The sequence below is a fragment of the Vibrio lamellibrachiae genome, assembly GCF_050337265.1.
Taxonomy (GTDB): Bacteria; Pseudomonadota; Gammaproteobacteria; order Enterobacterales; family Vibrionaceae; genus Vibrio; species Vibrio kyushuensis.
Map to the genome: position 1 here is coordinate 346,029 of NZ_JAKJSU010000006.1, position 57,671 is coordinate 403,699.

Annotated in this window: 52 protein-coding genes, 1 riboswitch and 1 other annotated feature (1 of these 54 only partly in view); of the genes, 32 read left to right on the forward strand and 20 right to left on the reverse strand. The window is 42.5% G+C overall.

Going from position 1 to position 57,671, the window contains the following annotated elements:
* Together L4C54_RS10725 and L4C54_RS10730 are read left to right on the forward strand one after the other, a co-directional pair.
* Positions 1–151 carry the 3' portion of a hypothetical protein gene (locus tag L4C54_RS10725; RefSeq protein ID WP_428802535.1) on the forward strand. It extends 119 nt beyond the left edge of the window, so 151 of the gene's 270 nt are visible here — the last part of the coding sequence; the start codon falls outside the window, past its left edge; it ends in the stop codon at positions 149–151.
* A gap of 100 nt (positions 152–251) precedes the next feature.
* Positions 252–1,556 carry an inosine/guanosine kinase gene (locus L4C54_RS10730; protein WP_428802336.1) on the forward strand — a complete coding sequence of 435 codons (1,305 nt, stop codon included), beginning with the start codon at positions 252–254 and terminating at the stop codon, positions 1,554–1,556.
* A gap of 132 nt (positions 1,557–1,688) precedes the next feature.
* On the opposite strand, the gene L4C54_RS10735 is transcribed toward L4C54_RS10730, so the two are convergent.
* Complete coding sequence (locus L4C54_RS10735; protein ID WP_428802335.1) at positions 1,689–2,105, reverse strand: H-NS family histone-like protein; 417 nt, start codon at positions 2,103–2,105, stop codon at positions 1,689–1,691.
* A 372-nt stretch (positions 2,106–2,477) separates the two neighbouring features.
* Positions 2,478–2,660, forward strand: a riboswitch (Lysine riboswitch).
* Positions 2,661–2,777: 117 nt separating this feature from the next.
* On the opposite strand from L4C54_RS10735, the gene L4C54_RS10740 reads away from it, so the two are divergent.
* The 9 genes from L4C54_RS10740 (at position 2,778) to hisIE (ending at position 11,961) form a co-directional block, all read left to right on the forward strand.
* Positions 2,778–4,379 (forward strand): Na+/H+ antiporter NhaC family protein, encoded by a 1,602-nt coding sequence (locus L4C54_RS10740; RefSeq protein ID WP_428808165.1) that lies wholly within the window; start codon positions 2,778–2,780, stop codon positions 4,377–4,379.
* Between the two features lie 198 nt (positions 4,380–4,577).
* Positions 4,578–4,712: a sequence feature (His leader region), on the forward strand.
* 53 nt (positions 4,713–4,765) lie between these two features.
* Complete coding sequence (gene hisG / locus L4C54_RS10745) at positions 4,766–5,662, forward strand: ATP phosphoribosyltransferase (RefSeq protein ID WP_428808166.1); 897 nt, start codon at positions 4,766–4,768, stop codon at positions 5,660–5,662.
* Between the two features lie 4 nt (positions 5,663–5,666).
* Positions 5,667–6,965: a histidinol dehydrogenase gene (gene hisD, locus L4C54_RS10750; RefSeq protein WP_428808167.1), complete on the forward strand. Its 1,299-nt coding sequence runs from the start codon at positions 5,667–5,669 to the stop codon at positions 6,963–6,965.
* Positions 6,965–8,005, forward strand: coding sequence for a histidinol-phosphate transaminase (gene hisC, locus L4C54_RS10755; RefSeq protein WP_428808168.1), 1,041 nt, complete (start codon positions 6,965–6,967; stop codon positions 8,003–8,005). The genes hisD and hisC overlap by 1 nt, the downstream gene beginning before the upstream one ends.
* A 76-nt stretch (positions 8,006–8,081) precedes the next feature.
* Entirely contained in the window at positions 8,082–9,155 is a 1,074-nt protein-coding gene (gene hisB / locus L4C54_RS10760) for a bifunctional histidinol-phosphatase/imidazoleglycerol-phosphate dehydratase HisB (protein WP_428808169.1), read from the forward strand.
* 12 nt (positions 9,156–9,167) lie between these two features.
* Positions 9,168–9,782: an imidazole glycerol phosphate synthase subunit HisH gene (hisH, locus tag L4C54_RS10765; protein WP_428808170.1), complete on the forward strand. Its 615-nt coding sequence runs from the start codon at positions 9,168–9,170 to the stop codon at positions 9,780–9,782.
* 36 nt (positions 9,783–9,818) lie between these two features.
* A complete protein-coding gene (gene hisA / locus L4C54_RS10770) occupies positions 9,819–10,556 on the forward strand; it encodes a 1-(5-phosphoribosyl)-5-[(5-phosphoribosylamino)methylideneamino]imidazole-4-carboxamide isomerase (RefSeq protein WP_428808171.1) in 738 nt (245 codons plus the stop codon).
* On the forward strand, positions 10,538–11,311 hold the full coding sequence (gene hisF, locus L4C54_RS10775) for an imidazole glycerol phosphate synthase subunit HisF (protein ID WP_428808172.1): 774 nt from the start codon (positions 10,538–10,540) through the stop codon (positions 11,309–11,311). The genes hisA and hisF overlap by 19 nt, the downstream gene beginning before the upstream one ends.
* Positions 11,308–11,961 carry a bifunctional phosphoribosyl-AMP cyclohydrolase/phosphoribosyl-ATP diphosphatase HisIE gene (gene hisIE / locus L4C54_RS10780; RefSeq protein ID WP_428802326.1) on the forward strand — a complete coding sequence of 218 codons (654 nt, stop codon included), beginning with the start codon at positions 11,308–11,310 and terminating at the stop codon, positions 11,959–11,961. The genes hisF and hisIE overlap by 4 nt, the downstream gene beginning before the upstream one ends.
* Before the next feature lie 102 nt (positions 11,962–12,063).
* Here hisIE and L4C54_RS10785 read toward each other — a convergent pair whose 3' ends face one another.
* Positions 12,064–12,753 carry a pseudouridine synthase gene (locus tag L4C54_RS10785; protein ID WP_428808173.1) on the reverse strand — a complete coding sequence of 230 codons (690 nt, stop codon included), beginning with the start codon at positions 12,751–12,753 and terminating at the stop codon, positions 12,064–12,066.
* 288 nt (positions 12,754–13,041) lie between these two features.
* Here L4C54_RS10785 and L4C54_RS10790 point away from each other — a divergent pair, with 288 nt between their 5' ends.
* Positions 13,042–15,267, forward strand: a complete 2,226-nt coding sequence (locus L4C54_RS10790) for an NADP-dependent isocitrate dehydrogenase (protein ID WP_428808174.1) — start codon at positions 13,042–13,044, stop codon at positions 15,265–15,267.
* 184 nt (positions 15,268–15,451) lie between these two features.
* On the opposite strand, the gene cspD is transcribed toward L4C54_RS10790, so the two are convergent.
* The gene (gene cspD, locus L4C54_RS10795) at positions 15,452–15,673 is read right to left on the reverse strand and encodes a cold shock domain-containing protein CspD (protein WP_428802323.1); all 222 of its coding nucleotides are present in this window, start codon (positions 15,671–15,673) and stop codon (positions 15,452–15,454) included.
* A 470-nt stretch (positions 15,674–16,143) separates the two neighbouring features.
* Between cspD and clpS the strand changes: the two genes are divergently transcribed.
* Together clpS and clpA are read left to right on the forward strand one after the other, a co-directional pair.
* Positions 16,144–16,464, forward strand: coding sequence for an ATP-dependent Clp protease adapter ClpS (gene clpS / locus L4C54_RS10800; protein WP_428808175.1), 321 nt, complete (start codon positions 16,144–16,146; stop codon positions 16,462–16,464).
* Between the two features lie 41 nt (positions 16,465–16,505).
* Positions 16,506–18,773, forward strand: a complete 2,268-nt coding sequence (gene clpA / locus L4C54_RS10805) for an ATP-dependent Clp protease ATP-binding subunit ClpA (protein ID WP_428808176.1) — start codon at positions 16,506–16,508, stop codon at positions 18,771–18,773.
* Positions 18,774–18,903: 130 nt separating this feature from the next.
* On the opposite strand, the gene L4C54_RS10810 is transcribed toward clpA, so the two are convergent.
* From L4C54_RS10810 to L4C54_RS10825, 4 genes are all read right to left on the reverse strand, one after another.
* Positions 18,904–19,500, reverse strand: a complete 597-nt coding sequence (locus L4C54_RS10810; protein WP_428808287.1) for a YdcF family protein — start codon at positions 19,498–19,500, stop codon at positions 18,904–18,906.
* A gap of 112 nt (positions 19,501–19,612) precedes the next feature.
* Positions 19,613–20,503 (reverse strand): NAD-dependent epimerase/dehydratase family protein, encoded by an 891-nt coding sequence (locus L4C54_RS10815; RefSeq protein ID WP_428808177.1) that lies wholly within the window; start codon positions 20,501–20,503, stop codon positions 19,613–19,615.
* A gap of 28 nt (positions 20,504–20,531) precedes the next feature.
* Positions 20,532–20,765: a TIGR02647 family protein gene (locus L4C54_RS10820; protein ID WP_428808178.1), complete on the reverse strand. Its 234-nt coding sequence runs from the start codon at positions 20,763–20,765 to the stop codon at positions 20,532–20,534.
* Between the two features lie 310 nt (positions 20,766–21,075).
* On the reverse strand, positions 21,076–21,864 hold the full coding sequence (locus tag L4C54_RS10825) for an ABC transporter permease (RefSeq protein WP_428808179.1): 789 nt from the start codon (positions 21,862–21,864) through the stop codon (positions 21,076–21,078).
* A gap of 359 nt (positions 21,865–22,223) precedes the next feature.
* Between L4C54_RS10825 and torE the strand changes: the two genes are divergently transcribed.
* The 4 genes from torE (at position 22,224) to L4C54_RS10845 (ending at position 28,022) form a co-directional block, all read left to right on the forward strand.
* Positions 22,224–22,400, forward strand: coding sequence for a trimethylamine N-oxide reductase system protein TorE (gene torE / locus L4C54_RS10830; protein WP_428808180.1), 177 nt, complete (start codon positions 22,224–22,226; stop codon positions 22,398–22,400).
* A 48-nt stretch (positions 22,401–22,448) separates the two neighbouring features.
* The gene (gene torC, locus L4C54_RS10835; protein ID WP_428808181.1) at positions 22,449–23,630 is read left to right on the forward strand and encodes a pentaheme c-type cytochrome TorC; all 1,182 of its coding nucleotides are present in this window, start codon (positions 22,449–22,451) and stop codon (positions 23,628–23,630) included.
* A gap of 23 nt (positions 23,631–23,653) precedes the next feature.
* Entirely contained in the window at positions 23,654–26,116 is a 2,463-nt protein-coding gene (gene torA / locus L4C54_RS10840) for a trimethylamine-N-oxide reductase TorA (RefSeq protein WP_428808182.1), read from the forward strand.
* Between the two features lie 166 nt (positions 26,117–26,282).
* Positions 26,283–28,022 carry a glycoside hydrolase family 36 protein gene (locus L4C54_RS10845; protein ID WP_428808183.1) on the forward strand — a complete coding sequence of 580 codons (1,740 nt, stop codon included), beginning with the start codon at positions 26,283–26,285 and terminating at the stop codon, positions 28,020–28,022.
* Between the two features lie 23 nt (positions 28,023–28,045).
* On the opposite strand, the gene L4C54_RS10850 is transcribed toward L4C54_RS10845, so the two are convergent.
* Positions 28,046–29,266, reverse strand: coding sequence for a putative manganese transporter (locus L4C54_RS10850; RefSeq protein WP_428808184.1), 1,221 nt, complete (start codon positions 29,264–29,266; stop codon positions 28,046–28,048).
* Positions 29,267–29,375: 109 nt separating this feature from the next.
* Positions 29,376–30,107, reverse strand: a complete 732-nt coding sequence (locus L4C54_RS10855; protein WP_428802312.1) for a transporter substrate-binding domain-containing protein — start codon at positions 30,105–30,107, stop codon at positions 29,376–29,378.
* A 210-nt stretch (positions 30,108–30,317) separates the two neighbouring features.
* Here L4C54_RS10855 and L4C54_RS10860 point away from each other — a divergent pair, with 210 nt between their 5' ends.
* Entirely contained in the window at positions 30,318–31,223 is a 906-nt protein-coding gene (locus tag L4C54_RS10860) for a manganese-dependent inorganic pyrophosphatase (protein ID WP_428802311.1), read from the forward strand.
* A gap of 107 nt (positions 31,224–31,330) precedes the next feature.
* Complete coding sequence (locus tag L4C54_RS10865; RefSeq protein ID WP_428808185.1) at positions 31,331–31,723, forward strand: DUF2750 domain-containing protein; 393 nt, start codon at positions 31,331–31,333, stop codon at positions 31,721–31,723.
* A gap of 62 nt (positions 31,724–31,785) precedes the next feature.
* Here L4C54_RS10865 and L4C54_RS10870 read toward each other — a convergent pair whose 3' ends face one another.
* The 6 genes from L4C54_RS10870 to pspF form a co-directional block, all read right to left on the reverse strand.
* On the reverse strand, positions 31,786–32,571 hold the full coding sequence (locus L4C54_RS10870; protein WP_428808186.1) for a peptide ABC transporter ATP-binding protein: 786 nt from the start codon (positions 32,569–32,571) through the stop codon (positions 31,786–31,788).
* Positions 32,568–33,563 (reverse strand): peptide ABC transporter ATP-binding protein, encoded by a 996-nt coding sequence (locus L4C54_RS10875; protein ID WP_428802305.1) that lies wholly within the window; start codon positions 33,561–33,563, stop codon positions 32,568–32,570. Before L4C54_RS10875 ends, L4C54_RS10870 begins: the two co-directional genes overlap by 4 nt.
* Positions 33,563–34,450, reverse strand: a complete 888-nt coding sequence (sapC, locus tag L4C54_RS10880) for a putrescine export ABC transporter permease SapC (RefSeq protein ID WP_428802304.1) — start codon at positions 34,448–34,450, stop codon at positions 33,563–33,565. The genes L4C54_RS10875 and sapC overlap by 1 nt, the downstream gene beginning before the upstream one ends.
* The gene (locus L4C54_RS10885) at positions 34,437–35,399 is read right to left on the reverse strand and encodes an ABC transporter permease (RefSeq protein WP_428808187.1); all 963 of its coding nucleotides are present in this window, start codon (positions 35,397–35,399) and stop codon (positions 34,437–34,439) included. Before L4C54_RS10885 ends, sapC begins: the two co-directional genes overlap by 14 nt.
* Positions 35,399–37,018, reverse strand: a complete 1,620-nt coding sequence (locus L4C54_RS10890; RefSeq protein WP_428808188.1) for an ABC transporter substrate-binding protein — start codon at positions 37,016–37,018, stop codon at positions 35,399–35,401. Before L4C54_RS10890 ends, L4C54_RS10885 begins: the two co-directional genes overlap by 1 nt.
* Positions 37,019–37,135: 117 nt before the next feature.
* Positions 37,136–38,227, reverse strand: a complete 1,092-nt coding sequence (pspF, locus tag L4C54_RS10895) for a phage shock protein operon transcriptional activator (RefSeq protein WP_428808189.1) — start codon at positions 38,225–38,227, stop codon at positions 37,136–37,138.
* Positions 38,228–38,444: 217 nt separating this feature from the next.
* Between pspF and pspA the strand changes: the two genes are divergently transcribed.
* The 8 genes from pspA to L4C54_RS10935 all read left to right on the forward strand — a co-directional run bounded on the left by pspA (position 38,445) and on the right by L4C54_RS10935 (position 46,329).
* Positions 38,445–39,113 carry a phage shock protein PspA gene (pspA, locus tag L4C54_RS10900; protein WP_428802300.1) on the forward strand — a complete coding sequence of 223 codons (669 nt, stop codon included), beginning with the start codon at positions 38,445–38,447 and terminating at the stop codon, positions 39,111–39,113.
* 9 nt (positions 39,114–39,122) lie between these two features.
* Positions 39,123–39,356, forward strand: coding sequence for an envelope stress response membrane protein PspB (gene pspB / locus L4C54_RS10905; protein ID WP_428808190.1), 234 nt, complete (start codon positions 39,123–39,125; stop codon positions 39,354–39,356).
* Positions 39,349–39,738: an envelope stress response membrane protein PspC gene (pspC, locus tag L4C54_RS10910; protein ID WP_428802298.1), complete on the forward strand. Its 390-nt coding sequence runs from the start codon at positions 39,349–39,351 to the stop codon at positions 39,736–39,738. The genes pspB and pspC overlap by 8 nt, the downstream gene beginning before the upstream one ends.
* Positions 39,739–39,887: 149 nt before the next feature.
* Complete coding sequence (locus tag L4C54_RS10915) at positions 39,888–40,919, forward strand: efflux RND transporter periplasmic adaptor subunit (RefSeq protein ID WP_428808191.1); 1,032 nt, start codon at positions 39,888–39,890, stop codon at positions 40,917–40,919.
* 1 nt (position 40,920) lies between these two features.
* Positions 40,921–42,006: an efflux RND transporter periplasmic adaptor subunit gene (locus L4C54_RS10920; RefSeq protein WP_428802296.1), complete on the forward strand. Its 1,086-nt coding sequence runs from the start codon at positions 40,921–40,923 to the stop codon at positions 42,004–42,006.
* Complete coding sequence (locus L4C54_RS10925; RefSeq protein WP_428802295.1) at positions 41,999–45,103, forward strand: efflux RND transporter permease subunit; 3,105 nt, start codon at positions 41,999–42,001, stop codon at positions 45,101–45,103. Before L4C54_RS10920 ends, L4C54_RS10925 begins: the two co-directional genes overlap by 8 nt.
* A 113-nt stretch (positions 45,104–45,216) precedes the next feature.
* On the forward strand, positions 45,217–45,783 hold the full coding sequence (locus tag L4C54_RS10930) for a DNA-3-methyladenine glycosylase I (RefSeq protein WP_428808192.1): 567 nt from the start codon (positions 45,217–45,219) through the stop codon (positions 45,781–45,783).
* Between the two features lie 66 nt (positions 45,784–45,849).
* Positions 45,850–46,329 (forward strand): globin family protein, encoded by a 480-nt coding sequence (locus tag L4C54_RS10935; protein WP_428808193.1) that lies wholly within the window; start codon positions 45,850–45,852, stop codon positions 46,327–46,329.
* A gap of 126 nt (positions 46,330–46,455) precedes the next feature.
* Here the strand turns inward: L4C54_RS10935 and L4C54_RS10940 are convergent, their stop codons facing one another.
* Positions 46,456–47,655, reverse strand: coding sequence for a cystathionine beta-lyase (locus L4C54_RS10940; protein ID WP_428808194.1), 1,200 nt, complete (start codon positions 47,653–47,655; stop codon positions 46,456–46,458).
* 107 nt (positions 47,656–47,762) lie between these two features.
* Positions 47,763–49,217: a cardiolipin synthase gene (gene cls / locus L4C54_RS10945; protein ID WP_428802291.1), complete on the reverse strand. Its 1,455-nt coding sequence runs from the start codon at positions 49,215–49,217 to the stop codon at positions 47,763–47,765.
* 370 nt (positions 49,218–49,587) lie between these two features.
* On the opposite strand from cls, the gene L4C54_RS10950 reads away from it, so the two are divergent.
* The 4 genes from L4C54_RS10950 to L4C54_RS10965 all read left to right on the forward strand — a co-directional run bounded on the left by L4C54_RS10950 (position 49,588) and on the right by L4C54_RS10965 (position 54,633).
* Complete coding sequence (locus tag L4C54_RS10950; RefSeq protein WP_428802290.1) at positions 49,588–51,018, forward strand: sodium-dependent transporter; 1,431 nt, start codon at positions 49,588–49,590, stop codon at positions 51,016–51,018.
* A 149-nt stretch (positions 51,019–51,167) separates the two neighbouring features.
* Entirely contained in the window at positions 51,168–52,838 is a 1,671-nt protein-coding gene (locus L4C54_RS10955; protein ID WP_428808195.1) for a methyl-accepting chemotaxis protein, read from the forward strand.
* Between the two features lie 116 nt (positions 52,839–52,954).
* Complete coding sequence (locus tag L4C54_RS10960) at positions 52,955–53,659, forward strand: TIGR01621 family pseudouridine synthase (protein ID WP_428808196.1); 705 nt, start codon at positions 52,955–52,957, stop codon at positions 53,657–53,659.
* A 41-nt stretch (positions 53,660–53,700) separates the two neighbouring features.
* The gene (locus tag L4C54_RS10965) at positions 53,701–54,633 is read left to right on the forward strand and encodes a class I SAM-dependent methyltransferase (RefSeq protein WP_428808197.1); all 933 of its coding nucleotides are present in this window, start codon (positions 53,701–53,703) and stop codon (positions 54,631–54,633) included.
* Between the two features lie 41 nt (positions 54,634–54,674).
* Here L4C54_RS10965 and L4C54_RS10970 read toward each other — a convergent pair whose 3' ends face one another.
* Genes L4C54_RS10970 through L4C54_RS10980 form a run of 3 tightly spaced genes read right to left on the reverse strand, consistent with a single transcriptional unit; the run spans position 54,675 to position 57,619 of the window.
* A complete protein-coding gene (locus L4C54_RS10970) occupies positions 54,675–55,304 on the reverse strand; it encodes a CDP-alcohol phosphatidyltransferase family protein (RefSeq protein WP_428808198.1) in 630 nt (209 codons plus the stop codon).
* A complete protein-coding gene (locus L4C54_RS10975) occupies positions 55,297–55,944 on the reverse strand; it encodes an ATP-binding cassette domain-containing protein (RefSeq protein WP_428808199.1) in 648 nt (215 codons plus the stop codon). Before L4C54_RS10975 ends, L4C54_RS10970 begins: the two co-directional genes overlap by 8 nt.
* Positions 55,910–57,619 carry an ABC transporter permease gene (locus L4C54_RS10980; protein ID WP_428808200.1) on the reverse strand — a complete coding sequence of 570 codons (1,710 nt, stop codon included), beginning with the start codon at positions 57,617–57,619 and terminating at the stop codon, positions 55,910–55,912. Before L4C54_RS10980 ends, L4C54_RS10975 begins: the two co-directional genes overlap by 35 nt.
* Positions 57,620–57,671: the final 52 nt, after the last annotated feature.

The following is a 57,671-nucleotide window of genomic DNA, read 5'->3' on the forward strand; positions in this document are numbered from 1 at the left end:
AACGTCAAGAGAAGACGGTGTTGCCATGATGGCGTGCTGTATGTCGATTGAGATCTTCGATGTGATGAAAAATGACGGTGAATTTAACTTAAAGCGTTATTCTGACAACCTTGAGAGACTTCCTGACCTCAGTTTTATGGAAGGTGAATAATTTATACCAAGTGCAAACGTTTGCTATAGTTTGGTAGATTGCCGCGCGTTATTGAGCGCGGTAGAATCCTTTTTTTACTCCTAATATCGAACTAACGCTTATGAAATTTCCTGGCCAACGCAAGTCGAAGCATTACTTTCCTGTTCATGCTCGTGATCCTTTAGTGAGCCAAGCTCAAGAAAGCAAAACAATGTCACGTACGCATATTATCGGCATTGACCAAACGCTTGTGGATATTGAAGCGAAAGTGACTTCAGAGCTCATCGAAAAATATAACCTAAGTAAAGGTCACTCGTTGGTTATTGATGATCAAACAGCGGAAGCGTTATATAAGCAGCTCAAAGATGATCAGTTGATTACCAATGAACACGCAGGCGGAACAATTGGCAATACGTTGCACAATTACTCAGTATTAGCAGATGATCGATCTACGTTATTAGGTGTAATGAGCCAAGATATTAAAATCGGCAGCTATGGTTATCAATATCTTTGTAATACGTCTAGCCGTATGGACCTTAATAATTTACAGGGTGTCGATGGCGCAATTGGTCGTTGTTTTGCTTTGATTACTGAAGATGGGGAGCGCACCTTTGCTATAAGTGAAGGTCAAATGAATCAACTTAATCCTGAAAGTATCCCCGAGTCGATATTTGAAAATGCATCTGCATTAGTATTAACCGCTTATTTAGTACGTTGTAAAGAGGGCGATCCTATGCCGCTTGCAACAATGAAAGCCATCGAATATGCGAAAAAGTACAATGTCCCTGTGGTATTAACCTTAGGTACTAAATTTGTTATTCAAGATGATGCTAAATTTTGGCAAGAGTTTATTAATGACCATGTTTCGGTTGTTGCAATGAATGAAGAAGAAGCAGAAGCGTTAACTGGTGAGCATGATCCTTTAGTTGCATCAGATATAGCATTAGATTGGGTTGATTTAGTACTGTGTACTGCAGGGCCTGTTGGTCTATTTATGGCAGGTTATACAGAAGACGCTGCTAAAAGAGAAACTTCTTTGCCTTTATTACCGGGTTCTATTGCTGAATTCAATCGTTATGAGTTTAGTCGACCTGCGGCAAAAGCAATGTGTGATAAGCCAGTTAAAGTGTATTCTCATATTGCACCTTATATGGGTGGCCCAGAGAAAATTAAAAATACAAATGGGGCAGGTGACGCCGCTCTATCGGCACTATTGCATGATATGGCTGCGAATAAGTACCATCGTGAAAACATACCGAATTCAAGTAAGCACGCACACGCTTACTTAACTTATTCATCTTTTTCACAAGTCTGTAAGTATTCAAACCGCGCAAGCTATGAAGTATTAGCTCAACATTCGCCAAGGTTGTCTAAAGGGTTACCTGAGCGTGAAGATAGCTTAGAAGAATCGTACTGGGAAAGATAATAATAGAAAAGGCTCCGAAAGGAGCCTTTTTTCGTTAGTTAGTAACTAAAAAGAGTTAGTCATTAAAAGGTTTAGTAATAAACTTGCTAATTAATAAACTAACTAACGATAAATACTTAGAGTGGTTAATACTTAAAGAGCAAACTCTTCTAAAGATTTACCAGCATCTAGCTGTGTTTGGATAGCTGAAGGTGTACGACCTTGGCCTGTCCATGTTTTTTCTTCGCCGTTAGTATCTACATATTTATATTTAGCTGGGCGAGGTGCGCGTTTAGTTTTCACTTTGCCAGTTTTAGTTTTAGTCTCACCTGATAATGCTGAGATAAGAGCTTCAACATCAATACCGTCTTTTGAAATCTGGTCTGCAATTGCAGCAAGCTTAGCTTCTTGTTCCGCTTTTGCTGCACGATCTTCAGCTTCAGCTTCAGTGCGTTCTTGTACAACAATAGTTAATTTATCTAATGCTTCTTCAAGTTGCTCAAGAGTTAATTCGCGAGCAAAGGCACGAAGGCTACGAATATTTAATAGTGTTTTAGATAGATCCGACATGTCTATTCCTATGAAAGTAAAATTGATTGGATAATATTAAGCTGCAATTAGATTGAATACAATATTTCAACACGAAAATATTAGCATACAAATTGAATATATATAGTTAGTTTAATGCAAATAGACGTAATTAATTTTTATTTGTTTAGAATTAAAGAGTGACTTAACAAAATCAATCAACTTTACACTACTTTACTTGTTGCATACATTGTCGTTATTGGTTCTGTTAATGTTATCGCCATTCATCGATAGGTGTGCTGAATTTCGAGTTATATATTGCAATGAGGGTGCTAATGAGTACAATGGCGGCCACTTTTAGCGTAAGTGCAGTTAAAATGTTGTTAATATGACGTAACAATAGTTTTTCATGTCTTATGCGGTAGAGGCGCGAAACATAAGAGTAGCTGTTATTGGGGTGATACCAATGAATAACAGTAAAAGGGTGTTTCGCCGAAGTGAAAGTGTGTTATCAGCACCTTTCGCTGGGGTTGTACTCAATAGGTACGACACTGCCATAGTCTATAATTTTTTAAACTATGGAGCGCTACTGTAGAGTTAGGTTACGCGTTTGCGAGCCTTTCACTTCGAATATCAAAATCTCGATGAAATGACTTCACGTGATTTTTCTGCAGTAGATCTCTTGCCATTTTTACTAACTGGTTTTTGAAGATCATGAATTTAATCGATTTTGCATCATCCCCTTTGTCACTTTTGCCTCCAATTGTGGCACTAAGCTTAGCTATTATTACGCGTCGCGTATTGGTTTCTCTCGGTGTTGGTATAGTACTGGGTGCGTTACTACTTACTGACTACTCTATTGGTAACCTAGTTGGTTACGTTGGTACTACAGTATCAAGCGTCTTTATTGAAGACGGCGGTATTAACACGTGGAATATGAGTATTGTCGGCTTTTTGCTATTGCTTGGCATGATGACCGCACTTTTAACCATGTCTGGTGGCACACGCGCGTTTGCTGAGTGGGCTCAAACTCGCGTTAAAAGTAAACGTGGTTCAAAGCTACTTGCAGCTTGCCTTGGCGTATTTATCTTCATTGATGATTACTTCAATAGTTTGGCGGTAGGTGCGATCTCTCGCCCGGTTACTGACCGTTATTACGTTTCTCGCGCAAAGCTTTCTTATATTCTTGATTCTACAGCCGCGCCAATGTGTGTATTGATGCCAGCTTCAAGCTGGGGTGCGTACATTATGACTATCGTTGGTGGCATCTTAATATCTCACGGTGTGACTGAGTACACTGCGATTGGCGCGTATGTGCGTATGATCCCAATGAACTTCTACGCAGTCTTTGCTCTATTAATGGTATTCGCTGTAGTTTGGTTCCAGCTTGATGTTGGCCAAATGCGTAAACATGAAATTCGCGCCTCTCAAGGCCGTGGATTCGATAAAGATAAAGAAGCGGATCTTCCACAAGCGCATGAGCTTAATGAAGAGTTGGATATTGAAGAGAGTGAACACGGTAAAGTGTCTGACCTAGTGCTACCAATTGTTGCACTGATTGCTTCAATGGTTGTCGCGATGCTTTACACTGGTGGTCAAGCTTTAAAAGCGGACGGTGAAGCGTTCTCACTACTTGGCGCTTTTGAAAATACCGATGTTGGTATGTCTCTTATTTATGGTGGCCTTACTGGTTTTGCTGTTGCATTGATTACTGTGCTCAAGCAAAAAATGTCTCCAAGCGATATTGGCGTAACGCTTTGGATCGGTGCTAAGTCTATGTTTGGTGCAATTTTAATTCTAATTTTTGCATGGACGATTGGTACTGTAATTGGTGACATGAAAACAGGTACTTATTTGTCGTCGCAGATCGAAGGCACTATTAGTTCGACGTGGTTACCCGTTATTCTGTTCTTACTTGCTGGTCTAATGGCATTCTCAACAGGTACTTCTTGGGGTACGTTCGGTATCATGTTACCAATTGCTGGTGATATGGCTGCGGCAACAGACATCGCACTAATGCTTCCAATGCTAAGCGCGGTATTAGCGGGTTCTGTATTTGGTGATCACTGTTCTCCAATTTCAGATACAACAATTCTGTCTTCTACTGGTGCGCGTTGTAATCATATTGACCACGTTGCAACTCAGTTACCTTATGCACTGTCAGTGGCGTTTGTGTCATGTGTTGGTTTTATTGTTCTTGGACTGACTTCGTCAGTATTGTTCTCATTCCTAGCATCGTCAGTAACGTTTGTTCTGGTTTGTTTTGCAATGTCTATGATTGCTAAGTCTCAATTAGAGAACTGTCAAAGCGTTTAATTCGACCGGTTTATAGATAGATAAAAGGAGGCTTCGGCCTCCTTTTTTAATGCGTGTAAATCGTTTTAATATTGTTTGTAAATAAAAGAAGAAAACTGTCAATTAGTGGTTGCAAATAATACTTAGCTTAGTTAATGTGGATATCAACGAAGCAACACTAGCAGAGCCAATAAGTATGCGTTATTTAAATATTAATATTCATCACCATCATCACCCAATCTAGTCTTTCGGGAGATGTACGCATACCCGGGAGGCACAGGCTCCCGGAGGTGAAATCTGCAACACAAGATTCAAACCCTCGGGAGACTAAATGTCTCCCGAGGGTTTTTTAGTTTTAAGCTTTAACAATTATTAATAAATTCAACAATTTGTACAGGGAAGAGAACATGCAAGCACAACGCCTAAGAATCGCTATCCAAAAGAAAGGCCGCCTAAGTAAAGAGTGTCAGGAGTTACTTAAAAAGTGTGGTGTTAAATTTATCGTAATGGGTGAGCGCCTTGTCGTTCACTCACTAAATATGCCAATTGACTTGTTACTTGTTCGTGATGACGATATTCCAGGCTTGATCATGGACGGCGTAGTTGACCTAGGTTTCATCGGTGAGAACGAACTAGAAGAAGTTCGTTTGGATAGAAAAGCCCTTGGTAAGCCAAATGAGTATGTTGCTTTACGTCGCCTAGATTTCGGTGGTTGCCGCTTATCTATCGCGATTAACAAAGACGAAGAGTACAACGGTCCACAAGACCTTGCAGGTAAGCGTATTGCCACTACTTACCCTCAACTATTAAAAGCATTTATGGATGAGCAGGGTGTTGATTATAGTGCATGTATGTTAACAGGATCTGTCGAAGTTGCTCCTCGTGCTGGCCTTTCTGACGCAATTGCCGATTTGGTATCGACAGGTGCAACACTTGAAGCGAACGGCTTGAAAGAAGCGGAAGTAATTTTTAAATCGAAAGCGACACTGATTCAACGCAATGGTGAGTTCGATGCAGATAAGCAAGCTCTTATCGAAAAGCTTCTTACTCGTATGCAAGGTGTCCAACAAGCGAAAGAATCAAAATACATCATGTTACACGCTCCAGTTGCCAAGTTAGAGCAAGTGAAAGCGTTGCTTCCGGGCGCTGAAGATCCAACCGTGTTACCACTATCATCAGATACCGAAAAAGTTGCCGTTCATCTCGTCAGCACAGAGAACCTGTTCTGGGAAACAATGGAACAACTTAAAGAGCTTGGTGCAAGTTCAATTCTTGTTCTTCCAATTGAAAAAATGATGGGGTAACGCCATGAGAACCGTTGTTTGGCAATCATTGAGTGAATCACAACAAGACTCTGTTTTAGAGCGCCCAGCAATTACGGAAGGCGCGAACATCACAGCTGCTGTATCAGATGTGATCACAAGTGTACGTAATCAAGGTGATGAAGCACTTATTTCGCTAACTAAAAAGTTCGATGGCGTGTCACTCGATTCAATTCAAGTATCAGAAAGTGAAATTGAGTCTGCATCAGCAAGACTTAGTGAAGAAATGAAGACGGCACTAAAGCAAGCGTATAGCAATATTGCAAAGTTCCACGAGGCTCAAAAGCCGCAACCGCTTAAAGTCGAAACTCAACCTGGTGTAGTGTGTGAGCAACTGACTCGCCCAATTAATACGGTTGGGCTCTATATCCCTGGTGGAAGTGCTCCGTTGCCATCAACAGTTTTGATGCTGGGCGTGCCATCTCAAATTGCGGGTTGTCGTAAAGTCGTATTGTGTTCTCCACCGCCAATCGCGGATGAAATCTTATACGTAGCAAAGCTGTGTAATATTGATGAAGTGTACAATGTGGGAGGTGGTCAAGCTATTGCAGCTATGGCTTATGGTACAGAAACAGTGACTAAGGTTGATAAGATATTTGGCCCTGGTAATGCCTATGTAACAGAAGCGAAAAGACAAGTGAGTAATGATTTTCGTGGCGCAGCGATTGATATGCCAGCAGGGCCTTCAGAAGTATTAGTGTTAGCCGATGAGACAGCAGATGCAGATTTCATCGCGGCTGATCTACTGAGTCAAGCGGAGCACGGACCAGATTCACAAGTTGTGCTAGTGACGCCGTCATTGGTAATCGCTGATCAAGTAACCGATGCCGTTCAGCGTCAGCTTAAAGAGCTATCGCGTGCTGACATTGCCCAGAAGGCGTTAGCTTCAAGCCTCGTGATTATTGCTGAATCAATAGAGCAAGCCATCTCAATTTCTAATTACTACGGGCCTGAGCACTTAATCGTGCAGACTAAGAATCCACGTGCGCTATTACCAGAGCTTGATAACGCTGGTTCTATTTTCTTAGGTGATTGGTCACCAGAATCAGCGGGTGATTACGCATCGGGTACCAACCACGTATTGCCAACGTATGGTTATACAAAAACATACTCTAGCCTTGGTTTAGCCGATTTCTCGAAACGCATGACTGTTCAAGAGTTAACGGCGGATGGTTTGAAAATCTTGGCGCCAACAGTTGTGACTATGGCTGACGCGGAAGGGTTAGATGCGCACAAACGCGCGGTAACGATTCGCATCGAAAAACTGGCTGCAGGAGAAAGCTAATGGAAAAGCTCGCTCGTAAACAAGTTCAAGGATTAACGCCCTATATGTCAGCACGACGTATTGGCGGAACGGGAGATGTTTGGCTAAATGCCAATGAATCTCCATTTAATAATGAATATAAAACCGATTTTGCCCGTTTAAATCGTTATAGCGAATGTCAGCCTAAAGCACTCATTGAAGCTTACGCGGCGTATGCGGGTGTAACGGCAGATCAAACATTAACAACACGTGGTGCAGATGAAGGTATCGAGTTACTGATTCGCGCTTTCTGTGAGCCCAATGAAGATGCGATTTTGTTTTGTCCTCCGACATACGGAATGTATTCGATCAGCGCTGAAACGATTGGTGTTGAAAGAAAAGTTGTACCATTAACGGATGATTGGCAGCTCGATTTAGACAGCATTAAGAAGAATCTAGATACTGTGAAGCTGGTCTTTGTCTGTAGCCCAAATAACCCAACGGGTAATTTGGTAAAGCGTGAAGACATTATATCGCTTCTTGAAATGACCCAAGATCGTGCGATTGTCGTAATGGATGAAGCATACATCGATTTTTGTCCAGAAGCTTCGACGGTCGACCTGCTTAAGCAATATCCGAACCTTGCGATACTACGAACCTTATCTAAAGCTTTTGCATTGGCAGGGCTACGTTGTGGTTTTACCTTGGCGAATAAATCTATTATTGATGTTCTGTTGAAGGTTATTGCACCTTATCCGGTACCAGTTCCAGTCGCTGAAATTGCACAGCAAGCTTTATCTGAAGCAGGGCTTGCGAGAGCGAGATATCAAGTATTGGATCTAAGCGCGAACCGAGCCTATTTACAGGCGGGGCTATCCATTATTCCTCAATTAACCATTTTTGAAGGGTGGGGTAACTACCTATTGGTTAAATTTGAAGACGGCGACGTGTTGTTCAAGGCAGCGTGGAATAACGGGATTATTTTGCGTAATTCGCCGATTGAAAATTGCGTACGAATTAGTATCGGAAATCGAGAAGAGTGTGAGAAAACGCTCGCGTTTATTCGAAACTATTACGCCTAATTTCATATTATTACGCTACGGCGTATTTATTTAAGGCAACCCATTTGCCTTGTTAAAAATTTAAAAGGAAGTTCGTGTGAGTAAGCAACAGAAAATACTATTTATCGATCGTGACGGAACCTTAATTGTAGAGCCTCCTGTCGATTTCCAAGTTGATCGATTAGATAAACTAAAACTAGAGCCTTTTGTAATCCCAAGCCTTTTGTCTTTACAAGATGCAGGTTACCGTCTTGTTATGGTGACAAACCAAGATGGTTTAGGTACAGATAGCTACCCTCAAGACGAGTTTGATGCACCGCATAATATGATGATGGAGATTTTTGAATCTCAAGGCGTTATCTTCGATGATGTGCTTATTTGTCCTCACTTTGAAGAAGACAACTGCTCTTGCCGCAAACCAAAACTTGGCATGGTGAAAGAGTATCTACAGGGCGGCAAGGTCGATTTTGCACAATCAGTGGTTATCGGTGATCGCGAAACTGATATTCAGCTTGCTGAGAACATGGCGATTCGTGCCATTCAATACAATCCACAAACAATGGATTGGAAACAGATTCTCAAAGATTTAACCATCAAAGCACGTAGTGCCCAAGTCGTGCGTACAACCAAAGAAACGGATATTAATGTTTTTGTTAACCTTGATGAAACGGGTGGCAATAAGATTGATACAGGTATGGGCTTTTTTGACCATATGCTTGACCAAATCGCGACGCATGGTGGCTTCCAGTTAAAACTTAACGTGAAAGGTGATTTGCACATTGATGATCACCACACCATTGAAGACACAGCATTAGCGTTAGGTGAAGCGTTGAAAGAAGCGTTGGGTGACAAGCGTGGTATTGGCCGCTTTGGGTTTAGTCTTCCAATGGATGAGTGTTTAGCTCAATGTGCACTTGACCTATCAGGACGCCCGCACCTTAAGTTTGATGCCAAGTTCTCGCGAGAACTGGTGGGAGACTTATCGACGGAAATGGTCGTACACTTCTTCCGCTCATTAACCGATACACTCGCTTGTACTTTGCACCTTTCTTCTTTTGGCGATAATGATCACCACATAATTGAGAGCTTGTTTAAGGCGTTTGGTCGCACTGTTCGTCAGGCGATTAAAGTAGAAGGCACTGAATTGCCAAGTAGTAAAGGCGTACTTTAGAAAGGAAGCATCATGACAGATCAAAAAGTAGTCATTATCGATACTGGCTGTGCCAACGTTTCTTCAGTGAAATTTGCCATTGAACGTCTTGGATATACCGTCACTATTTCAAAGCAGCCTGATGTTGTTTTAGACGCTGATAAACTCTTCCTTCCCGGGGTTGGAACGGCAAGTGAAGCGATGAAGAACCTGCGTGAACGTGAGCTTATCGACCTTGTTAAGCAAGTGGATAAGCCGTTGCTGGGCATTTGCTTAGGTATGCAGCTGCTAGGTAAAGCATCGCAAGAGAAAGGTCAAAAAGCCGATGAGATTGTCGAGTGCCTTGGGCTTTGTGATGGCGATGTTAAACGCATGCAGACAGGCGATCTACCATTGCCTCACATGGGGTGGAACACAGTAGAATCCGCGTCAGGTCATCCACTGTTTAAAGATATAGAAATGAACGAATACTTCTACTTTGTTCATAGCTTTGCTATGCCTGTTGGTGATTACACGATAGGGCAATGTGATTATGGCCAGCCATTTACGGCTGCGCTTCAAAATGATAACTACTATGGCGTTCAATTCCACCCAGAACGTTCTAGCAAAGCAGGCTCAAAACTCATTCAAAACTTCTTAGAGCTGTAGCAATAGAACTCTGAGAAAAGGGAAAAGGAATTTATCGTGATTATTCCAGCATTAGACTTAATTGAAGGCCAAGTTGTTCGCCTATTCCAAGGTGACTACGGTCAAGTAACAGAATACAAAGTGGATCCTGCTGAGCAGTTTAACCTATACCACCAAGCAGGTGCGAACTGGCTACACTTAGTGGATTTAACAGGCGCTAAAGATACAACAGCGCGTCAGCTCGATTTAATTGCCAAGCTTTTAGACAGCACACCAGCGAATATTCAAATCGGTGGTGGTGTTCGTACTGAGCAAGACGTGGTCGATTTACTGGAAGCGGGCGCTCAGCGTGTTGTTGTCGGTTCTACTGCAGTGAAACAGCCAGAGCTAGTTAAAGGTTGGATGGCAAAATACGGCGCTGAAAAAATCGTATTGGCCTTGGATATTAATATTGATGAGAAAGGCGTTCGACGTGTCGCTATTTCAGGTTGGCAAGAAGATTCAGGCGTTACTATTGAAGCTTTAGTTGATGACTATCTAACTGTGGGTTTAAAGCATGTGTTATGCACTGACATTTCGCGTGACGGCACGTTAGAAGGTTCAAATGTTGAGCTCTATATCGATCTTTGTAAGCAGTACCCACAAGTTCAGTTTCAATCTTCAGGTGGTATTGGGAGCTTAGCTGATATTGAGGCTTTGAAAGGCAGTGGTGTCGCCGGTGTTATTGTAGGCCGTGCTCTACTTGATGGTAAGTTTACAGCAGAGGAGGCGTTCGCATGTTGGCAAAGCGAATAATTCCTTGTCTAGACGTTCGTGATGGGCAGGTCGTAAAGGGCGTACAGTTTCGCAACCATGAGGTCATTGGTGATATCGTCCCATTGGCACAGCGCTATGCGGAAGAAGGTGCGGATGAGTTGGTTTTTTATGACATCACAGCATCGAGCGATGGCCGCGTAGTAGATAAAAGCTGGGTCGCGCGAGTTGCTGAAGTGATTGATATTCCATTCTGTGTTGCTGGTGGTATTAAATCGGCTGAAGACGCGGCTCGTATTTTGGAGTTTGGCGCTGATAAGGTATCGATCAATTCACCGGCATTAGCAAATCCAGAACTGATTACTCAGCTGGCAGATAAATTTGGTGTGCAGTGTATTGTTGTTGGTATCGATTCATACTACGACAAGGAGACGGGTAAATATCAAGTTTACCAGTTTACGGGCGATGAAGAACGCACCAAAGCAACAAATTGGGAAACCAAAGACTGGGTTCAAGAAGTACAGAAACGTGGTGCAGGTGAAATCGTATTGAATATGATGAACCAAGACGGTGTACGTAATGGCTATGATATTGACCAACTTAATATGGTCAGAGAAGTATGTCACGTCCCGCTAATCGCATCAGGTGGAGCGGGAGCGATGGAACATTTTGTTGAAGCGTACCAAAAGACAAACGTTGATGGCGCGTTAGCCGCATCAGTATTCCACAAACAAGTTATCAATATAGGTCACTTGAAACAGTATCTGAAATCAGAAGGTGTTGAGGTAAGATTATGAGTTTTAACGTATCAGAAATAACCGAGTTTTCTGAGGTAAGTAAGTTATCTGAACGCATCAACTGGGAAAAAGTCGATGGCCTAGTGCCAGCTGTTGTGCAAGACTTTCAATCGAGCCAAGTCTTGATGATGGGTTACATGAATCAAGCTGCGTTGCAAAAAACAGCAGAAACACAGCAAGTCACCTTTTACTCGCGTACAAAAGAGCGTTTATGGACTAAAGGGGAAACATCAGGCAACGTACTTCAGCTTGTTAATGCATCGCTAGATTGCGATAACGACACATTGCTGATCAAGGTTAACCCTATCGGTCCTACTTGTCATACTGGTACAACAACGTGTTGGGATGCGGACAAACAAGAAGAGTCACAGATGGTGTGGCTTCATCAACTTGAGCAGCTATTGGCTGCCCGCAAGGACGCCGATCCTGAGTCCTCTTACACCGCTAGTCTGTACGCTCGTGGTACAAAGCGTATTTCGCAGAAAGTCGGCGAAGAGGGCGTTGAAGTTGCGCTTGCGGCAACGTCGGGCGACAAGGCGGAACTAGTTTGTGAGTCTGCAGATCTTATTTACCACTTGATGGTGCTGCTGCAAGATCAAGGTTTATCGATGAATGATGTGGTTAATAAGCTAAAAGAGCGTCATAAATAGATTCAGATAGTCGTTATTAGTGAAACATGAGTTCGTTAGAAACATAAAAGGTCAGTGCATTAGTGCACTGACCTTTTTATTTGTCTTAGGCTTCAAAGTGGGCTACAAAGTAATTTCTCGCCATTGTCCTGACTGAAGATCGCCAAGCTGCGTATCCCCAATCGAGTAACGAATGAGGCGAAGAGTAGGGTAGCCAATATTAGCTGTCATACGCCTTACCTGTCTATTTCGCCCTTCAATAATGGTGATGGATAACCAAGTAGTTGGAATCTTTGCTCGCACACGTACGGGTGGGATTCGATCCCATACTGTAGGAGCTTCCATCACCTCGACTTTAGCAGGAAGGGTAGGCCCGTCTTTCAGCTCAACGCCATCTCTTAACTTTTGTAGGCTCTCTTCATCAGGCGCACCATCTACTTGCACCCAATAAGTTTTAGGTGCTTTGGAGCTAGGTTGAGTTAAGCGTGCTTGCAAAATACCATCGTTGGTTAAAATCATTAACCCTTCACTGTCACGATCGAGTCTTCCTGCGGCATACACTTCTTTTACGGGGATGTAATCTGCCAACGTTTTTCTGCCTTCACCGTCGGTGAACTGGCTTAATGTATCGTAAGGTTTGTTGAAGATAATGACTTTACGATCTTCTGGCTTAATTCGTTTCGTTTTAGCGCTTTCATTTTTGCGGTGTGCACGTCGAGTTTGATTCCCTTTTGAGGCCTCTCGTTGTTTAAAATGAGGGCTAGACTTATTGGACGAACGCTGACTGTGCTTATCACGAGAACGGGCTTGCATGTTAACTACCTTGCAAAAATGTAAAGAAAGAGTGTTAAAAAGTTTTGTCGAATCTGTAAATAAGCTATTATTTGCGCGCCCAAAAACAGAATAACGCACAAGATAATAGACTATTCTCGCGGTTTTGTTTAATTATAAGTATCAGCACTCAAGGACTTAGGACGTTACTACTCAACGTATAATCCTAAGAAGTTTAAAAGAGTGATAAAATCGCATCAATTTAAGATGCGGACATTCACACAGCACTATTGAAATAATAGAAGCTGTTTAGAGCAATAGGGAAATTTCATGCCTACAGAAAAACCTACCATTATTTATACCATTACTGATGAAGCGCCAGCGCTAGCAACATATTCGTTATTACCAATCATTCAATCTTTTACTGCTTCTTCTGGCATCAATGTAGACACACGTGATATCTCATTAGCTGGGCGTATTATCGCCAACTTTCCTGAGCATTTAAAAGAAGATCAAAGAATTGAAGATGCACTTGCTGAATTAGGTCAACTGGCGAAAACGCCGGAAGCAAACATCATCAAATTGCCTAACGTTTCAGCTTCAGTACCGCAATTGAAAGCCGCTGTTGAAGAGCTACAAGCTAAAGGCTACGCTCTACCAAACTATCCAGAAGAGCCAAGTACGTACGAGCAAGAAGCGATTAAAGCAACGTACGACAAGATTAAAGGCAGTGCAGTAAACCCTGTATTGCGTGAAGGTAACTCAGACAGACGTGCGCCACTTTCTGTTAAGAACTACGCGAAGAAGAACCCGCATTCAATGGGTGCTTGGTCATCAGAGTCTCAATCTCACGTTGCAAGCATGTCTGAAAAAGATTTCTTCGGTAGTGAAAAATCTGTCACCATTAACGGTGATACAGATGTGAAAATTGAGTTTGTTGGGGCTAACGGTTCAGTGAAAGTACTGAAAAAAGCATTCCCACTGCTTGATAAAGAAATTATTGATAGCTCAGTACTAAATAAAACGGCTCTAGTGGCATTCTTTGAAAAAGAGATTGCAGAAGCTAAGAAGCAAGGCGTTTTACTGTCATTGCACTTGAAAGCGACAATGATGAAAGTGTCTGACCCAATTATTTTTGGTCATGCAGTTAAAGTTTACTACAAAGATGTTTTTGCAAAATACGGTGATGTTTTTGAACAGCTAGGTGTTGATGTAAATAACGGTCTTGGTGATGTATACGCTAAGATTACGTCTCTACCTCAAGCTCAAAAAGAAGAGGTCGAAGCAGCAATTCTTGCTGTATACGACACTCAGCCTGCTTTAGCGATGGTGGATTCTGATCGTGGTATTACCAACCTTCACGTTCCAAGTGACGTTATTGTTGATGCATCTATGCCAGCAATGCTGCGTTCTTCTGGTCAAATGTGGGGTCCTGATGGACAGCTTCAAGATACTAAAGCACTGATTCCAGATCGTAGCTACGCGAGTATTTATCAAGCGGTTATCGATTTCTGCAAGAAGAATGGCGCGTTTGATCCAACGACAATGGGTAGCGTTCCAAACGTTGGCCTAATGGCTCAAAAAGCAGAAGAGTACGGTTCTCACGATAAGACATTTACTTTAGATGCTTCAGGTACGGTACGCGTTGTCGATGCATCTGGTGCGACGGTACTTGAGCAATCTGTTGAAGCTGGCGATATCTTCCGTATGTGTCAGGTTAAAGACGCACCAATCCAAGATTGGGTTAAGCTTGCTGTTACTCGCGCTCGCGCAACGGGTGTTCCAGCCGTATTTTGGTTAGATAAAAACCGTGCACATGATGCTCAGCTTATTGAAAAAGTGAACGCTTATTTACCGACTCATGATGTTCAGGGTCTGGATATCAAGATTCTTGCGCCACTTGACGCGTGTCAGTTCTCTCTGGACCGTATCAAAGATGGTTTAGATACTATCTCAGTAACGGGTAACGTTCTTCGTGATTACCTAACGGATCTATTCCCAATTTTGGAATTAGGTACATCCGCGAAAATGCTTTCAGTAGTGCCACTAATGAACGGCGGTGGTTTATTTGAAACAGGAGCGGGTGGTTCAGCGCCTAAGCACGTACAACAGGTTGAAAAAGAAAATCACCTACGTTGGGATTCTCTAGGTGAGTTTTTGGCTCTAGCGGCTTCTCTGGAGCATCTAAGCACTGTAACTGGCAATGCTAAGGCTCAAGTGTTAGCGGATGCTCTTGATAAAGCAACGGGTGAATTCTTAGACGAAAATAAATCGCCATCACGTAAAGTGAATGAGCTTGATAACCGTGGCAGCCACTATTATTTGGCCGCTTATTGGGCGAAGGCTTTGGCAGAGCAGACAAGTGATGCAGATTTATCGGCAGAATTTGCACCTATTGCAAAAGCGTTGGCGGAAAGTGAAGCAAAAATTGTTGCTGAACTGAATGATGCACAGGGTATTAAGGGTGATTTAGGTGGCTATTACGCGCTTAATGACGACAAAGTATCTGCTTTGATGAGACCAAGCCAAACGCTAAATAGCGTGATTAACGGTTAATCAAACCTGAGCACTAAGCCTTACTCGTTGGGGCTTAGTGTATAAGCTTTGTTCGTTATGGGCTTGTTCATTAAGTTTTAACGTATACAAAGCATAAAATAACCCCGCCTAATTAGCGGGGTTATTTTTTATTCTTCGAGTTTTCTATTATTGAAACTCTTTATTTCTGAAACCCTGTCATGACCTATTTTGCCATTTGAGCTTCAATAGGGACGACGGAGCTAGCATGGGAGCCTTTTGGCCCTTGCTCTATTTCATAAGCAACTTGCTGCCCGGCTTTGAGCGTTCTATAGCCGTCCATTTGAATTGTTGAGTAGTGAGCGAAGATATCTCCCTCTTCACCTTCCGGACAGATAAAACCAAATCCCTTGGCATTGTTAAACCATTTTACTGTACCTGTAGCCATGCTATACATCCCTCATGCATTTATTACTGATGTTGTGTTTAGAAGATTACGTCTTAGTAGTGACGTGAATCTGTTAGTGACTTTTAATTCATACGCTTATAAATCTTTACTCACTAATTGACCAATGTAGTCAATGATTCGCCACAGTCAATAGGCAAAAGGTCTAATTTGCTACATATTTGCAAACAAATCACTTTTAAGATTTACATTTTTGCAACTTGACAAGTTGCAGTTTAACTAATTTGATCGAGAGCTTATGTGAAACTGTTTGCTTTTTAATCAATTAGATAATTCATTCGCTTTAAAGAGAATGTTTTATTTGCAGCTATTGAATTGCTGACTTAGTCTCTAAGTATAGAGATGTATTTCTGGTCACAATTTTTCTTATCACCTTAAGAGATAAATCTAAAACTTTACTCATACAAAGTGATAAAATCGAGTTTAGAAAATCTTGAAATATTGAATTGACCATGGGCCGAAATTTTGAATGGGTTACTCCAGACTCAGATTTACTGGAGAAAGAAAAAACAGGGATCAAACCACCAGCGATGTATAACGTTTTGTTAAATAACGATGATTACACGCCGATGGACTTTGTTATAGAAATCCTTGAGCGTTTCTTTTCTATGGATATAGAGAAAGCAACGCAAGTGATGCTTCAGGTGCATTACGAAGGAAAAGCAATTTGTGGAACGTTTACCGCTGAAGTAGCTGAAACAAAGGTGGCGCAAGTCACAATGTATTCCAAGGAAAGTGAGCATCCATTGCTTTGCACATTAGAGCAAGCGTAGCGCTTGCACGAACAACATAGTTGTTCTTTTAGGAGGTACTTATGCTTAATAAAGAATTAGAGACGAGTCTAAATGGCGCATTTGCTCGTGCCAGAGACAAACGACACGAGTTTATGACTGTCGAGCACCTCCTTCTTGCATTATTGGAAAATGATGCAGCCAAAGAGGCGTTATCTGCTTGTCAGGCTGACCTTGACGCGTTAAGGCAAGAGCTTGATATTTTCATTGACCAAACAACCCCTCTTATTCCTGAAAACGATGAAACCCGGGAAACTCAACCGACCCTTAGTTTTCAACGAGTACTTCAACGCGCAGTTTTTCATGTTCAGTCTTCAGGGCGTAGTGAAGTGACGGGAGCAAATGTACTTGTCGCGATATTCAGCGAGCAAGAATCTCATGCTGCTTACCTTCTGAAAAAGAACGATATCAGTCGTCTTGATATCGTTAACTTTATCTCTCATGGTATTACTAAATCCTCAAGCTCAAACGATGATTCTTCTTCAGAATCGTTCGGCTCTGAAAGTGTTGAAGAAACCAATTCGGAAGAACGTTTAGAAAGTTTTGCGACTAATTTAAATCAGGTTGCTAAGCAGGGTCATATCGATCCATTAATCGGTCGTGATAAAGAGCTAGAACGAACGATTCAAGTTCTGTGTCGACGCAGAAAAAACAACCCGCTTCTTGTTGGTGAGGCTGGCGTTGGTAAAACTGCAATTGCTGAAGGTTTGGCGTGGAGAATTGTCGAAGGTCAAGTTCCAGAGGTTATCCAAGACAGCGTAATCTATTCACTAGATATTGGCTCTCTTCTTGCTGGTACGAAATACCGCGGTGATTTTGAAAAACGTTTTAAAGGGATTCTGAAGCAGCTAGAAAAAGAAGATGATGCGATTCTATTTATCGATGAAGTACACACTATCATCGGTGCAGGCGCGGCATCGGGGGGGCAGGTTGATGCAGCTAACCTCATTAAGCCGTTACTAAGTAGCGGTAAGCTTCGCTGTATTGGCTCAACGACTTACCAAGAGTACAGCAATATCTTTGAGAAAGAGCGAGCACTTTCACGTCGTTTCCAAAAAATTGATGTTGTTGAACCATCCTTGGATGACACCACGAAGATTCTTATTGGTTTGAAACCTAAGTATGAAGCTCACCATGAAGTGCGTTACACCAATAAGGCACTTCGCGCTGCGGTAGAATTGTCAGCTAAGTATATCAACGAGCGTCATCTGCCCGATAAAGCGATTGATGTTATTGATGAAGCAGGAGCACGTAGTCGTTTGGCTCCAGCTAGCCGTCGTAAGAAAACTGTTGGTGTTGCAGATATTGAGTCCATGGTTGCAAGAATGGCTCGAATCCCAGAGAAATCAGTCTCTTCATCGGATAAAGATATTCTGCAAAAACTAGATGATAAAATGAAGATGTTGGTATTTGGACAAGATCCGGCTATTGATGTTCTTAGCGAGGCAATAAAGTTAACTCGTGCCGGTCTTGGTGCCGATAATAAACCTGTTGGCTCATTCTTATTTGCAGGCCCTACAGGGGTTGGTAAAACAGAAGTAACACTTCAGCTTGCTAAATTGATGGGCATTGAGCTACTACGTTTTGATATGTCTGAGTACGGAGAGCGTCATTCGGTAAGTCGTTTAATTGGTGCTCCTCCTGGCTATGTTGGTTACGATCAAGGTGGTTTACTAACAGATGCAGTATTGAAACACCCTCATGCCGTTGTTTTACTTGATGAGATTGAGAAAGCTCACCCTGATATCTTTAACCTTTTATTGCAGGTGATGGATAACGGCACATTAACCGATAATAACGGTCGTAAAGCCGACTTTAGAAACGTTATTTTGGTTATGACAACTAATGCTGGTGTTCAGGAAACTGAACGTAAGTCTATTGGCCTGATTCAACAAGACAATGCACCTGATGCGATGGCTGTTATTAAGAAAGTCTTTACGCCAGAGTTTAGAAACCGTCTCGATAATATCATTTGGTTTAATAGTCTTGATGAGACAGTGATCCACCAAGTAGTCGATAAGTTTGTGGTTGAACTTCAAGCCCAACTAGACGCTCGCGGTGTTTCACTAGAGGTCTCTGAAGATGCAAGGCATTGGCTAGCTGCTAAAGGCTATGACAAGTCGATGGGAGCACGTCCTATGGGCCGTGTCATTCAAGAGCAATTGAAGAAACCGTTAGCGAATGAACTCTTGTTTGGTTCGTTGGTCGATGGTGGTACGGTTAAAGTTGATTTGAAAAAAGACAAAATTGTTTTTCAATACCTAGGTACCAAAGAAGAAGCGCTTCATTAATTAACGGCTAACTAATAAGCGAGTAGTGAATTGATGAAAAACAAAACCAGAGCATTTAGCTCTGGTTTTTTGTTTTGTAACTCTAAGTCACGGACCCTAGTCTGTAGTAAAGCAGCTTTTACAAATTAACTTAACGCAGCGGCATGTACTGCTTGATCAGATACTGATAGGAGGCTTCAACTTCATCAGGAATTGGCTGTTCAATTTGAAAGCCCAAATTTGGATATGTTTTGATTCTCTCATAGTCCTCAAGCAAAGCGGTTAACGCCATATCCAGTGTCATATTCTCATTAATGTAATCAAAGAATCTATCGGCAGATGATGTGACGATCAGTTGCTCACAGGTAACGGGCCATTGCTTCATAAACGTTGCGTAGCTTCGTCTCTCCATAAATGGCTTTTGAACGAGCAACACCTTTTGGTGCTCAAGCTCGTGCTGGCGGATAAGTTCATAACCAAGCGTTACGTTTTCACCGGTGTTTGAAGCCATCGTCTCCATATAGATAGCGTCTAAAGGGACACCACAGTCTTTTGCAATTGCAGCAAAGGTCTCCGCTTCAGTCTTATCAAATACACCCTCTGTGAAGCGTCCTACACCGCCGGAAAATACAATTCGAGGTGCAAAGCCTTTCAGGTATAACTGTGCGGCATAAGAGGCGACACGAAGGTCATTACTACATAAAACAAAAATGATATCGGACTTGGCAACCGTATGGCCCATTTGCATGTAATCCCATACGGTCTCTATGTGCTGATATAAGCGCTTACGTTGTGATGTCGGTGTATATGACGGGTCGGATACTGCTGCTTCTGATTCCGAGAAAGCACTCGCGGGGAGATTAGTCATGAATAGATTCCAAAGCCTGAGATAAAGTTGGATGCTTGTATTGATAGCCTAGTGAAAGGAGTTTACTCGTGTCTATTTTCTTATCGGGGATATCTATAACCTGTGGGAGTTGAGATGAAGGTAAGCTGGCGCAGTGAAGAGCGAGTTGATAAAACTTATCTTTTGATAGGGTATCAGGGGTCGTAACGTTGATAACCTGATTCTTTAAGTTCTGGGTAGCAAACGTAATACTTCCAACAGCGTCATCTAAGTGAAGCATATTAGCCGGCGCAGAGCTGCTTACTTGTTTTAGCTTACTCACAAAACGGGCAGGGTGCCTATTAGGGCCAATTAATCCACTAAGACGTATTATTACAAACTCAGTACCAGAGTCGATAACGTGCTGCTCCGCGTTTAGCATTACCTTAGCGTTATCACTAAAACTAAGGTAGTTATTACCTTCGTCTCGTTGAGATGCAAGTGCCCAGCTGGCTTTACTTTCATCCATTATCAGATTGCTAGTCCCAGAGTCAGAGCTTTCTTGCTGTTGAGAGACAGTTGGGTAAACCGCACTAGAGCTGATCATGATGATTTTCTTTACCTTGGCGCGAGTCGCGGCTTCAGTAATTTGTTTCCACATGACTTGATATTCTTGAGTGAGTCCTCGACGAAACCCCGGAGGGAAACAGCCAATAACAACGTCTGTTTGTTGTTTGACCAAATCATGTGCAAGATTATGTGGTTTGGTTAAGTCGCAACAAAACCCATGAATACCGAACTGATTGAGTGCTTGAGCTTTTTCGTGGGAGGTATTACTAGCATAAACACGATAGTGTTTAGAAAGGAGCGTAGTGGCGAGTGGTGTACCGAGCCAACCCGCCCCAATTATGGATATTGTTGTCATCTGAAGAACAGTGAAGAGTTACTCAATGCTAAGCATTAAGTATGCGAAGAATTTTATCTACTTTTTCTGCAGTTTCAATACCTTCGTCAGTAAGGTAACCGCCATCTGGTAAGGTGCATAACCCTTTCTTGAATAGACGACTAACAGCATCTTGAACGTCGTTAGAGGCATCTTGACGAACTTTGATACCAGTAGATGCGCTGCCGATGTCAAATTGAAGTAACAGATTTAGTTCAGCGAGATTTTCTTGAGAGTATTTCATCGTGTTATCCTTTTTATGCTATTCCATACACAGTAAGCAAGCATTCCTATCACTGCAAACAGCGAACACAAGAAGTGTTAAATAGAACCAAATTGGCGTACTTTTGTTCGATCATTTACTAAAAATGTTAAGAATAAATTACTGATTGGTTTAACTATTATAGTTGTTTCATATTCCTTGTAGGGTTATCCACATTTTCTGTGGATAACGTGTTTTTAAAGTGCGTAGTTGGATGAATTGTAATCGAAAATGTCGTTTCGAATTTCAAACAGAAGGCCAATTTCATTTTAAAAACTAGCTAAGAAGAAGCCTAGTTTGCTGTGTTCACTAATATCCGTCCCAGCGGATTAATCACACTGTTCAAAGTTAATCGTAGCGACAGTGTTACCGAAATACTCATCATAACGAAAATCGCTATCATAATGAGAAGTTGATACTTAATCGCTGTCATAGGCTCAACGCCGCCCAGAATTTGCCCCGTCATCATTCCTGGAAGCGTGACAAGTCCCGTTGTTATCATAGAGGCTAAAATAGGCGCAAAGGACTTTTGTATCGCATTTCTCAAAAATGGCATTGAGGCATAAATGGGAGAGGCCCCCAAACAGATAGCACCTTGATATTCTTCTTTTCTGTCTTCGTACGCTGAAAATAGATTCTGCAAAGCAACGATGTTACCACTCAAACTATTGCCTAGAAGCATACCAGCTAGGGGGATTAAATACTGAGCGTTATAAACGGGAGTAGGCTGAATAAGCGCGATACAGATTAGAGCTAATAACGGCGATAAACCGACTATCAAACCAGTACTGACTGGTAGAAATAGATACCGATAAGACAGGTTAGCTTTGTTGATGATTGAGAGTGAACCGATGACAATCATCAAGCCGATCCATATTAGGTTAATCAATAAGCTATTGAGATGAAATAAATATTCTAGGTAGGCGCCGATGGCGATGAGTTGCAAAGTCATTCTTCCAACACCCATGAGCATATCGCTTGCGAGCTCAAGCTGATAATAATGGTTAATTGCAAAGGGGATGGCGAGGGTTAAGCTAAATAACGCGAGTTGCCAAGTAGAAATATCAACAATTGAATCCATGTGCGCTCCTAATAATTCACCCACAATTGTACCCTAGAAGAGTGGATTTACACTCAATCGAATTCCCGCTTTAATTTTTTTCTTCGTTCTTACAATTAAGCTTGTTATCAAATAGTTTGAAATTAACTCTTCTGCAACATGTACAATTTGTCATATTTGTTCATAATTTTACACATGGAATGTTAATCAAACACATCTCTGGATGAGCTCAAGAAAGTGTTGATTAATAAGCTTTCAAGTGTAGTTCTCATTGAATGTAACGTTCGTGGTGAACTAAAATTTCATCTAAGAAATGCTAAAAATAAGCAGCTCAATAAATTGAGCCTTTAGAAATAACCAAATAAAACGCAGGTAAATGTATGAGTGATGTTAATAATGTTGGCGGCGTAGAAAAACGCACGTTGGAATGGAAGTCATTCCTTTTTATTACTGTAATCCTCTTCCCAGTCTTAAGTGTCGCCTTTGTTGGCGGGTATGGATTCATCGTTTGGATGCTTCAAATCTTCTTCCTTGGTCCTCCTGGTATGCACGGTTAATTTCGTCACAACCCACTTTTTGATTAGAATTTTTTAAGAGAGCGAAACATGAAATCAACGATTGTAAGACTGTGGCGTACCATGACACGCCCAGCAGTACATATCAGCTTAGGCGTACTCACTATGGGTGGCTTCATCGCTGGTGTGATTTTCTGGGGTGGTTTTAACACCGCATTAGAAGCAACCAATACCGAAGAGTTTTGTATTGGGTGTCATACCATGAGTGAAAATGTGTATGTTGAATTACAAGAAACAGCGCACTGGAAAAATAGTTCTGGTGTAAGAGCGACATGTCCAGATTGTCACGTGCCACATGAATGGACCGCTAAAATTGCTCGTAAAATGCAGGCTTCTAAAGAAGTGTTTGCTCAAATTTTTGGCGATTTAGGAACACCTGAAAAATTCGAAGCACGACGTTTAGAATTGGCCCGACATGAGTGGGACCGATTCTCAGCAAATGGCTCTTTGGAGTGTAAAAACTGTCACGCTTACGAGTCGATGGATTTCGAACAGATGTCTCCAACAGCTCGTATTCAAATGTCACAAGCAGCTGAGCGTGACCAAAGTTGTGTTGATTGTCATAAAGGCATTGCACACCACCTTCCACAAGATATGGCGGCAGCGAGCGGTATTGTTGGTGATCTAGAACAAATTGCTAGCAGCACTCGTTATTCAAATGGTAACGACGTTGTCTCGATTCGTCACTTGCCGTTATACACGGATCAAACGGCAGCGACTGAAGCTGGTTTATTAAGTCCTGCAAGTGAAGTTTCAATCATTGGTGAACGCGGCGACATGATAGAGGTTCAGATTGACGGTTGGCGTAAGGCAAAAGGCTTCGGTCGTGTTATCCAAGAAGATTTTGGTATGAACATCTCTACTGCCATTCTCACTCGTGAAGTTTCTCAAAGTGACGTCATTGCAGTTGGTGAGAAGAAAGAAGATGAGTTAACCGGCCTGCCTTGGGAAGAAGTGAGCCTATCGCTTTGGATGAAGAAAGAGTCAATGCTTTCCGATTACACACCTATCTGGAACGCTGCAGAAGCGGCTTACACAAGCAACTGTTCAACTTGTCACTCTCAACCAGAAGAAGCGCACTTCAGTGCTAACGGATGGGTAGGCATGCTTGATGGAATGATAGCGTTCGTAAACTTTGATACAGATACAGAAGCACTCGTGCTTAAGTACCTACAAAAGCATTCATCAGATTTCGCTGAAGGCGAGCATTAATCGACGTCAATTGGAGTATTAAAATGGCAATTTCAAGAAGAAGTTTTCTAAAAGGCGTCGCAACAACGAGTGCAGCATCGCTTATCGGTCCTAGCTTGTTAGCATCGACTTCAGCTATGGCTGCTGATACAGAGGGAACTTGGAGAGTATCTGGTTCTCACTGGGGCGCATTTAGAGCCCGTGTCTATGCAGGTAAAGTACAAGAGATAAAACCATTAGAGTTAGATAAGCACCCAACAGACATGCTTAACGGCATTAAGGGCATCATCTATAGCCCTTCACGTGTTCGTTACCCTATGGTTCGCCTTGATTGGCTTAAGAAGCATAAATACAGTGCCGATACCCGTGGTAATAACCGTTTCGTACGTGTTACGTGGGATGAAGCTTTAGATCTTGTTTATCGTGAACTTGAGCGAGTACAAAAGGATTACGGTCCTTGGGCACTTCACACCGGTCAAACGGGTTGGCGTCAAACGGGTCAGTTCCATAGCTGTACTAACCATATGATGCGAGCAATGGGTCTTCATGGTAACTCAGTGAAGAAAATTGGCGACTACTCAACGGGTGCTGGTCAAACAATTCTTCCTTACGTATTGGGTTCAACTGAAGTTTATGCTCAAGGCACGTCTTGGGAGCTGATTTTAGAGAACAGTGACAACATCATCATGTGGGGTAACGATCCCGTTAAAAACCTTCAGGTTGGCTGGAACTGTGAAACGCATGAGTCATTTGAATATCTAGAGCAGTTAAAAGAAAAAGTCGCGAAAAACGAGATTAACGTTATTTCTGTCGACCCTGTACAAAATAAAACAGGTCGCTTCCTTGAAAGCGATCAGATGTACATTAACCCACAAACAGACGTTCCTTTCATGCTGGGCGTTGCTCATGTCCTTTATAACGAAGGCTTACATGATCAAAAGTTCATTGATACTTACTGCTTAGGTTTTGACGACTTCATTCAGTATGTACAAGGCGAAACGAAAGACAAAGTTGAAAAAACACCGGAATGGGCGGCGAAGATTTGTGGTGCTAGCGCTGAGAAAATCCGCAAATTCGCACACATGCTTGTTAATGGCCGCACTCAAATCATGGTTGGTTGGAGTATTCAGCGTCAAGAGCACGGTGAGCAGCCGTACTGGATGTGTGCAGTACTCGCGGCAATGGTAGGTCAGATTGGCTTACCGGGCGGTGGTATTTCTTACGGCCACCACTATTCTGGTATCGGTGTTTCTTCGACTGGTTTTGGATCACCAGGCTCATTCCCGTTGAATATCGATCAAGGACAAGAGCCTAAGTATACTAACAATGACTTTAATGGTTATAGCCGAGTGATCCCTGTTGCTCGTTGGGTAGATAGCCTACTTGAACCGGGTAAAAAGATTAAAGCCAATGGCTCAACGGTTACGCTTCCTGATATCAAAATGATGGTGTTTAGTGGTAACAACCCATGGCATCACCATCAAGATCGCAACAAGATGCGTCAAGCATTTAAGAGCTTACAAACTGTTGTAGCGGTTGACTTTGCTTGGACAGCAACGTGTCGTCATTCAGATATTGTTCTGCCTGCGTGTACGCAATGGGAGCGTAATGACATCGATGGTTATGGTTCATATTCAGGTCGTGGCTTAATCGCGATGCAGAAGTTGGTGGACCCACTGTTCCAGTCAAAATCTGACTTTGACATTATGAGAAACCTAACTCGCCGTTGGGGACGTCATGATGACTACACACGCGGTATGGATGAAATGCAATGGGTACGCTCTTTGTATAATGATTGCCGCAAAGCAAATGAAGGCGCGTTTGAAATGCCTGAGTTTGAAGAATTCTGGGAGAAAGGCTTCCTTGATTTCGGTAAAGGTAAACCATGGACACGTCATGCTGCATTCCGTGAGGATCCTGAAATCAATGCGCTGGGTACACCATCTGGGTTTATAGAGATCTCTAGCCGCACCATCGGCAATATGGGGTATGACAAGTGTCAGAATCACCCTATGTGGTTTGAAAAATCAGAACGTTCACACGGTGGTCCGGGTTCAGATAAACACCCATACTGGTTGCAATCATGCCACCCAGATAAGCGTTTGCACTCGCAGATGTGTGAATCGGAAGAGTTCCGTGCAACTTACGCTGTGAAAGGTCGTGAGCCAATCTATATCAACCCGACTGATGCGAAGAAAAAAGGCATTAAAGATGGCGATATAGTTCGAGTGTTCAATGACCGTGGCCAGCTGTTAGCGGGCGCTGTATTGATGGATAGCTACGCACCGGGTGTTGTTCGTATTGAAGAAGGTGCTTGGTACGGCCCGATTAATGAAAAAGTTGGAGCATTGGATACCTATGGCGATCCAAATACGCTAACTCAGGATATTCCAACATCAGAGCTTGCTCAGGCAACGTCAGCTAATACCTGCCAAGTCGATTTTGAGAAGTTCACAGGGAAAGTACCGCCCGTAACATCGTTCGGTGGACCGATAGAAGTAAGCTAATAACTTACTGCTTCCAGCAAAAAACTAATGCCAATCCGACAGGGTTGGCATTTTTGTATTAAAATCCAAATAGATAGTAAATTCGATAAGATATTTTGAACTGTGGTGAGAGTATTTATCACTAGAACTGAGATCTACCACTGCTACTGAGAGGTTAAGTTACCGTATGGCGCAGATTATTACATTGGCTTGCCAACGAGAAGTCTCCGTTTTAAATAACGACTTATCGGTATCATTGGCTAATCAAGAGCTTACGTTTCGTTTTATTGGTATCCATAATAACGAGATATCGAGTGAGTACCGTCTTTTTACTATGCCATTTGAATTTGAGTTATCAGCGACCTTATTGGGCGATGGTTTCCAAATGTTAGCCCAAACGTCAGGAACGAGTGAGAGTCCAATAGACGTTGGACGTTGCCCTGATAATAACTCAAGTTACCGAATCTATTCCAAAACTGACCCTAAACGTTATTACAACTACATGGTGATCGAAGAATCAACAGGCTATACCTTGCTTGGTTTTACGAGTTGCCACCGTTTCGCAGGTTTTTTCCAAATAGTAGAAAATGAAGATCAACGTGTCATTGTGGCCAACATTGATGGAGAGCAAAGTTATCCGCTTGATTGGGATAGTCAGCGACTAGAATCTGTCGCTGTGTTGAGTGGCCCGTCGTTAGCATTGCTACTTGAGGAGTTTACCCAATTAATCAGCAATCACCATCCAGTAAAAAGCACGTTACTGCAAAAGTCTCCCATTGGATGGTGCTCTTGGTATGCCTACTATGCGGCGGTGACAGAAGAAAATATCAAGCGTAACTTGCTCTCAATGCAAGACGATTTGGAGTATCTGGAATGGGTACTACTCGATGATGGGTATCAGGCTTTTATGGGCGATTGGCTTACTCCGTCCAAAAAATTCTCAAACGGTATTAAGCCTTTGATCCAAGATATTATTAAGAAAGGTAAGAAGCCAGCTATCTGGTTAGCTCCTTTTATCGCTCAACCTGAATCCCTGATATTTAAGCAGCACCCTGATTGGTTTGTGCAGCATGAATCTGGTGAACACCTCAAAGCTGAAGATGTTACTTATGGCGGTTGGCGCTGTACACCGTGGTATATCCTGGATACGTCACATCCCGAAGTACAAGAACACTTAACCTATGTCGTTCGAACTATGCGTGAAGAATGGGGGGTTGAGCTGTTTAAGCTTGATGCGAACTACTGGGGTACATTAAAAGGTAAGCGCTATCAATCGGGTGTGACCGGTGTTCAAGCGTATCGAATGGGTATGGAAGCAATCGAAAAAGGGGCGGGCGAAGCCTGGTTATTAGGGTGTAATGCGCCAATGTGGCCATCACTTGGTTTGGTTGATGCGATGAGAGTGTCGGATGACGTTGAGCGTTCAGCGGATCGCTTTAATCAGATTGCAAAAGAAACCTTCTTCCGCAGTTGGCAGCATCGAAAATTGTGGCATATCGATCCAGACTGCGCGACATTTGTGTCGTTAGCTAACCAATCAACAGAGCGACAGAGTTATGAATTTCATCGTACAGCGTTACTTGCGAGTGGTGGTTTGTTACTTTCCGGTGACCCGCTTCCAGAGCTAACTCCTTTTGCTAAATCAAGCCTAACAAAGCTCGTACTCAGACAGAAACATAATCAAAATGCGGCAAAGTTTACTTCTTTGTCGTTAACCCATGCATTTTTACCTATCACAGAGAGAAATGATCTTCACTGCTTATTCAATTACCAGTCGGAGCAAAAAGAGATCACCTTGACCTCAAATCGACCTGTTTATTGGTATGACTACTGGAGTGGAAAGAAACTCACTTCTGAACCCTTGCAGATTCTTGAAGTCAATTTAGAAAAAGGGCTTAGTAGTCGTGCCATTATCACTGCGAGTTAATGAGCGTTTCTAAAAATTCCATTTTATTCAAATAGAAAGTAGTACCCATAGCCGACAAAGAAAGCAGGTATAACAGAATAGAGTGTTGCAACCAGTGCTGCTTTGGGTGCTAATGCTATTGCTGGAAATAACGCATCGCCATCGTTTGATATTGAATTTGCTAGCTGTGTTGATAAAGGTACGGCACCAGAGATATACAAGCTAGTGATGAGTATTTGAGGACCACACCCGGGGAGAATCCCAACGGCCAGTCCTACAAGTGGCATCCATACACCCCAACCCGATACCATTTGAGAAATATCGATTTGGGCGAAAAAGGTCGTCAGTTCGAATAGTAGAAATGCAACGATTACCCACGCGGTGACAAAGTTAGTATCTTGCGCCGCTTTTTGAATTGGATGAGACCCTGAAAACTTCTGATCCTCAGATACCGTCGACTGGTAGTCTTTTAATTCTTTGGTTAAAGACCATAAAAACATGCTGAGAATGATGAATCCGGTTCCTAACCACTCGATTGTGGCTTCGGGTAGTGTAAATAGTTGGTTTATATCGACTTGAAATGAGCCAAGCGCTGCGATAATCGTTGCCGGAACCAGTAAGACTTTCCAAAAGATGCCTTGTAGATTGATCGCTTTCTTTTCAAATGAATTGTCTGTTGAGGCTTCTTGAGTCGCTTTACGAGCGCACTCACTGTCGATTTTTTTAGGAGAGGTCTTAGGTCTTAAGAAGTCATCGGCATGGAATTGATTAACGACCCAACCTGAAATGCAGCCTACAGCAATGCCAAGAACGACAACGCTTAATCCAACGTCTGGTTTGCTTGCTAGCAAAAGAAACGCAGCGTCGCCCATTGTTGATGTTAAAACGGCGACAATGGCACCAAACCCAACTCGTCCACTAATGAACTGCGTTGTGACTACGATTGCTCCGCCGCAACCCGGTAATGCGCCTAGAAGTGATGCAAAGAAAACTTGATGTGTTCTAGAGCGCGTGTAGAGTTTTACGAGCGCACTGTTTTTACCCATGTAACTTGATAAGTAATGATAAATTGCGAGAGTAAATGCAACGTAACAGGACACTGCCCAGAAAGCATCGGATAGTGTTGAAACGGTAATTTCACGTGTTGTTTCTGATGCTAATAGAGCAAGTAACGCAATGGGCAGAATTAAGCGTTTATATGTAAGACGAAACTGGGTAAAAGAGAGCCAGGACGGAAAGTTGCTCGTAAGATTGAATGTATTCATGACTAAGATCCGCAATTGATAATGATTCTTATTATATGCAAATGAGAATCATTATCAATAGTGGCGCATCTGTTTTTTAGTTCGTTACCAGAAAAGTGCTTGGTTAATGCTAACGATACTTTTCTAATAAGCGGTCATACATGCCATTTTCTTTAATAGTGTGTAACCCAATCATAAACTGAACCAACAATTTGTCTTTATTCGGGTGGTTTTCACTGATCGCTAAGTGAATAGGTTTGATCATCAAGCTACGATGTACGAAATGAAAGTCGTTGTTTTTTAAACCTAGCTTTCGAATTGTATAATTAAATGCTCTTTCATCAGCCAAAATAGCGTCGATACGTTTTGCTTTAAGTTTACGAATGTTGGTTTCTAAATCAGGCTCGACGAGCCTATCAAAATAGGTGGATTGATTGAATTTACTACCATAACCATGGTCTTCAATAACGCCTATTTTCATACCAGTGAGTGAAGAAAAATCGCTGTAATTAAAAGCATTTTCTTTAAGAACAATAAACTTTAAGTGAACCATGAGGTAAGGGACGCTATATGCAAGTAACCCTGTGCGAGAGTCTGACCACCAGAGGGCAATTAGCACATCTTTTTGCTTCTTATTCACCTCTTTTAGCGCTCGAAGCCAAGGCTTCACTTCCAATTCAACATGGTAATTTTGTGCTGAGTACGCAGCTTGGACGATATCTACTGCCAATCCTGAATTACGATTATCAAATACATAAGGTGGCCAAGTGGCTTGGGTCGCATGAATGACTCGAACGGTAGCTAAGGCGGGCGGTGATAGGGATAAGATGAAGAATGTAAAAGATAACAGACAATTGCGCATGAAATTCCCTCTATTCTTTGTCAAAGTTTAGACGAAAAATCTCGTGATGGGGATGAAATGTACAGAAAAGTAGATCGAGTTACAAAGATAGAATCGCTCGGGGAATGAAGCGTTAAGGAATGACAAATTTTTTAAATCAGGTAAAGTAACGCCTTTGTGAGCAATCTCGCCCCATTGAAGGGTGAATAAACTAAATGTACAGGAAGAAAGATGATTCTAGTTGTCGGTCATAAGAACCCAGATAGTGATAGTATTTGTAGTGCACTAGTAGCAACAGAGCTACTAAAGTCTCGTGGTCTTGAAGCTATGCCAATTCGCCAAGGCGAAATCAACCGCGAAACTCAGCACATTCTAAATGTTGCTGATGCAGTATCTCCGGAACTACGTACTTCTGTAGCGGGCGAAAAAATCTGGCTAGTAGACTACTCTGATCTTGCACAGGCACCTGACGATGTTGCAGACGCTGAGATTTTAGGTATTGTCGATCACCACCGTCTAGGTGACGTGATGACCGTTAACCCAATGGAAGCTTGGATCTGGCCTGTAGGTTGTACAAACACAGTTCTATTCAACATGTTTAAGATTGAAGGCCATTCAATCTCTCAACAGATTGCTAAATTAATGATGTCGGCAATTCTTTCTGACACTGTTGGTTTTGCTTCTCCAACATGCACTCAAAAAGATAGAGATGCAGTTGCCGAGCTTGCTGAAATTGCAGACGTACAAGATGTTGATTCATTCATCAAAGACCTTCTAATCGCAAAAACAAACATCGAAGGTTTGTCTGCTGCTGAACTAGTAGAAAAAGACCTGAAAGGCTACCCATTTAACGGTCGTGACGTTGTTGTTGGTCAAGTTGAACTAGCAACTCTAGATCAAGTTGATGGCATGATTGAAGCGCTAGAAGCCGATCTTGAAGCGCGTTGTCAGAACGATGGGCTAGCATTTGCTGCGGTAATGCTGACTGACATCACAACGGCTCAAACTCGTCTTCTTTACAAAGGTGAGTGGGCTGAAAAATTAGTGAAGCATGAGAAAGAAGGCTTACTAATGATGGAAAATACTCTTAGCCGTAAGAAACAAGGCTGGCCTTGGCTACAAGCTGAATTAGTATAATTCAAAACGAATTTTTCAAGCGCCCGCAGACATTGTCTGTGGGCGTTTTTATTACTTCGGTGTAAAAACCTAGAACAAATAGCGTAGACAAAGCTGAGGAATAAAATATGACAACAACAGCTCTAAATGCAGATCAAATCTCGACGATCAACAACTATAACGATGAAAAACGTTTTAACTATTGCATCAAAGAGATTGTCTCAAATCGACAAGTATGGATCCTGACTGACGAACATGGCTGTGTGATGCTTAATACGGAAGAAGACGATTGTGTACCAGTTTGGCCGAATGAAGAGTTCGCTACAGCTTGGGCTACAGACGATTGGAAAGAGTGTAAAGCGGAAGCAATTTCAATCAATAAATGGCATAGCCGTTGGACGCAAGGGCTGGAAGATGATGAGCTTTCAATCGTTGTGTTCCCAAATGAAAAAGAAGAGGGCGTAATCGTCTTTCCTGATGAATTTGATTTTGAGTTAAAGAAACAAGCAGCAAAGCGTTAAGTAAAGCGAAAGCTTCCGTCACGGAGAACGCACAAATTGGTGCTACCTCCGTGACATCTCAATTACTTAAAACACGGCGCCTTATTAAAGTGGCTTTCGATCATACGCTGAGTAATCTGGTGTTGTGGGTTACAAAGTACTTTCTGTGTGTCTCCTGATTCAACCACATTTCCCTCATGCATCACCATCACTTTATCGGTAATGTGTTTCACAATACCAATATGCTGCGATACATAAACAAACGATACTCCCATCTCCTCTTGCAGCTCCAAGAACAGATTAATTATCTGCGATCTCATTGCCATATCCAACCCGTTAAGCGCTTCGTCAGCGACGATAATCGATGGTTGAAGAATAAGAGCTCTTGCCAAGCACACACGTTGCTTCTGGCCTGTAGCAAGCATTTGAGGGTAGAAATAGGCGTGCTCAGGAAGCAGTCCAACGCGTCTTAATGTTTCTTTTACTCTTTTCATCCGCGCATCTGGCGGCATGCTCGTATTACGCTTTAGTGGCCCTTCCAAGATATGGCCAATTTGAATTCTTGGATTTAAAGAGGTGTTCGGATCTTGGAAGATCATCCGTATAAGCTTACAGCGCGTCGAGTAATCTTTGTGTTCTAACAGCTCTCCATTGACCCGGATATCACCCGAAGTAGGTTCGACCATACCCGAAAGCATACGAGCGAGCGTAGACTTTCCGGAGCCATTTTGTCCAATAAACCCAATGGTTTGCCCTGCATCTAACGAGAAGCTAACCGGCTTTACTGCGTGTTGAACCTTTCTTCTAAATAGACCTGAACGGGTGACAAAGTCCTTTTTTAGCCCGTTAACTTCTAATAAGGCACTCATGACTTTTTCTCCATGTTCAGAGGGAAGTGGCAAGCAAATTTGTGGTGCTTAATTCTACGTGTCTGCGGTATTTTTACACATTGCTTTTGCGCGTAAGGGCATCGTGGGCCAAGTCGACAACCAATTGGAAGGTGTTGTAATGGAGGAATAGATCCCGGTAATGATTGAAGCTTCTGCTTATGAGGGATCCAGTCACTAAAATCGGGGACCGCTTTAAGTAAAGCGGACGTATAAGGGTGTTTTGGCGCTGAGAGTATTTTCTTAGTATCGGCCGACTCTACAGATTGACCACAGTACATAACAGTAATACGTGTTGCCCATTGAGTGATGGTCGTTAAGTCATGGCCTACAAGCATAATGGTCGTGTTATTGACCTGATTCATTCGACTAAGCAAACGTAATATTTGTGATTGAGTAATGGGGTCGAGATCATTTGTTGGTTCATCGGCAATCAAGATTTTTGGCTTAGTCGCTATCGCCATTGCGATCATCACTTTTTGACATTCACCATCGGTAAGCTCGTACGGGTAGCTGTCCATTAAGCTTTTATGATCTTTGATACCGACTTTATGTAGCAGGGCTGCCGCTTGTTTTTTACGCCACTTTAAGCGCTCCCACCACCGTCCTGAAAATGAATCGGATGGGATGGATTCAGTCAATTGGTTGCCCACTTTTTCTGAAGGGTCAAGACAGGTAGAGGGTTCTTGAAAAATCATCGCAATATCGCGAGCAATTACCTTTCGCCTTTCTTTTGGTGTTAATTGAAGAAGGTCAATATTACCAAAGCGCATTCGATCCGCTGTAACGTTCCAGTTATCCTTACACACGCCAACAATCGCTTTTGCTACAAGACTTTTCCCAGAACCTGATTCACCCACCAAGCCTCGTATTTCACCTTCGTTCAAGGTAAGGCTCATGCGATCAACGGCCTTAACTAGACCTTGTGGGGTATTAATCTCAATGGTTAGATGTCGAATATCTAATAATGGCATTATTCAGTCCCCGCATTAAGAGCTTGGCGGACGCCATCACCGACTAGGTTAACAATGATAACCGTCACCATGATTGCAAGACCGGGTAGGGTAACAGTCCATGGAGCGAGATAAATGAGCTCTACAGAATCACCTAGTATTGCTCCCCACTCTGAACTGGGAGCTTGTGCGCCAAGGCCTAAGAAACCTAGGGCAGTAATATCAAGAATCGCTATTGATAATGCATAGGTCACTTCAGTGGCAATAATGACAAGGATGTTTGGCAATATTGAATTCCACAGTAGATAAAAGTCGTTAGCACCATCAAGACGAGCAGCCATGATGTAATCTTTTTCAATCTCATTGTGTACTGCGATGTAAACGGAACGAATAAACCGGGGAATTAGAGCAAGACAGATAGCCAGAAGAATATTAAATTCGCCGAAACCAAGAAACGCGACAAAGATGATAGCTAACAGTAGTGATGGAATGGACATGATCGTATCAAGCAAATGATTAAGAGTGCTTGATAGCAATCCTCTAGTCATTCCGGCCAATATACCAATCACACAGCCAATACTGGCGGCGATAGCGGTTATAATAATTGCCGCACCGAATGTCAGTTGTGAGCCTTTAATCAGGCGTGAAAGAATATCTCGACCTAGATCATCTGTCCCTAAAAAATACTCGACAGTGCCTGCTGGGTTCCATGATGGCGGAATAAGAAGGTGCCCGGATTGTGCTTGCGGATCATGTGGTGTGATCAGCGGAGCCAAGAGGGTAATCAAAATAATGAGGACTAAACACCATAGGCCAAACATCGCTAGGCTATTAGAACGAAAGCTGTGCCAGAATCGCTCAAACTGTGTAGGGATATGCTCTTCTTGATAAATGTTATTTGTTAGCATACCAGTCCTTTCTCACTAGTGGGTTAACCATAGCTCCAATCAAGTCGGAAACAATATTTGCAGTTAAAACCAGCGTAGCGACGACAATCACCCCGGCTTGAATTGAGGCGTAATCTTGATTGGCCAATGCATCGAGTAACCAACGGCCGATACCGGGCCAGTTAAAGATTGATTCAGTAATGATGGCTAGAGTAAGCATGCTTGAAAGCTGAACTCCAATTTTAGGTACGATTGGAGGGATAGCATTTCTTAACACATGTTTAGTAATAATTTCCCAGTTTACAAGCCCTCGTATTCGAGCTGCACGGATATAGTTTTCACCCATTACTTCTGCAACCGATGTCCTCATTAAGCTGACAACTTGTGTTGTCGGTGCAAGAGCTAACACTAAGCAGGGAAGGATCATGTGCTCTAATACACTTTGAACGGTGTGGGCGCGGTATTTCCCCTCAGTAAGAAACGCATCAATCAGTGCAAAGCCGGTGACATGGTTTACTTGATAAAGTAGATCGTAACGACCTGAGATGGGCAGAACTTGATAGTGCAGTGAGAAAACCATAATGAGCAATAAGGCGACCCAGAATAGTGGTGCTGAATAGCCTGTCATTGAAGTGAAAGAGATGACGGTATCAACCCACTTACCTTGCCTCATTCCGGCAATAGTACCTAAAGGTATACCAATGAACATAGAGATAATAAAAGCAACAAAACACAGCTCCAATGTCGCTGGGAAGACGATAATGAGTTCGTCAATGATTGCGATACCATTTCGATTATGACCGAAGTTAAGTTGAATTAACTCACCAAGGTAACTCAACCAACCACTCCAAAAATCGAGATGCGCCCAAGGAGACATTGAATCTAGGCGTACTATGCTAAAACCGATGATGGTTAACAACATCAATGTAATGAAAAACAGATTAAGGCGTCGCAGTGTATATAAAAACATTAACGTACCCTCTCAACGTCATTGAAGGGAGGGACATTAAACGGGCTAAATTTTAAACCGGATAATGAATTATGGTGAACTTGGAATTGCATGCCGTGAGCCAGAGGTATCACTGGGAACTCTTCATTCAAAATGTTTTGTGCTTGTTTGTATAAATTAGTGCGATAACGCGGTTTATCGACCTCAAGGGCTAAGTCAAGCAGGAAGTCGAAATCGGCGTTACACCACATAGAAATATTTAACCCTGCGCGCTCAGAGTCACATGAAAGCAGAGGTCTTAGGAAGTTATCTGGATCGCCAGTTACACCAAACCAACCCGTGAGGAAAAGGTCAATGCTACTTCTTCCAGAGGCATCATTACGATTAAAACGGTCTTCAGTGACAAGGCGAAGGGTAATGCCTACGTCAGCAAGGTTTGCTTGAATAAGCTCTGCCGTTTTTCTTGGGCTAGGATTGTACGCTTTACTTTCAAGAGGCACTGACATAGTAAGCTCAAGACCTGATTCATAGCCTGCGTCACGTAACAATGCAATGGCATAGTTACGGTCATAACGTACTTGAATACTGTCTTTTTGATAAGCCCACGATGTTGGTGGAAGTAGCGTGTAGGCCAGACTTCCTGTTCCATAATAAACAGAGTCCAGGATATTCTTTCGGTTGATCGCAAAGTTGAGCGCTTTACGCACACGGGTATCATTTAAAGCAGGGTGGAGAGTGTTTACAGCAATATAGGCAACGTTCATGGCTGGCTTTGCGGTTAAGACAAGCTCCTCTTGTTGCTCAATCACTGGGATTTGGCTTGAAAGCGGTGAGCTAAGTACATCACATTCATTACGAAGAAGCTTAGCAAATGTACCAGTTCCCCTATGAGATATATCAAACACAACCTGTTCAAGCTTTGCGGGGCCATTCCAGTAATTATCGTGTCGACGTAAGCGCACTAGATCATTTACTTGGTATTCATCTAGGAAAAATGGTCCAGAGCCAATAGGTAGACTATCAAGCTGCCTTTTATTATCGCTATGCTCGAGCTGTGTAGCGTACTCAAGCGAGTGAATCACAGCATGACTTGTTGCTATGTTAGATAGAAAAGTGTTGTCAGGTCGACTTAAAGTGAATTTTACTTTATGAGATGACAATGCTTGAACATCAATCAATAAATTTTGAAAATCGATACCAGTAAACCAAGGGTATTGGCCATTGCCAACATAGTGATACGGATGAGTCGAATCGATTATTCGTCGGAAACTGAATACGACGTCGTGAGCATTCAAAGGGCGCGTCGGAGTAAACCAACTTGTGCTCTGAAATTGCACGTTTGTTTGGAGATCAAACGTATACTCAGTTCGTGATTTATTGACTGACCATTTAGATGCAAGGCTTGAAATAGGCTGATGAGTATCAGGATCGAGAACGACGAGTGTATCGAATATCTGAGGGCTTAAAGCCTCTGATGTAATTCCACTATCAACTAATTGGGGGTTAAACGTTTGTAAGCTGCCTTGCCCACAAAAGATGAAACCACTTTGTCTGATTTTGTTGTGATCGAGCTCATCGCCACAGCCTATTAATAGGCTTAGGCTAAAGAATCCAAATGTAAGTCGTAAGAAAGCTTTCATAGAAAGAACTTTATTGAGGTAATAGGCAACATCAAGCCTGATATTTTGCCGTAAGATCTCAACAATTTACCATTTTTTGTTCATTCAAACCAACTGAAAACAGTTGAATGCCCGAGGTTATTGTTCGTTTTGTCCAATTAGGTCATATTTTCTGACCATGCCTCTTAATTGATGATAGCTCAAGCCTAATAGCTCAGCGGCTTTACGCTGATTAAATTGTGCCTCATTTAATGCAAGGGTTAACAATTCGATATCCTGTGTCTCTTGCCATTTTTTATAATCAACCGGAAAATCGATTCTGCGTTGCAAGCGGAGGTTATTATTATCATCGTTTGAAGTCTTGTCGTCAGAGCCATTGTTTTCGGAGCCATTATTAGCATCTATTATAGCGCCATCAATAGGGGGCTCATTAGAAATGTCAATATTGCTCCACGCATTTTCAAAAGGATTGAAAATGAGAGAGTCTACAGGCTCATCGACAGCGCTATGCTGATAAATAGCACGCTCAATGACATTTTTTAGCTCTCGTATATTTCCTGGCCAAGCGTAGTTAAGTAGCTCATTCATAGCGTTAGGTGAGAAGCCTGAAAAATATTCTAATTCTAACTCTTGGCACATTTTAATTGCGTAATGTTCCGCAAGCAGTGGGATGTCTTCTTGGCGTTGTCTTAGTGGCGGTATGTGAATCACATCAAAGGCGAGCCTATCAAGCAGATCTGCACGAAACAAATTTTGTTCGGCCAGTTTAGGAAGATTAGCATTGGTCGCGCAAACCAATCGAACATTAGCATTGAGAGACTTTTGGCCACCCACACGTTCATATTGTCCGTATTCAATAACTCGTAGTAGTTTTTCTTGAACGGATAGGGGAGCGGTCGCCAATTCATCTAAGAACAGAGTTCCCCCTTCTGCTCGCTCGAATCGGCCATGATGACGACCTTTTGCACCAGTAAATGAGCCAGACTCATGACCAAATAATTCAGAATCAATCAGACCCTCGCTAAGCGTTGCGCAGTTTAGTGAGACTAAATTTTGCTCCCAACGGCGAGACAAATAGTGTAATCGCTGAGCAATCAGTTCTTTGCCTGTTCCTCGTTCACCAATGATCAGTACGGGTCTATCTATTGGGGCTAGTCGAGACACTTTATCGAGTACAGACAGAAATGCCGGTGATTCACCAATCAAATTTTGACGCATAACGAGATCCATGTTGATACACAGGGGTTGGTTAAAAATACCAACTGTAGGTTAATTTCATCATAGCATAGATGATTATGATAATGAGCGTTTTCTAAGTGATTGAATATTAACGATCTAAACTTGGCACATTACTTGATTGTATATTTACATACTCACAGAGCCTTTGTGCTGAAATACACTCTACATAAAATGCAGCGCAACATATTATTTTAATAGGAGATCTATCATGGGCGTTTTTTCTCGTTTTGCTGATATTGTAAATTCAAACATTAGTTCACTACTCGATAAGGCTGAAGATCCTGAAAAAATGATTCGCCTCATAATCCAAGAGATGGAAGATACTTTGGTTGAGGTGAGAACCAATTCAGCGAAAGCATTAGCCGATAAGAAAGATTTGGTCCGTAAAATCGAAGCAATGGAAGATCAAATTACAGATTGGCAGCAAAAAGCGACACTGGCTATAACTAAGCAGCGCGAAGATCTTGCAAGAGCGGCACTGATTGAAAAACAGAAATTGCAAGATATGATGAAGGGGCTACAAACTGAGCGTGTCCTTGTTGAAGACACCATTGAAAAACTGGGTGGAGAAGTAAGCAAGCTAGAAAGTAAAATTCTAGAAACTCGTGCGAAGCAGCAGACGTTAGCTATTCGTAATCAAACAGCGACAAGTCGACGTGATGTGCAAAAACATCTTCATACCAGTCGCACACATGAAGCGATGGCGAAATTTGAACAATACTCACGTAAAGTGGATGAGTTAGAAGCTGAAGCGGATGTGTATGCAAAAAGCGGTAACGCTAAGTCATTAGATCAAGAGTTTGCTGAACTTCAAGCACAAGATGAAATTGAAAATGAGTTAGCCAAGCTTAAGCAGCAGATTAAAGACAAAGAATAGGAGAAATACATGTCGTCATTTTTAATTGCAGGGCCGTTGATGGTCTTCTTAGTCTTTGTCGCTCCTCTGTGGCTAGTTTTGCATTACAGAGGCAAACGAAACTCGGGCACTGGGCTTTCAGGTGAAGATAATCAACGTATTCAGAAACTGTCAGACCAAGCGGATAAATTGCAATCTCGCGTTGTAACTTTAGAGCGAATTTTAGATGCAGAATCACCCAATTGGAGATCATCTTATGACTAAGAAGGAGCTGTATAGGGACACTCAAAACAGCAAATTAACGGGTGTCTGTGCAGGACTCGCTAACTACTTTGCGGTCGAAGTGTGGCTAATTCGTATCTTAGTCATTTCAGCGGCTCTTTTAGGCGGCAGTTTCTTGGTGATTCTTGCTTATGTTGCAATGACATTGATGCTAGAGAAACAACCAGATAACTACAGTGAAAATATCAAGACTCAACAAGAGCACAAGTTGAAAAGTAAGCCTTGGCAGCAAGGGAAGTCTGCAAGTGAATTATTAAAGACTTTAGAAGCTGACTTCGATGGTATGGCGACTAAGCTTGGGAAAATGGAAGCACATGTAACTTCTGAGGCTTTCAAGGTTAACCGTGAGTTTAAAAATCTTTGAACCACCAAAGCAGTTGAATCAATAATGAGAGCAACATCAAATGCTGCTCTCTATTCATTTAATTTCAATGAATTAACATAACATTAACTGGCATGCAGCTTGGCATTAATCTATCATTTGTAACTAAATGATACCAATGGATAGAGAGCATGCGAAAATTAGCGCACCTTGTTGTCTTTAGCGCAATTTTAAGTGGTTGCGGTAAAGATCTTCCCCCCGTTCCTGAGCCGGAATCTCGGCCTGCAAAACTGTTTACTGTATCAGTCGGTAATAGCCATTTTGAGCGCCACTTCCCTGCGACGACAGAAGCGGGCGATAAAGCTGTTCTCACTTTCAGAGTACCAGGCCAATTACAAAGTATTGATGTGACTGCCGGTCAAATGGTGAAAAAAGGCGAGCAGTTAGCAACGTTAAATCCAGATGAGTACTCACTGTTAGCTAAGCAAGCTAAGGCTCAGTTTTTGTTGGCAGATGTTCAATACGAACGCTATAAAAAGCTTCACAAAGATAAAGTCGTCTCTGAGCAAGATTTTGATCAAGCCAAAGCTAATCACAATTCCGCCACTGCTGTGATGTCTCAAGCCAATGCAAACCTTCGTTACACCAAGCTTATCGCACCTTACGAGGGCACGATTTCGTTAGTGCCTGCGCAAAATTTTGAGTTTGTAAGCGATAAGGTTGGAATTATGAATATTCAAACTAATCAATTGCTTAAGGTTATTTTTCAGCTTCCTGACCATTTGTTAAATCGTTTTGCTCAAAACTTAAACCCTACAGTGACAATGACATTTGATGCCTTCCCTGGTGCCGCTTACCCATTGTTATTTCAGGAAATAGATACTGAAGCTGACCATAAAACTGGCTCATATAAAGTCACCATGGTGATGGAGCGACCAGAAGATGTTGGCATTCTTCCTGGTATGGCTGGAAGTGTGCGTGCGATTGTTGATGCAGGGAGTGCGACGAGAATTCCTTCTTCTGCCCTGTTCGAAGCGAATGGTAATACCAACGTTTGGCGAGTCAATTCTGATGGAATTACAGAAAAAGCGAGGGTAAAGCTTAACGATAAGAGAGAAGTTCTATCTGGTTTAAACGATGGCGATCAGATTGTGATATCCGGTGTCAGCGGTATCGAAGCGGGCATAAAAGTTCGCGAATGGGTGAAGGAGAGAGGGCTTTAATATGAAACAATCATTACGTTATTGTCTCTTAGCGCTAACAACGATATTGACCGCATGTGGGCAAGCGCCCATTGAAAAAGTGAGTCAGCTTGCGAGAGTGAAAGTTGCAGACCTGTCAGTTAGCCAAGTTCGTGACAGTCTATATTTTCCGGCGGTAGCCAATGCAGCGGAGCGATCTCATTTAAGCTTTCGCGTCGCGGGTGAAGTCAGTCACCTTCATGTACGAGAAGGCGACAAGGTGACTAAAGGTCAGCTTATCGCACAAATTGATCCAACGGACTATCAATTAGACGTTGATAACGCTTCAGCCCGTTTCTCTGTGGTTGATAGTCAGCATAGACGTTCTAAGCCACTTGTTAAAAAAGGGCTTTTGGCGAAATCTCAGTTTGATGAAATAGCCGCACAGCGTTGGATAGCGTTAGCTGAACTTGAACTGGCGAAGTTACGTTTATCATTTACAAAGCTACGCGCACCCGTCGATGGCATTATCTCAAGAGTCAGTATTGATCAATTTGAGAACATCCAAGTAGGGCAACAGATCGTTAATATACACAGCGTAGAAAGTGTTGAAATACTGATTCAACTGCCTGATCGCTTGTACGTTAATCAGCCTACAAGAGACATTATTGATGCTATTCAAACGATTGTTCGTGTTCCAAGTGGTAATGAATATCCTGCAACGGTTAAAGAGTTTACGACAGAGCCCGATCCATCAACCGGAACATTCACCGTTACGCTTTCACTGCCTATGCCTGAAACCGAGTACATTTTAGATGGTATGGCGGTTGAAGTAACCGCGAGTGGGTCAACCATTGGACGAGGGATGTCCGTAGGAGCAACGGTTCCAATTGAAGCTGTATTTAATGGTGAGGGCGACGGACTAGACCGCACGAATAAGTATGTTTGGATACTTAATCAAGACAGCACCGTATCAAAACAAAAAGTTGTTTTGGGCAAGGCAACGTCGGACTCATTTAAAGTGATCGATGGAATTGATAGCAGTAACAAAGTGGTTATTGCTGGACTTTCAAGGTTAAGAGAAGGAATGAAAGTGGAAGTGATTTCAGAGGTAGCCATTCATGAATGATTCTAATAAGGCTCTGCCACAAGAAAGTGATGAAGAGAAAGGCATCGCTGTCTATTTTATAAAGAACCGCGTGATCAGTTGGATGATCGCTTTGATATTTCTGATTGGTGGCGTATCAGCATTTTTTAATCTAGGCCGGTTAGAAGACCCTGCATTTACAATTAAAGATGCCATGGTCGTGACTCAATACCCTGGAGCGACACCGCAGCAAGTGGAAGAAGAAGTTACTTATCCCCTTGAAAAAGCGATTCAGCAGCTTACCTATGTTGATGAGGTTAACTCCATATCCAGTCGAGGGTTGTCTCAAATCTCGGTCACCATGAAGAACAACTATGGTCCAGATGATCTACCTCAAATATGGGATGAATTGCGCCGTAAAGTGAATGACACCAAAGGCTCTCTTTCCCCCGGGGTAAGCTCTCCTCAGGTCATTGATGACTTTGGTGATGTTTACGGAATCCTGCTTGCAGTTACAGGCGAAGGATATGGCTACAAAGAGTTACTGGATTACGTTGATTACTTAAGGCGAGAGCTTGAGCTTATTGACGGTGTCAGCAAAATATCGGTATCGGGCCAGCAGCAAGAGCAGGTGTTTATTGAGATCTCAATGAAGCGATTGAGTAGTCTTGGATTAGCGCCAACCACAGTCTTTAATTTACTCTCTACTCAAAACCTTGTGTCCGATGCAGGTGCAGTCCGAATTGGCGATGAATACATTCGCATCCACCCTACAGGCGAGTTCAAAAATGTAGACCAGTTGGGTGATTTAATCATCAATGAAAGTGGCGCTTCTGGCCTGATCTATTTACGTGATGTAGCGGAAATCAGTCGTGGCTATCAAGAAGTACCAAGCAACATCATCAACTTCAATGGTGAGGTGGCGTTGAATGTCGGGGTTTCGTTTGCAAGCGGCGTCAATGTCGTTGAAGTTGGAAAACGGTTTGATAGACGCTTAGCTGAATTGAAGTTTCAACAACCGGTTGGCATTGATATCTCGGAAATTTATAGTCAACCCAAAGAGGTCGATAAGTCGGTTAGTGGCTTTGTTGTAAGCTTAGGGCAGGCTGTGGCGATCGTTATCATCGTCCTTCTTTTCTTTATGGGCTTACGTTCTGGTCTCCTTATCGGCCTTATACTGTTGCTGACAGTATTTGGTACTTTCATCTTCATGCAGTATTTCAAAATTGATTTACAGCGTATATCACTTGGTGCACTCGTTATAGCCCTAGGGATGTTGGTGGATAATGCCATTGTCGTTGTAGAGGGAATATTGATAGGGACCCAAAAAGGCCGGACCCGAACCCAAGCGGCGACAGATATTGTTACACAGACCAAATGGCCTTTGCTTGGTGCAACAGTCATCGCTGTCACAGCCTTCGCCCCCATTGGTCTGTCTGAAGATGCAACAGGTGAGTATTGTGGTACATTATTTACGGTACTTTTGATCTCACTAATGTTGAGCTGGTTTACGGCTATTTCTCTAACTCCATTCTTTGCTGATATGTTCTTTAAGGGACAAAAAATGCCAGAAGGTGGTGAAGATAACGACCCGTACAAAGGGGCGGTATTTGTTATCTACAAAAACTTTTTAGAGTTTTGTATGAACCGTGCTTGGTTAACGGTCGCTGTTCTTGTCGTAAGTTTAGGAGCGGGCCTTTATGGCTTTACAATGGTTAAACAGTCATTCTTCCCTTCATCTATTACGCCGATGTTCCAAGCAGATATCTGGATGCCGGAAGGGACGGATATCAGAGCGACGAATACCAAACTCAAAGTATTAGAGAGCTGGATTGCTGAGCAAGACAATGTTGAGCATGTCACTACGACTGCAGGAAAAGGTTTACAGCGATTTATGCTGACCTACGCGCCTGAGAAAAGCTATGCAGGTTATGGCGAGATAACAACGCGTGTCGATGACTACGCTGCACTGCACGATCTGATGGCGAAGTTCCGTCAACATGTTGAAGATAATTTTCCAGAAATTAACTACAAGCTTAAACAGATTGAATTGGGGCCGGGTGGTGGCGCAAAAATTGAAGCGCGAGTTGTTGGCTCCGATCCAACGATATTGAGAGGTCTAGCAGCTCAGGTAGTCGATATCATGCATGCGGATCCTAATACCACGAACGTACGTCATGATTGGCGTGAACGAACCAAAGTTTTAGAGCCGCAGTTCAACGAAAGCCAAGCAAGACGTTACGGTATCACGAAGTCGGATGTTGATGACTTCCTGTCAATGTCATTCTCTGGGAAATCAGTCGGTGTCTATCGAGACGGCACAACGCTAATGCCTATCGTCGCTCGCTTACCAGAAGATGAACGAGTCGATATTCGTAATATTGAAGGCATGAAGATGTGGAGCCCAGTACTGAGCGAATATATCCCGCTTCAACAAGTTACGCTGGGATACGAGTTACAGTGGGAAGACCCAATTATTGTCCGTAAGAACCGTAAACGTGTTTTAACGGTAATGGCGGATCCTGATTTGCTAGGTGAAGAGACGGCTTCGACGTTACAAAAGCGTCTAATGCCACAAATTGAAGCGATCGAAATGCCACCGGGCTATTCTCTTGAATGGGGCGGCGAGTATGAGTCATCTCGTGATGCTCAAGCTTCACTATTCACAACCATGCCACTTGGCTATCTGTTCATGTTCTTAATTACTGTTTTCCTATTTAATTCGGTTAAAGAGCCGTTAATCGTTTGGTTGACTGTTCCTTTGGCGATAATAGGGGTGACAACGGGGTTATTAGCACTTAATACACCATTTGGCTTTATGGCGCTGTTAGGCTTTTTGAGCTTGTCTGGTATGTTATTGAAAAATGGCATTGTATTACTCGATCAGATTGAAATTGAAATGCAGTCGGGTAAAGAGCCTTATATTGCGGTAGTCGATGCTGCATTAAGTCGTGTTCGTCCAGTGTGTATGGCGGCGATCACGACGATACTTGGTATGATTCCACTGCTGCCTGATATCTTCTTTAAGCCAATGGCAGTAACGATCATGTTCGGATTAGGTTTTGCAACTGTTCTAACGCTGATCGTTGTTCCGGTTCTATATCGAATCTTTCATGGGCTAAAAATCCCTCAGCAATAGATCACTAGTGCTTTAACTTATTTTTGAGTCAGCACTAGAATAGTATTATGAAAAGCGCCTCTGATGATTCAGGGGCGTTTTAATAAGGAATGTTTCTTAAAGGAGTAACAGCAATGAAGGAATCAACATGCGCATGGGCAATAAATACCCCCCTAGAACGTGAATACCACGATAATGAATGGGGCAGACCTGTTCATGATGATCGTATTTTATTTGAGTTTATAACGTTGGAAGGGGCACAAGCAGGGCTAAGCTGGATAACAATCTTAAAAAAGCGAGAAGGCTATCGTGCTGCGTTTCTTAATTATGATCTAGAAAAGCTAGCCAAGCTTGATGAGTCTAATGTTGCGTCGATAATAGAAAACTACGATATAGTTAGGCATAAAGGTAAAATTGCTTCGGTTTACAACAATGCTAGAGCCGCCATTGAATTACAAAATGAATACGGTTCTTTGTCTAAAGCTTTGTGGCAGTTTGTCGACGGCAAACCACTGACCAATCAATGGTCATCAATGGAGCAAGTTCCTGCTTCAACTGAAACATCAAAAGAGATGAGCAAGTTTTTAAAGAAGTGTGGTTTTAAGTTTGTTGGCGAAACGATCTGTTATGCATTTATGCAGGCGACAGGCATGGTCAATGATCATCTTATTGATTGTCCTAAATATAATGCGGCTAAATAAAATTGGGTGAGTTGCTGAGTAGCTTCTATTATTAATTTAAACAACGTCACATTGCTAGGAATTAATATGCCGATAACTGCTGTCGAAAAAAAACTAATTCAAGATAGCTTTGCCAAAGTAGCCCCAATCGCCGACAAAGCTGCAGAGATATTCTATGCCAAGTTATTTGAGTACGACCCGTCACTAAAAGTTCTATTCAAAGGGGATATGAAAACTCAGGGTAAAAAACTGATGACTACGCTTGGTCTCGCAGTGAAAGGGTTAGATAACCTTGATACGCTCGTTCCCGTACTGCAAGGCTTAGCAACGAAACACGTAAGTTATGGTGTGAAGGTTGATGATTATACACCAGTGGGGAATGCGCTGCTTTATACATTGAAGACGGGATTAGGTGATCAGTTTGATGATCAAACTCGAAATGCGTGGGTCAAAATTTACAATACGATCGCTACCGTAATGAGAAGTGCGGCTTACCCTAATTTCGACCCAAACACTTATAAAAATACCCATTCATATAATAGACATGGCCAGCGTAACACTGCTTAGAGTGTAGTCGCATGAATTCATATTAAGCTCAATAGAGTGCGAGATGGAAGCGGCACTCTATTAAGCTTTCTTTCGTAGGTATTTCTTTGTAGATTATTATTTTGTAGATATAAACAAACGTGTGAATTATTTAGCGTTCTTTTTCACAGCTTCGTTATAACGCTCTAAACCTAGCTCCAAATCAGCAATTAAGTCATTAACGTCCTCCAAACCCACATGGATTCGAATTAGTGTGCCTGTAAAGTTAGGATTGGCTACCGTTCTTAAACTGTTAAAGCTTCTTGGCTCATTAGCTAATATCAAACTTTCAAACCCACCCCAAGAGTACCCCATGCTGAAATGCTTCATCCCATCAAGTAGCTCTGTGGTAGCTTTTGGGTGAGATTCGTTTAGAACGAAAGAAAACAACCCATTTCCGCCAGTGAAGTCACGCTCAAAGAATTCATGGCCAGGACATGTCTCTAACGCAGGATGGCGAACATGATCGACTTCAGGACGTTCTTGTAGCCATTTCGCAATAGCCAAGCTGTTCTCGGCATGCTGACGTAGACGTACATCTAACGTACGAATACCACGTAACCCTAGATATGCATCATCAGGAGAAACACATTGGCCCATCAAATAGCTTTGTTCTCTCAGTTGAGGCCAGTATTTTTCAATTGCTACAGCGGTACCAAGCATGACATCTGAGTGACCAACAATGTATTTGGTCGCTGCTTGAATTGAAATATCAACGCCAAAATCAAACGGGGAAAAGTTCACACCTGCAGCCCAAGTATTATCGAGCATAACGATGATATCTTGTTCGTGAGCGATACGAGATAGAGTCGGAATGTCTTGAACTTCCATCGTTACAGAGCCGGGAGACTCGGTGAACAAAATTTTAGTATTAGGCTTAATAAGATCGCGAATACCTTCTCCGATCATCGGCTCATAATAGGTCGTCTCAACGCCCATCTTCTTCATGATGGAATCACAGAAATCACGAGTAGGTTCGTAACACGTATCCACCATCAAAATGTGATCGCCAGTTTCAACGAAAGAGAGAATGGCGTTTGATATAGCGGCAGTACCACAAGGATAAAGAGCACACCCAGCACCACCTTCAAGTTCCACCATGGCGTCTTGGAAAGCAAAGTGTGTATTGGTGCCTCGGCGTCCATAGAACAATGTCTTATCTGCGCGTTTTAACATAGCTGCATTTTTCTCAGCAACGGTATCAAAAACGATTGTTGATGCTCTTTGAACTGGAGGGTTTACAACACCATTAGTCCATTTTTTATCGCGCCCAGCGGTGATGAGCCGAGTTTTTTTGCCTTCCGACATTCCATTTCCTTGTCTGCTAATTTGATCTATGTCTATTTAAAGCATGGAGTTGGGCTTTGTTTCAACCCCTCATAGCCGTTTATTTTGAGTTTCTAAATGATTTATCGTTACAAAAGTGGATTGAATAAGAAAAAGGCTCGTTCTAAAAATCGATGGCGAAGAGGGCGTACCTTCCATTGTTTAGCATCGACAGGATAAGATTGTTCTATGTATTGTTGCTGAAGCCATAGCATTTCTTTTGTAAATTCTTGATCTTCAATTGCTAAGGTCACTTCAAAGTTAAGCCATAAACTGCGCATATCCATATTAACCGTACCAACAAGACAGAAGTGGTCGTCAATAACGACTGACTTTGTATGCAGTAACCCACCGTGAAATTCGTGGATATTGACGCCTGCTTCAAGAAGGTCACCATAAAATGCTCTTGAGGCCCATTTGACCATCAGTGAGTCATTCTTGTGAGGAATGATGATATCAACGTTAACACCTCGTTGGGCGGTCAGTTTAATCGTTTCTAGTAAGTCGGTACTCGGAACGAAGTAGGGTGTGGTTATTTTTACGGATTCATTGGCTTGGTGCATAGCCAATGCAAGCACTTGTAGAATCAGGTTCTCTGGCATACCTGGGCCAGATGGCACAACCTGAATAGGGTGCTGTTGTTGCGATGGTTCGATGTGACATTCTGGCAGCTTTGGTAGCTCCCGCTTTCCTGTTTCTACTTCCCAATCCCAACTATGAATGGCTGATAGTACATTAACCGTAGGACCAGTAATTCTCACCATGATATCGATCCATTGGCCTACGTCTGCTCTTTGTTTGAAGTATGCGGGATCAACCATGTTCATTGAACCTGTGTACGCGACCATGTCATCAATGACGATTATTTTTCTATGCTGGCGTAAATCAAGGCGACGCAAGAAAATACGCCAAGGACTCACTTCTAACGCTTGAATAACGTGAATGCCAGACTGCTTCATCATTCGATACCAAGGGCTTCGAAAGAATCTTGGGCTGCCAGCTGAATCGAGTAATAGCTTAATTTTAACGCCTCTTTTTGACGCTTTGATCAGTGCACTAGCTACCGAATCAGCTAATCCACCAGGGTGCCAAATATAGAACACCATACTAATACTATGTTGCGCTTTTTCGATGTCTTGAATAATAGAGTGAAGAATTTCATCAGGAGAGTTTTGTAGCGAAAGTGTATTTCCACTGAGTGCAGGGATGCTCATTCGATTGTTACAAAGATCATCTATTTTAGATATGTGCCCACCAAGTGATTCAGGAAGGTGCGCTTGGCAATGGTTAAGTTGACTAAACCATTGCTGAAATGGGCTAAACGCCTCTTTCGCTCGTTCACCACGTTTTCGGCCTAAATTGAGTTCACCAAATAAAAAGTAACAGCCGACGCCAACAACGGGAACGATGTAGATGATCATAAGCCAAGCCAAAGACACACTGACAGCTCGTCTCTTTAATACGATTCGTAAAGTAACACCGGCAACCAAGAACCAATAGAGGCCGATACTTGCTAACGTAAGGAAATGATAGAACTGATCCATACACACTTAAGTTGTTGAATGACTGATAAGGATAGTAATGGGAATCAGTAAAGATAGGAATGGCTATTTGAACTTATATGAAATCATCGACAGTACAAAATTGTTAAGAAATCGTAATCGACAGATGTGAATGTAACGAATTGTATATATTTGCAACAGATAAGACGTAAAATTAAGCGGTAGGCCATAATTTATACTATGTGGGGTTCCAATTTTACGCGCAAACTGGTTTACTTACCATATACGAGCGTCACTAAACCTTTATAGGGTGTAAATAAATCTGTACAGGATGTGTTTACACTTTAACTTTTTAAGGCGCCAGTAAGACAAATATAATTCAGACAAACACAACTAAAGATTTGGAGATACCGTGGCGACTAGCAGTACAACCACACAACCCCGTGATACCTGGGGTTCGAAATTAGGATTCGTAATGGCCGCAGCTGGCTCAGCTGTAGGTCTAGGTAACATTTGGAAATTCCCGTATACAGCAGGTGAAAGTGGCGGCGGTGCGTTTGTCCTTATTTACCTATTGTTCGTTATTTTTATCGGTTTCAGTGTAATGCTGACTGAATTTGCCGTTGGTCGTAAGACAGGTGTTTCAGCAGTAGGTGCGTTTAAGAAAACTGACCGCCGTTGGTCGTTCGTCGGCGTTATTGGTGTATTCAGTGGTCTATTGATCATGGGTTTCTACCCAGTTGTAGGTGGTTGGGCAATTGCTTATATCTACAAGCTGGCTACAGGCCTATTGAGTGCACCAGAAGCTATTGGTGATAGCTTTGGCAGCTTTATCTCTAACCCAATTGAACCACTAATGTGGATGGGTCTTTACCTACTATTGAATATCGCAATCGTTGCTCGTGGTATTTCTGGTGGTATCGAGAAAGCAGGTAAAGTTCTAATGCCTATGCTGTTCATTATCCTTATCATTGTATCTATCAAAGGTATGATGCTTCCGGGTGCAAGTGCAGGTCTAGAATTCCTATTTAAACCTGACTTCTCTCAAGTAGATAGTGGCGTTGTTCTAGCAGCACTAGGTCAAGCGTTCTTCTCACTAAGCTTAGGTATGGGTTGTATGATCACATACGGTAGTTACCTGAAGAAGAAAGAGAACCTTGTTCAAACAACTGCAATGGTAACAGCAATGGATACCAGCGTTGCTATCCTTGCTGGTCTAGCAATGTTCCCTGCAATGTTCGCATTTGGCATGGCTCCTGCTGCTGGCCCTGGTCTAGTCTTCGTTGTTGTTCCTCAGCTATTCGCTGAAATGGGCGCAATTGGCTTAATGTTCGCTCTTATGTTCTTCGTTGGTCTAAGTGTTGCGGCTCTAACGTCTTCAGTATCTCTACTTGAAGTTGTTGTATCGTACCTAATCGATGAGAAAGGCTTGAAGCGTTCTACTGCTGTAGGTCTTGCCGCAACAGTGATGGGTGTGCTGTGTGTATTCTCTTCTATCTCTCTAGGTGGCCTAGGTCCACAACTGTTTGGTACGGGCGCATTTGATGTATTCGACCTACTAACAGATAAAATCTTCCTTGCGGTTGGCGGTATGCTTGTGTGTATCTTCGCTGGTTGGAGACTAAACCGTGAAGAGCTTGAGAAAGAGATCACGAACGATGGCGACATCAAGTTCCCACTGTTTGGTCTTTGGTACAACCTAGTTAAATACGTGATTCCATTCGCTGTAGCAATCGTTGCGATTGCAGGTGTTTACTCTGGATTTGAATCTGGAAAAGGCGAAATCATGTTGGTTGGTCTAGGTGTGATAGCTGTTGCAGGTATCATCTCTAAGAAGCTCTAATAGAATCAGTTGGTTAGTTACATTTAACTAAAGCAGCTACTTAAAAAGGCGAGAAACGGAATTGTTTCTCGCCTTTTTTATTTTCTCACTTTCTTAAATATCTCCCATACTTACCTAGCTATGAGCCAATAAAGCAGCATCAGGAAGCAATGACAGCTCCTTTTGCTGCTATTTACTGTGTCGATTTGCACATAGGAAAGGGGAGTCGTATGTCGGTAAGAAACAAGTTATATGGTGGATTCGCAAGTATTCTCGCCGTTGTTATGATCGCGATGGCGGTTATTTGGTGGGAAGTTGAACAGTCACACGACGTCGCGACAGAAATACGTGTAGACGACGTTCCAGGTGTTGAGCTTTATTTAGTGTTGATCGACGAAGCGGGTGATGTGTATCGTGATTCACTTAAGATTGTTGCTAATACTCCCGGAGCTAGAAGTGATTATGAATCTAATAAAGCCCAATTTAGAGACGCATATACGAAGATCGTCGCGTTGGAGAAAAGCAGTGCAGTCGACTACGAGCGTCTAAAAAAAATAGAGGCACTGTTTAACCTTTATACCAGTGAGTTTGAGAGAAACGTACTACCTCAAGTTAATCCTTCGCAAGACTCTGATGCATTGTTTAGAGAGCTTGATCAACTCTACGACAAGCACCTTGTTATGCTAGAAAGTTTACTTGATGACGCGTCCCTATCAGAGAGTGCAGAAGCACAGCGGGCGTTATTGGCACTCAATGACTCTTTTAATACTATTAACAGTACGATTTTAATCCTCACCATTATTGCAATCTTGTCCTCATCTGCGGTTGCCTACTTTTTGTCACACTCTATTACGACACGTTTAACCCGTTTAGATGAAGTTGCCGTTCGAGTGGCTAATGGGGATTTAACTGCCGTGGAAATTGAAGACCCATCCAGTGATGAACTGGGTAACTTAGCGAAATCTGTTAATAAGATGCAAAGCTCCTTAGTGAGCTTATTAGGTTCAATCTCCAACGTGAGTTCTGAGGTAAAAGGCGTAACATCTGAACTCTTTCAGATAAGTAACGATATTGTTTCAGGCGCTTCATCTCAAGCTGATAAAGCTTCGCTAATTGCAACCGCCGCTGAGGAGTTAAGCTTAACCATCTCAGAAGTTGCTCAGCAAGGGAATTCTACTTTTGAAGAAGCACAGCGTTCTGAGAAGTCGGCAGAAGAGGGGCGTAACGTTATTATTGAGATGGTAGAAAGCATCCAACAAGTGTCTAACCAAATGAGCGACATGTCGACGCAGATGAACACTCTAGGCTCGCATGGTGAGCAGATAGGCAGTGTTATTAAGGTTATCGAAGATATCGCCGAGCAAACGAATCTACTGGCCTTAAATGCGGCGATAGAGGCTGCACGCGCCGGAGAGTTTGGCCGAGGCTTTGCCGTTGTTGCGGATGAAGTGAGAGCACTAGCTGAAAGAACCACAAATGCGACTCAAGAGGTCTCAGGAATTATTCAGTCAATTCAATCGGGAACCAAGGAAGCGGTCACCTTCACCGAGGATAACTGCCAACTTGTCGAAATAGGTGTGAAGCAGAGTGTAGGGGCTGTGACTGCATTAGAGGAAATTGTATCAGGAGCTGCGAATGTTCAGAACATGGTTAACACAATAGCGACAGCAGCCGAGGAGCAGACTGCGGTGACAAGAGAGATTGCTGCTGATATCACGGCGATTAGTGATATTTCAGAACAATCACTAACACTGGCAAATCAAAGCTCACAAAGCACCACTGGTCTAAACGTGCGAGTTTCAGAGCTTGAGCAATTAATAAGCAAATTTAAATTATCATAAGATAGATTCTCCTACCTAAGCTACGTCGATATTAGTTTGATGGTGCGAAAGGGGTAGGGGAGTGGAATATCTATTAAGAATCGGTATACTCCTTCGCTCTATACCGGAGCCCAATAATGTTCGATATTCTTCATACCGACAGTGACTTTCTCGTCATTAACAAACACCCTAATGTATCTGTTCATAAAGATGATGGAGATACTATGCTGCTTCAAGAAGTGGCAAAAGTTAGTGGTGATCAACAGCTCTATCTTGTGCACCGTTTGGACAAAATGACATCAGGTATACTCTTACTTGCTCGTAATCGAGAAGCCGCAAGCGCATTATCGCAGGCATTCGCCAATCGTAATGTTGAAAAACATTACCTAGCCATTGGTTGTAAAAAACCAAAGAAGAAGCAAGGCTTGGTAAAGGGAGACATGGAACGCTCTCGTCGTTCAAGCTGGAAGTTGGTGAAAACTCTAGATAACCCCGCTATTACACAGTTTATATCGTTACCAGCCATGCCTGGTGAACGTCTGTTTCTATGCAAGCCATACACTGGTAAAACGCATCAAATAAGAGTGGCACTAAAATCTGTTGGTTCAAGCATTGTCGGTGATCCAATATACTCACCAAGTAGTGTATCTGATCGTGGCTACCTTCATGCGTTTGCATTGAGTTTTAACTATAACGGTATTGTTCATCAATTTATTTGTGACCCTCGCCAATCGACGCTGTTAGGTACTAAATGGCAGGAGCAGCAAGTCAGTGACGGTATTCAGGCTTGGCTTCAACCTAGCTCACTCTCGTGGCCAAAACTAAATAAATACCAAGATTAAACCGATCCCAAAATTAATCAGATCAAAGAGAATTAGAAGCAATGCAATCATCTCAGTTACCGAAGTTTTTTGACCATGTTGAGTCGGAATTGTCCCAAGTACCTAATGAGTTACGCCGACTTTTTCATGGACGGGGGCACTACTGGCCGGGTCTTGAGCAGTTAACCTGTGATTGGTTGCAAGGGCAGTTGATCGTTAACCTATTCAAAGAGGTTGATGAAACGTTTCTTGCGACGTTAAAAGATGGCCTAATTAAACTGACAGAGCTTAACTGTTGGCTAGAAAAGCAGGGCAGCTGCATTGTGCTCCAGCATCGCTACGCGGATGGGGCACCGTCTGAGGTGCTAGTCGGAGAGTTAGATTCGCGACCTGTGGTTTCAGAGAACGGGTTGAAGTACCAACTTGATATTGGACGGAACCAAAACTTTGGTCTGTTTTTAGATATGCGTCTGGGTAGAGAGTGGGTGAAAGCGCGCTCAGAAAACAAAAACGTACTTAATTTATTTGCTTATACGTGCGGATTTTCCGTTGCTGCTGTTGAAGGCGGTGCGGTCAAAGTAGCAAATGTCGATATGGCCAAGTCTTCACTAAGCAAAGGCAGAGAAAACCATAAATTAAATGACCATGACTCGCGTAAAGTGAATTACTTAGGACACGACATCTTTAAGTCGTGGGGCAAGATTAAAAAGATGGGGCAATATGACCTAATCATTATTGATCCGCCATCATTTCAAAAAGGCAGTTTTGCACTAACGAAAGACTACAAAAAGGTTCTACGTCGACTACCAGACCTTCTAGCGGAAGGCGGTGAAGTATTGGCATGCGTCAACTCACCTGTTGTTCATAGTGAGTTTTTAATTGAAAGCATGAAAGAAGAAGCACCTTCACTTAACTTCAAATATCGCTTGGATAACCCTCCAGAGTTTATCGATACCGATACTGAAGCCAGTTTAAAGGCACTTGTATTTAGCTAACGGCTGCCGCTATTCACTATTTCAAAAGAGAAAGTAGAGCATTAATGCTCTACTTTTTTATTTATGTTTTGTAGCGTGATAAACCCCGAATAAATACGAGTAATGGTCGTAAACCAGCATGCCGCAGCAAAAATATAGGCAATGACTGGAAAGTACGTAGGGAGTAAGCAGAACAACACAAAGCAGCCAATAGTTTCAGTGCCCTCGGTTAAACCACTCATGTAATACAAAGATTTGTGCTTATAAACAGGGTTCTCTATGCCTTGCTTTCCCGCCATAACAGCAAAAGCTAAGAAGCTTGTTCCCGTACCTATAAAAGTAAAGATTAGAAAGGCCCCCGCAATGGCGTTTTGGTCCGGGTTAGCGAGAACAAAACCAAACGGAATTAGAGAATAGAAAATAAAGTCGAGGCTAATATCAAGAAACCCACCTGCATCAGTTATACCCTGTATTCTAGCAAGAGCGCCGTCTAATCCATCACAGGTTCGGTTGACTAATATTAGAAATAGAGCCAATAGATACTGTTCAAATACGAGTGCTGGTAAGGCTACACATCCTACAGCGAAACCAAACAGAGTCACTTGATTCGCTGTAATACCAAGCTTATTGAGTACCTCTGCGGTTTTAGCTAGCGGCCATCGAACTATTTTAATGCTAAAGCTATCAAGCATGATTTGTACTCCAGGGCCAATTTAGAATTTTGCTGTTTGCTGGTACATCTTCTTTGTCATGCGTCACCATCAAAGTTGGAATATTGGCCGCTTTTAACTCAGAAACCACCCAATCGCGAAATTGGCTTCGTAGTTCTTTATCAAGCTTGCTAAAAGGCTCATCTAACAGTGCGAGCTTGGGTTTTGCAAGTAGCATACGAATTAGACTGATCCGAGCGCGTTGACCGCCCGAAATCTGCTGTGGAAAAGAGTCTGCGAGGTGTACCAGTGATATAGCTTTAAGTGCGGTAATAGCTTCTGATTTTCGATTTTCACCTTTAATGTTATTAGGTAGTGCAAAAGCCAAATTCTCCCAAATACAAAGGTGAGGAAAAAGTAAGTCATCTTGAAATAGAATACCAACTTGGCGCTTGTGAGCCTCTAATGTAGATATATCGATATTATTTAGAGAAAATGTACCGTTATAGTGAAACTCATCGCTAAGGTGACCGGCAAGGAGATCAAGCAGTGTGGATTTACCACAGCCGCTTGGCCCCATAAGAGTTAGAATTTCACCGTTTTCAATTGTTGTTGTAAGTGATGAAAAGAGTGGCCCGCCATTTTTTTTAGAGACGGAAAGGTTTTTGAGACAGAGGCTCATAAGGTAATAGACCTTTAATTGAAAGTGGACGAGAACGAAGGCTCAACTTGCTTAATCCTATAGCAAAAGAGAAAAATAGAAGCGGTAATATCGCCTGCCATAGTGCGTAAATTGCCGTAACGCGCCTATCAAAGCCACTTGATAGCGCGACTGCTTCAGTCGTTATTGTTGAAATACGCCCACCACCGAGCATGAGTGTTGGCAAGTATTGAGCAAGACTAACGCTGGCTCCAATCGCCCAAGCAAAAATGATACTTAAAAATAGTATTGGAAATTTGATTTTCCACCAAACCAAAACGGGATGCTTACCTAAACTGAGTGCTGATTTCGTCAAGTTAGTATTATAGCTTCTCCAAGGGCCATCAAGAGAGAGATAAACAAATGGGAATGCAAAAAAGACGTGAGCCCAGAGCGTCCAAAGGTAGTAACTGCTTTGATTGATATATAGCGTCGCTATTTGAATACCAAACAGAATAGAAAGTTGAGGTACTAGCATTGGTATGGCGATTAAGTAGTCAGACAGTGCCCAACGATGTTTCACTCGGTATTCGTGCGCAATGATGGCTAAAATAAGTGCGATTGTAGCACTTGCCAGTGCTAGCAACAGGCTCTGCTGTATATTGTTAAAAAGCGCAGCCCACTCATAGTTCCAATATCGAGTAGTCAACTGGCTTGGAAATAGGTCAGGAAATCGCCAGCGCTGAGCATAGCTCCAAATCAGCATTAGTGGAAAAATTAAGATTGATGTAGTGAACACAACAATTAGGATTGCCTTCCCACCAATCGCTTTTCCATAGCGTCCGGAGAACTGCCAAGCTCTGAATCCCTGAGTCACTAACCACTCGATACCGCGAGCCGTTATCATTAGTAGTGTAGCGAGTAGAAATAGAATCATCGCACCAGCGGCAGCCCGTGGTAACAGAGAAAGGTCAGGGTCACTAAACCACTGCCAAACTAAAACAGCGAATGTGGGTGGATTCGTGGGGCCAATTATAAGGGCTATGTCAACAACTGACAGGCTATATGCAATGACGGCAAGAAGAGGGAAGCGCATCTTTTGTATCCATATCGGAAAAATGCATTTCCACCACATTTGGTATCGGCTGTAGCCTAATGATGAAGCGACCTTTTTAAGCTGGGAAATATTGAGTTGGTTTAATATCGACATGCTCATCAAAAGAAGAAACGGCACCTCTTTTAAAGCAAGCATTACGATTAGGCCAACGGCATATGGATCGTTAATCAATAGAGGTAAGCTGCTGACTCCTTGTTCATTAACATCGTAGCCAGTTGTATTGTAAAAAAACCTAGATATTAGTCCTGTTGGAGCAAAAAGAAATGCGAACCCGATTGCAAACGCAACGTGAGGAAGAGCAAGCAGGGGAGACAATGCCGTTTCAATTTTACCCCACACTCTACCGCCCCAGCACGATAGTAAAATAGCAAAGGTAAGCAACGCGGCTAGATAACTGCTGACCAACGCCGAAAAGACCGATAAGCCTATTGAATGCCATACGCCTGTCCAATTAAATACCATTTTAAACCCTTCAAAAGAGGGGGTGTTTAAATTGATAGGCGGAATATAGCTAAGCGATGAAGCCGCAAGTCCGACTATTCCAGGAATAGTCGGAATAAAGCAAATGAGGATGATAAAAGGGTACAACGCTCTTAACATTACTGTTTAACTATCCTATTTAATGGGCTCTGATATTTAACGACGACTGATA

Bases quoted from the DNA above. Each gene is read 5' to 3' on its own strand.
- L4C54_RS10730 (WP_428802336.1), top strand. From the start codon at position 252: ATGAAATTTCCTGGCCAACGCAAGTCGAAGCATTACTTTCCTGTTCAT.
- L4C54_RS10735 (WP_428802335.1), bottom strand. From the start codon at position 2,105: ATGTCGGATCTATCTAAAACACTATTAAATATTCGTAGCCTTCGTGCC.
- L4C54_RS10740 (WP_428808165.1), top strand. From the start codon at position 2,778: ATGAATTTAATCGATTTTGCATCATCCCCTTTGTCACTTTTGCCTCCA.
- hisG (WP_428808166.1), top strand. From the start codon at position 4,766: ATGCAAGCACAACGCCTAAGAATCGCTATCCAAAAGAAAGGCCGCCTA.
- hisD (WP_428808167.1), top strand. From the start codon at position 5,667: ATGAGAACCGTTGTTTGGCAATCATTGAGTGAATCACAACAAGACTCT.
- hisC (WP_428808168.1), top strand. From the start codon at position 6,965: ATGGAAAAGCTCGCTCGTAAACAAGTTCAAGGATTAACGCCCTATATG.
- hisH (WP_428808170.1), top strand. From the start codon at position 9,168: ATGACAGATCAAAAAGTAGTCATTATCGATACTGGCTGTGCCAACGTT.
- hisF (WP_428808172.1), top strand. From the start codon at position 10,538: ATGTTGGCAAAGCGAATAATTCCTTGTCTAGACGTTCGTGATGGGCAG.
- hisIE (WP_428802326.1), top strand. From the start codon at position 11,308: ATGAGTTTTAACGTATCAGAAATAACCGAGTTTTCTGAGGTAAGTAAG.
- L4C54_RS10785 (WP_428808173.1), bottom strand. From the start codon at position 12,753: ATGCAAGCCCGTTCTCGTGATAAGCACAGTCAGCGTTCGTCCAATAAG.
- L4C54_RS10790 (WP_428808174.1), top strand. From the start codon at position 13,042: ATGCCTACAGAAAAACCTACCATTATTTATACCATTACTGATGAAGCG.
- cspD (WP_428802323.1), bottom strand. From the start codon at position 15,673: ATGGCTACAGGTACAGTAAAATGGTTTAACAATGCCAAGGGATTTGGT.
- clpS (WP_428808175.1), top strand. From the start codon at position 16,144: ATGGGCCGAAATTTTGAATGGGTTACTCCAGACTCAGATTTACTGGAG.
- clpA (WP_428808176.1), top strand. From the start codon at position 16,506: ATGCTTAATAAAGAATTAGAGACGAGTCTAAATGGCGCATTTGCTCGT.
- L4C54_RS10810 (WP_428808287.1), bottom strand. From the start codon at position 19,500: ATGCAAATGGGCCATACGGTTGCCAAGTCCGATATCATTTTTGTTTTA.
- L4C54_RS10815 (WP_428808177.1), bottom strand. From the start codon at position 20,503: ATGACAACAATATCCATAATTGGGGCGGGTTGGCTCGGTACACCACTC.
- L4C54_RS10820 (WP_428808178.1), bottom strand. From the start codon at position 20,765: ATGAAATACTCTCAAGAAAATCTCGCTGAACTAAATCTGTTACTTCAA.
- L4C54_RS10825 (WP_428808179.1), bottom strand. From the start codon at position 21,864: ATGGATTCAATTGTTGATATTTCTACTTGGCAACTCGCGTTATTTAGC.
- torE (WP_428808180.1), top strand. From the start codon at position 22,224: ATGAGTGATGTTAATAATGTTGGCGGCGTAGAAAAACGCACGTTGGAA.
- torC (WP_428808181.1), top strand. From the start codon at position 22,449: ATGAAATCAACGATTGTAAGACTGTGGCGTACCATGACACGCCCAGCA.
- torA (WP_428808182.1), top strand. From the start codon at position 23,654: ATGGCAATTTCAAGAAGAAGTTTTCTAAAAGGCGTCGCAACAACGAGT.
- L4C54_RS10845 (WP_428808183.1), top strand. From the start codon at position 26,283: ATGGCGCAGATTATTACATTGGCTTGCCAACGAGAAGTCTCCGTTTTA.
- L4C54_RS10850 (WP_428808184.1), bottom strand. From the start codon at position 29,266: ATGAATACATTCAATCTTACGAGCAACTTTCCGTCCTGGCTCTCTTTT.
- L4C54_RS10855 (WP_428802312.1), bottom strand. From the start codon at position 30,107: ATGCGCAATTGTCTGTTATCTTTTACATTCTTCATCTTATCCCTATCA.
- L4C54_RS10860 (WP_428802311.1), top strand. From the start codon at position 30,318: ATGATTCTAGTTGTCGGTCATAAGAACCCAGATAGTGATAGTATTTGT.
- L4C54_RS10865 (WP_428808185.1), top strand. From the start codon at position 31,331: ATGACAACAACAGCTCTAAATGCAGATCAAATCTCGACGATCAACAAC.
- L4C54_RS10870 (WP_428808186.1), bottom strand. From the start codon at position 32,571: ATGAGTGCCTTATTAGAAGTTAACGGGCTAAAAAAGGACTTTGTCACC.
- L4C54_RS10875 (WP_428802305.1), bottom strand. From the start codon at position 33,563: ATGCCATTATTAGATATTCGACATCTAACCATTGAGATTAATACCCCA.
- sapC (WP_428802304.1), bottom strand. From the start codon at position 34,450: ATGCTAACAAATAACATTTATCAAGAAGAGCATATCCCTACACAGTTT.
- L4C54_RS10885 (WP_428808187.1), bottom strand. From the start codon at position 35,399: ATGTTTTTATATACACTGCGACGCCTTAATCTGTTTTTCATTACATTG.
- L4C54_RS10890 (WP_428808188.1), bottom strand. From the start codon at position 37,018: ATGAAAGCTTTCTTACGACTTACATTTGGATTCTTTAGCCTAAGCCTA.
- pspF (WP_428808189.1), bottom strand. From the start codon at position 38,227: ATGGATCTCGTTATGCGTCAAAATTTGATTGGTGAATCACCGGCATTT.
- pspA (WP_428802300.1), top strand. From the start codon at position 38,445: ATGGGCGTTTTTTCTCGTTTTGCTGATATTGTAAATTCAAACATTAGT.
- pspB (WP_428808190.1), top strand. From the start codon at position 39,123: ATGTCGTCATTTTTAATTGCAGGGCCGTTGATGGTCTTCTTAGTCTTT.
- pspC (WP_428802298.1), top strand. From the start codon at position 39,349: ATGACTAAGAAGGAGCTGTATAGGGACACTCAAAACAGCAAATTAACG.
- L4C54_RS10915 (WP_428808191.1), top strand. From the start codon at position 39,888: ATGCGAAAATTAGCGCACCTTGTTGTCTTTAGCGCAATTTTAAGTGGT.
- L4C54_RS10920 (WP_428802296.1), top strand. From the start codon at position 40,921: ATGAAACAATCATTACGTTATTGTCTCTTAGCGCTAACAACGATATTG.
- L4C54_RS10925 (WP_428802295.1), top strand. From the start codon at position 41,999: ATGAATGATTCTAATAAGGCTCTGCCACAAGAAAGTGATGAAGAGAAA.
- L4C54_RS10930 (WP_428808192.1), top strand. From the start codon at position 45,217: ATGAAGGAATCAACATGCGCATGGGCAATAAATACCCCCCTAGAACGT.
- L4C54_RS10935 (WP_428808193.1), top strand. From the start codon at position 45,850: ATGCCGATAACTGCTGTCGAAAAAAAACTAATTCAAGATAGCTTTGCC.
- L4C54_RS10940 (WP_428808194.1), bottom strand. From the start codon at position 47,655: ATGTCGGAAGGCAAAAAAACTCGGCTCATCACCGCTGGGCGCGATAAA.
- cls (WP_428802291.1), bottom strand. From the start codon at position 49,217: ATGGATCAGTTCTATCATTTCCTTACGTTAGCAAGTATCGGCCTCTAT.
- L4C54_RS10955 (WP_428808195.1), top strand. From the start codon at position 51,168: ATGACAGCTCCTTTTGCTGCTATTTACTGTGTCGATTTGCACATAGGA.
- L4C54_RS10960 (WP_428808196.1), top strand. From the start codon at position 52,955: ATGTTCGATATTCTTCATACCGACAGTGACTTTCTCGTCATTAACAAA.
- L4C54_RS10965 (WP_428808197.1), top strand. From the start codon at position 53,701: ATGCAATCATCTCAGTTACCGAAGTTTTTTGACCATGTTGAGTCGGAA.
- L4C54_RS10970 (WP_428808198.1), bottom strand. From the start codon at position 55,304: ATGCTTGATAGCTTTAGCATTAAAATAGTTCGATGGCCGCTAGCTAAA.
- L4C54_RS10975 (WP_428808199.1), bottom strand. From the start codon at position 55,944: ATGAGCCTCTGTCTCAAAAACCTTTCCGTCTCTAAAAAAAATGGCGGG.
- L4C54_RS10980 (WP_428808200.1), bottom strand. From the start codon at position 57,619: ATGTTAAGAGCGTTGTACCCTTTTATCATCCTCATTTGCTTTATTCCG.